General features: G+C 72.7%; 50 protein-coding genes and 1 tRNA gene (2 of these 51 only partly in view). 25 read left to right on the top strand and 26 right to left on the bottom strand.

The features are described from left to right. Positions 1-1457, bottom strand: the 5' portion of a protein-coding gene (locus Pen02_RS01490; RefSeq protein WP_203864040.1) for a PqqD family peptide modification chaperone. The gene continues 202 nt to the left of window position 1, outside the view; the window shows 1457 of its 1659 coding nt (coding positions 1-1457); it begins with the start codon at positions 1455-1457; the stop codon falls past the left edge of the window. Between the two features lie 253 nt (positions 1458-1710). Here Pen02_RS01490 and Pen02_RS01485 point away from each other — a divergent pair, with 253 nt between their 5' ends. Continuing rightward, a complete protein-coding gene (locus Pen02_RS01485) occupies positions 1711-2397 on the top strand; it encodes a response regulator (RefSeq protein ID WP_239139871.1) in 687 nt (228 codons plus the stop codon). Here the strand turns inward: Pen02_RS01485 and Pen02_RS01480 are convergent. From Pen02_RS01480 to Pen02_RS01470, 3 genes are all read right to left on the bottom strand, one after another. After that, complete coding sequence (locus Pen02_RS01480) at positions 2340-3611, bottom strand: sensor histidine kinase (RefSeq protein ID WP_203864039.1); 1272 nt, start codon at positions 3609-3611, stop codon at positions 2340-2342. The genes Pen02_RS01485 and Pen02_RS01480 overlap by 58 nt on opposite strands. Before the next feature lie 133 nt (positions 3612-3744). After that, positions 3745-4629 (bottom strand): DUF2705 family protein, encoded by an 885-nt coding sequence (locus Pen02_RS01475; RefSeq protein WP_203864038.1) that lies wholly within the window; start codon positions 4627-4629, stop codon positions 3745-3747. Continuing rightward, entirely contained in the window at positions 4629-7574 is a 2946-nt protein-coding gene (locus Pen02_RS01470; protein ID WP_203864037.1) for an alpha/beta fold hydrolase, read from the bottom strand. Before Pen02_RS01470 ends, Pen02_RS01475 begins: the two co-directional genes overlap by 1 nt. A 375-nt stretch (positions 7575-7949) precedes the next feature. On the opposite strand from Pen02_RS01470, the gene Pen02_RS01465 reads away from it, so the two are divergent. From Pen02_RS01465 to Pen02_RS01430, 8 genes are all read left to right on the top strand, one after another. After that, positions 7950-9242, top strand: a complete 1293-nt coding sequence (locus Pen02_RS01465; RefSeq protein WP_203864036.1) for a hypothetical protein — start codon at positions 7950-7952, stop codon at positions 9240-9242. Further along, entirely contained in the window at positions 9232-12318 is a 3087-nt protein-coding gene (locus tag Pen02_RS01460) for a sensor histidine kinase (protein ID WP_203864035.1), read from the top strand. Before Pen02_RS01465 ends, Pen02_RS01460 begins: the two co-directional genes overlap by 11 nt. Beyond that, on the top strand, positions 12315-12785 hold the full coding sequence (locus Pen02_RS01455; RefSeq protein WP_203864034.1) for a roadblock/LC7 domain-containing protein: 471 nt from the start codon (positions 12315-12317) through the stop codon (positions 12783-12785). Before Pen02_RS01460 ends, Pen02_RS01455 begins: the two co-directional genes overlap by 4 nt. A gap of 73 nt (positions 12786-12858) precedes the next feature. Next, positions 12859-13410, top strand: coding sequence for a DUF742 domain-containing protein (locus tag Pen02_RS01450; protein WP_203864033.1), 552 nt, complete (start codon positions 12859-12861; stop codon positions 13408-13410). Further along, the gene (locus Pen02_RS01445; RefSeq protein ID WP_203864032.1) at positions 13388-14173 is read left to right on the top strand and encodes a GTP-binding protein; all 786 of its coding nucleotides are present in this window, start codon (positions 13388-13390) and stop codon (positions 14171-14173) included. Before Pen02_RS01450 ends, Pen02_RS01445 begins: the two co-directional genes overlap by 23 nt. Positions 14174-14225: 52 nt before the next feature. Beyond that, on the top strand, positions 14226-14639 hold the full coding sequence (locus tag Pen02_RS01440; protein WP_203864031.1) for a hypothetical protein: 414 nt from the start codon (positions 14226-14228) through the stop codon (positions 14637-14639). Between the two features lie 200 nt (positions 14640-14839). Then, positions 14840-17134 (top strand): AAA family ATPase, encoded by a 2295-nt coding sequence (locus tag Pen02_RS01435; RefSeq protein ID WP_203864030.1) that lies wholly within the window; start codon positions 14840-14842, stop codon positions 17132-17134. 112 nt (positions 17135-17246) lie between these two features. Beyond that, positions 17247-17831 (top strand): TetR/AcrR family transcriptional regulator, encoded by a 585-nt coding sequence (locus Pen02_RS01430; protein ID WP_203864029.1) that lies wholly within the window; start codon positions 17247-17249, stop codon positions 17829-17831. 20 nt (positions 17832-17851) lie between these two features. On the opposite strand, the gene Pen02_RS01425 is transcribed toward Pen02_RS01430, so the two are convergent. From Pen02_RS01425 to Pen02_RS01415, 3 genes are all read right to left on the bottom strand, one after another. Next, complete coding sequence (locus Pen02_RS01425) at positions 17852-18394, bottom strand: GNAT family N-acetyltransferase (RefSeq protein WP_203864028.1); 543 nt, start codon at positions 18392-18394, stop codon at positions 17852-17854. Between the two features lie 212 nt (positions 18395-18606). After that, a complete protein-coding gene (locus Pen02_RS01420; protein WP_203864027.1) occupies positions 18607-19203 on the bottom strand; it encodes a DUF4291 domain-containing protein in 597 nt (198 codons plus the stop codon). Between the two features lie 83 nt (positions 19204-19286). After that, complete coding sequence (locus Pen02_RS01415) at positions 19287-20123, bottom strand: hypothetical protein (RefSeq protein WP_239139869.1); 837 nt, start codon at positions 20121-20123, stop codon at positions 19287-19289. Positions 20124-20577: 454 nt separating this feature from the next. Between Pen02_RS01415 and Pen02_RS01410 the strand changes: the two genes are divergently transcribed. Continuing rightward, entirely contained in the window at positions 20578-20790 is a 213-nt protein-coding gene (locus Pen02_RS01410) for a hypothetical protein (protein ID WP_107257510.1), read from the top strand. 69 nt (positions 20791-20859) lie between these two features. Here the strand turns inward: Pen02_RS01410 and Pen02_RS01405 are convergent, their stop codons facing one another. From Pen02_RS01405 to Pen02_RS01390, 4 genes are all read right to left on the bottom strand, one after another. Then, complete coding sequence (locus tag Pen02_RS01405; RefSeq protein ID WP_203864026.1) at positions 20860-21321, bottom strand: DUF3263 domain-containing protein; 462 nt, start codon at positions 21319-21321, stop codon at positions 20860-20862. Between the two features lie 149 nt (positions 21322-21470). Further along, positions 21471-22487 carry an ABC transporter permease subunit gene (locus Pen02_RS01400; RefSeq protein WP_203864025.1) on the bottom strand — a complete coding sequence of 339 codons (1017 nt, stop codon included), beginning with the start codon at positions 22485-22487 and terminating at the stop codon, positions 21471-21473. Next, positions 22484-23497: an ATP-binding cassette domain-containing protein gene (locus Pen02_RS01395; RefSeq protein ID WP_203864311.1), complete on the bottom strand. Its 1014-nt coding sequence runs from the start codon at positions 23495-23497 to the stop codon at positions 22484-22486. Before Pen02_RS01395 ends, Pen02_RS01400 begins: the two co-directional genes overlap by 4 nt. A gap of 194 nt (positions 23498-23691) precedes the next feature. Then, entirely contained in the window at positions 23692-24585 is an 894-nt protein-coding gene (locus Pen02_RS01390; RefSeq protein WP_203864024.1) for a hypothetical protein, read from the bottom strand. A 153-nt stretch (positions 24586-24738) separates the two neighbouring features. Between Pen02_RS01390 and Pen02_RS01385 the strand changes: the two genes are divergently transcribed. Together Pen02_RS01385 and Pen02_RS01380 are read left to right on the top strand one after the other, a co-directional pair. Then, a complete protein-coding gene (locus Pen02_RS01385; RefSeq protein WP_203864023.1) occupies positions 24739-25875 on the top strand; it encodes a sensor histidine kinase in 1137 nt (378 codons plus the stop codon). Then, positions 25872-26522, top strand: coding sequence for a response regulator (locus tag Pen02_RS01380; RefSeq protein ID WP_203864022.1), 651 nt, complete (start codon positions 25872-25874; stop codon positions 26520-26522). The genes Pen02_RS01385 and Pen02_RS01380 overlap by 4 nt, the downstream gene beginning before the upstream one ends. Before the next feature lie 99 nt (positions 26523-26621). Here Pen02_RS01380 and Pen02_RS01375 read toward each other — a convergent pair whose 3' ends face one another. The 3 genes from Pen02_RS01375 to Pen02_RS01365 all read right to left on the bottom strand — a co-directional run bounded on the left by Pen02_RS01375 (position 26622) and on the right by Pen02_RS01365 (position 28885). After that, complete coding sequence (locus Pen02_RS01375) at positions 26622-27140, bottom strand: hypothetical protein (protein WP_203864021.1); 519 nt, start codon at positions 27138-27140, stop codon at positions 26622-26624. 167 nt (positions 27141-27307) lie between these two features. After that, complete coding sequence (locus tag Pen02_RS01370; protein WP_203864020.1) at positions 27308-27985, bottom strand: hypothetical protein; 678 nt, start codon at positions 27983-27985, stop codon at positions 27308-27310. A gap of 114 nt (positions 27986-28099) precedes the next feature. Further along, positions 28100-28885, bottom strand: a complete 786-nt coding sequence (locus Pen02_RS01365; RefSeq protein WP_203864019.1) for a DeoR/GlpR family DNA-binding transcription regulator — start codon at positions 28883-28885, stop codon at positions 28100-28102. Positions 28886-29109: 224 nt separating this feature from the next. Between Pen02_RS01365 and Pen02_RS01360 the strand changes: the two genes are divergently transcribed. From Pen02_RS01360 to nagA, 3 genes are all read left to right on the top strand, one after another. Then, on the top strand, positions 29110-30039 hold the full coding sequence (locus tag Pen02_RS01360) for an SIS domain-containing protein (protein WP_203864018.1): 930 nt from the start codon (positions 29110-29112) through the stop codon (positions 30037-30039). Continuing rightward, positions 30036-31001, top strand: coding sequence for an ROK family protein (locus Pen02_RS01355; RefSeq protein WP_275413542.1), 966 nt, complete (start codon positions 30036-30038; stop codon positions 30999-31001). Before Pen02_RS01360 ends, Pen02_RS01355 begins: the two co-directional genes overlap by 4 nt. Before the next feature lie 165 nt (positions 31002-31166). Then, positions 31167-32285 carry an N-acetylglucosamine-6-phosphate deacetylase gene (nagA, locus tag Pen02_RS01350; protein WP_203864017.1) on the top strand — a complete coding sequence of 373 codons (1119 nt, stop codon included), beginning with the start codon at positions 31167-31169 and terminating at the stop codon, positions 32283-32285. A gap of 48 nt (positions 32286-32333) precedes the next feature. Here the strand turns inward: nagA and Pen02_RS01345 are convergent, their stop codons facing one another. The 3 genes from Pen02_RS01345 to Pen02_RS01335 form a co-directional block, all read right to left on the bottom strand. Next, on the bottom strand, positions 32334-33653 hold the full coding sequence (locus Pen02_RS01345) for an EI24 domain-containing protein (RefSeq protein WP_203864016.1): 1320 nt from the start codon (positions 33651-33653) through the stop codon (positions 32334-32336). A gap of 222 nt (positions 33654-33875) precedes the next feature. Further along, on the bottom strand, positions 33876-35297 hold the full coding sequence (locus Pen02_RS01340; protein WP_203864015.1) for a WGR domain-containing protein: 1422 nt from the start codon (positions 35295-35297) through the stop codon (positions 33876-33878). A gap of 238 nt (positions 35298-35535) precedes the next feature. Beyond that, positions 35536-37125, bottom strand: a complete 1590-nt coding sequence (locus Pen02_RS01335) for a COG1361 family protein (protein ID WP_203864014.1) — start codon at positions 37123-37125, stop codon at positions 35536-35538. 770 nt (positions 37126-37895) lie between these two features. Between Pen02_RS01335 and Pen02_RS41480 the strand changes: the two genes are divergently transcribed. Beyond that, the gene (locus tag Pen02_RS41480) at positions 37896-38486 is read left to right on the top strand and encodes a thioredoxin-like domain-containing protein (RefSeq protein WP_239139867.1); all 591 of its coding nucleotides are present in this window, start codon (positions 37896-37898) and stop codon (positions 38484-38486) included. 7 nt (positions 38487-38493) lie between these two features. On the opposite strand, the gene Pen02_RS01325 is transcribed toward Pen02_RS41480, so the two are convergent. Further along, the gene (locus Pen02_RS01325) at positions 38494-39768 is read right to left on the bottom strand and encodes an APC family permease (RefSeq protein WP_203864013.1); all 1275 of its coding nucleotides are present in this window, start codon (positions 39766-39768) and stop codon (positions 38494-38496) included. A 10-nt stretch (positions 39769-39778) separates the two neighbouring features. Beyond that, on the bottom strand, positions 39779-40531 hold the full coding sequence (locus Pen02_RS01320; RefSeq protein WP_203864012.1) for a phosphatase PAP2 family protein: 753 nt from the start codon (positions 40529-40531) through the stop codon (positions 39779-39781). Between the two features lie 148 nt (positions 40532-40679). Here Pen02_RS01320 and Pen02_RS01315 point away from each other — a divergent pair, with 148 nt between their 5' ends. Continuing rightward, positions 40680-41936 carry a DUF4032 domain-containing protein gene (locus Pen02_RS01315; protein ID WP_372445539.1) on the top strand — a complete coding sequence of 419 codons (1257 nt, stop codon included), beginning with the start codon at positions 40680-40682 and terminating at the stop codon, positions 41934-41936. A 27-nt stretch (positions 41937-41963) separates the two neighbouring features. Here Pen02_RS01315 and Pen02_RS01310 read toward each other — a convergent pair whose 3' ends face one another. Further along, positions 41964-44000 carry an NAD-binding protein gene (locus tag Pen02_RS01310; RefSeq protein WP_203864011.1) on the bottom strand — a complete coding sequence of 679 codons (2037 nt, stop codon included), beginning with the start codon at positions 43998-44000 and terminating at the stop codon, positions 41964-41966. A gap of 116 nt (positions 44001-44116) precedes the next feature. Between Pen02_RS01310 and Pen02_RS01305 the strand changes: the two genes are divergently transcribed. Together Pen02_RS01305 and Pen02_RS01300 are read left to right on the top strand one after the other, a co-directional pair. Next, positions 44117-44617 carry an MSMEG_6728 family protein gene (locus tag Pen02_RS01305; RefSeq protein WP_203864010.1) on the top strand — a complete coding sequence of 167 codons (501 nt, stop codon included), beginning with the start codon at positions 44117-44119 and terminating at the stop codon, positions 44615-44617. After that, positions 44617-46098: a hydroxysqualene dehydroxylase gene (locus Pen02_RS01300; protein ID WP_203864009.1), complete on the top strand. Its 1482-nt coding sequence runs from the start codon at positions 44617-44619 to the stop codon at positions 46096-46098. Before Pen02_RS01305 ends, Pen02_RS01300 begins: the two co-directional genes overlap by 1 nt. A 149-nt stretch (positions 46099-46247) precedes the next feature. Here the strand turns inward: Pen02_RS01300 and Pen02_RS01295 are convergent, their stop codons facing one another. Continuing rightward, positions 46248-46484 (bottom strand): hypothetical protein, encoded by a 237-nt coding sequence (locus Pen02_RS01295; RefSeq protein WP_203864008.1) that lies wholly within the window; start codon positions 46482-46484, stop codon positions 46248-46250. A 76-nt stretch (positions 46485-46560) separates the two neighbouring features. Then, positions 46561-47751 (bottom strand): L-2-hydroxyglutarate dehydrogenase, encoded by a 1191-nt coding sequence (lhgD, locus tag Pen02_RS01290; protein WP_203864007.1) that lies wholly within the window; start codon positions 47749-47751, stop codon positions 46561-46563. A gap of 211 nt (positions 47752-47962) precedes the next feature. Between lhgD and Pen02_RS01285 the strand changes: the two genes are divergently transcribed. From Pen02_RS01285 to Pen02_RS42425, 3 genes are all read left to right on the top strand, one after another. Beyond that, positions 47963-48787: a hypothetical protein gene (locus Pen02_RS01285; protein ID WP_203864006.1), complete on the top strand. Its 825-nt coding sequence runs from the start codon at positions 47963-47965 to the stop codon at positions 48785-48787. A 3-nt stretch (positions 48788-48790) separates the two neighbouring features. Continuing rightward, positions 48791-49099, top strand: a complete 309-nt coding sequence (locus Pen02_RS01280; RefSeq protein WP_203864005.1) for a hypothetical protein — start codon at positions 48791-48793, stop codon at positions 49097-49099. Positions 49100-49259: 160 nt separating this feature from the next. Continuing rightward, positions 49260-49889: a hypothetical protein gene (locus tag Pen02_RS42425; RefSeq protein ID WP_275413541.1), complete on the top strand. Its 630-nt coding sequence runs from the start codon at positions 49260-49262 to the stop codon at positions 49887-49889. A 21-nt stretch (positions 49890-49910) separates the two neighbouring features. Here the strand turns inward: Pen02_RS42425 and Pen02_RS01270 are convergent, their stop codons facing one another. Further along, positions 49911-50876 carry an oxidoreductase gene (locus tag Pen02_RS01270; protein WP_203864004.1) on the bottom strand — a complete coding sequence of 322 codons (966 nt, stop codon included), beginning with the start codon at positions 50874-50876 and terminating at the stop codon, positions 49911-49913. A 117-nt stretch (positions 50877-50993) separates the two neighbouring features. On the opposite strand from Pen02_RS01270, the gene Pen02_RS01265 reads away from it, so the two are divergent. After that, positions 50994-51554, top strand: coding sequence for a TetR/AcrR family transcriptional regulator (locus Pen02_RS01265; RefSeq protein ID WP_203864003.1), 561 nt, complete (start codon positions 50994-50996; stop codon positions 51552-51554). Between the two features lie 157 nt (positions 51555-51711). Further along, entirely contained in the window at positions 51712-52047 is a 336-nt protein-coding gene (locus tag Pen02_RS01260; RefSeq protein WP_203864002.1) for a hypothetical protein, read from the top strand. 209 nt (positions 52048-52256) lie between these two features. On the opposite strand, the gene Pen02_RS01255 is transcribed toward Pen02_RS01260, so the two are convergent. Beyond that, positions 52257-52333, bottom strand: a tRNA-Thr gene (locus Pen02_RS01255). A gap of 318 nt (positions 52334-52651) precedes the next feature. Here Pen02_RS01255 and Pen02_RS01250 point away from each other — a divergent pair. Continuing rightward, on the top strand, positions 52652-53743 hold the full coding sequence (locus tag Pen02_RS01250) for an ABC transporter ATP-binding protein (protein ID WP_203864001.1): 1092 nt from the start codon (positions 52652-52654) through the stop codon (positions 53741-53743). A gap of 137 nt (positions 53744-53880) precedes the next feature. Here Pen02_RS01250 and Pen02_RS41470 read toward each other — a convergent pair whose 3' ends face one another. Together Pen02_RS41470 and Pen02_RS01235 are read right to left on the bottom strand one after the other, a co-directional pair. Further along, positions 53881-55464, bottom strand: coding sequence for a pectate lyase family protein (locus Pen02_RS41470; protein WP_239139865.1), 1584 nt, complete (start codon positions 55462-55464; stop codon positions 53881-53883). Positions 55465-55685: 221 nt separating this feature from the next. Further along, positions 55686-56868, bottom strand: partial view of a pectate lyase family protein gene (locus Pen02_RS01235; protein ID WP_203864000.1) — the end only. It continues 1424 nt past the right edge of the window; 1183 of the gene's 2607 nt are visible here — the last part of the coding sequence; its start codon lies off the right edge, out of view; it ends in the stop codon at positions 55686-55688.

Below are 56868 nucleotides of genomic sequence, written 5' to 3'. Positions count from 1 at the left end.
GCGTTGAGCGTCTGGAACCTGCCGTCGTCCGGGTGGTAGATCCGCACCTCGTCGCTGTCGTCGACCCAGACGATCTCGGGGTTGATTCCGACCGTCACGCGGCACCTCCCGGTCCGGTGGTCAGCAGGGTCCGCGACCGGCGTACTCCGGACGGAGGCCGGCTGCGCCAGTCGTCGTCCGGGTACGCCGAGCCGGCCCGGACCGGCCGGAACCCGGTCGTCCCGGATTCCCGTTCCCGCAGGCCCGCGCCGCCGGAGCCGGTGCACGTAGCAGTGCCGGCAGTCGGCCGCGCCTGCGCCCTCGACTCCGCCCTCGAAGACCTCGTCCGGCTCCGGGCCGGCGTCGGCGGAAGCGGCGAACATCTGCCGCAACGGCTGTTCCCGCAGGTTGCCGACCCGCTGCGGTGCGCCGGTGACCGACTCGCGGGCATGGACGTCGCCGCGCGGGTCGACGTAGATCTCGATGCCGCCGAGCCCGCAGTCGGCCCGGACCCCGCACGGCCGGACCGCCTTCGGCGCCTGGCCGAGGACCGTCCGGGCCACCGGACCCGTCCAGGCGGACCGCCGTACCGCCGGATGGGGCTCCCAGCCGAGTGGGACGCCGTCCCAGCCGCCCCGGCCGGTGGCGCTGTGCCCGACGGCGGTATGGCTCATCATCCGGACCCGGCTGAACTCGATGCCGTCCAGGAACGCCATCAGGTTGTCCAGCGCGGCGATGTTCTCCGGCGACACCACGTGGTCGATCGCCGGCTTGACACCGGCCGCGTTCAGCAGGGCCAGCCCGCGTACGGTCTGCGCCACGGTGTCCTCGCCCGGGTCGGCCCCGGGCACCTGCTGGGCACCGCCGTCCAGGCTGACGGTGACGGCGGCGAAGGTGTCGGCGACCCGCCGGGCGGTCTCCGCGTCGCGGATCCGGCTGCCGGTGGTGACCAGGTTGACCCGCAGGCCCCGGGCACGCGCGCGGTCGGCCACGTCGAACAGGTCGGGTCGCAGCATCGGCTCGGCGCCGGTCAGCACCAGCAGTTCCGCACCCAGCCCGGCGATCTGGTCCACCAGGTCGAGCGACTCCGCCGGCTCCAGCTCGCCGGGCAGGCTGCGGGCGCAGGAGCCGAGGCAGTACGGGCAGCGCGGGTGGCAGCCGTCGGCGACCGCGTAGTGGACCGTTCCCAGCGCCGGTTCGGCCGGCCCGACCCCGGGCGCCTGGTCGGGCAGGTAGACCAGCCAGTTCAGCACCAGGGTGGCGAGTACGCGTTCGAGCGGGTCCCGGCCGTCCGGACCGGCGTACCCGGCCGGCGGGTCGGCGCCGTCGGCGAGCGCCCGCAGCAGCCCGAACTCGTCCTCGGTGAGCACCGTCCAGGCGCCCAGGCCCGGATTCTCCACGAGATACCGGTCCCGGCACCGGAAGTAGCCGAGGTCGTCCGGGACGACCAGGGAACTCCACATCGTCGACAGCCGCACGCACCACTCCCCCGTCCGGCGGCGAGGAACCGCCGTCGGACGGTTCCCGCACTGCCCTGAGGTCCCTCCGGCGGGTCTCGCCGACGGGACTCGAACCCAGCAGAAGAATCACCCACCGTCATCACGTGGTGCCAGAAAGCAAAAGTGTCGTCTTGACAACCGATCGGCAGGGATCTAATGTCCGGTTCCCTGCCACCCCACCGGCCCGGGTCCAGGAAACGCCTCACCGGCGGAAGGCGAGGTGCCGTCTCTCGTGTCCGCGATCTCGGTCTCCGTGGTCGACGACGACCGGATGCTGCTGGACGGCATGGCCGCCTGGCTCGGCTCCATTCCCGACCTCCGGCTGCTCTGCACCGCCGCCACCGTCGACCAGCTCCTCGACACCGAACCGGGCCGGGCCGACGTGGTCGTACTCGACCTGCTGCTGGCGGACGGGTCCGCGCCGGTGGACAACGTCCGCCGACTCGTCGAGACCGGCCGGCCGGTGCTGGTGGTCAGCGTGGTGCCGCACGTGGTGCACGGCGTGGACGTGATCCGGGCCGGCGCGTCCGGCTATCTGACCAAGGACCACGACCTGCCGAGCCTCGCCGACGCGATCCGTACCGTCGCCCGGGGCGAACTGGCGCACTCCCCCGAGCTGGCCTTCGCCTGGTCCTGCGACGACCGGCCGGACCGGCCCAAACTGGCACCCCGGGAACGCGCGGTGCTGGTCGCGTACGCCTCCGGCATGACGTTGACGGCGGTGGCCCGCAAGGTCGGCATCCAGCCGACGACGGCGCGACAGTACCTGGACCGGGTCAAGGCGAAGTACTGCGACGCGGGCCGGCCGACGTACACGAAACTCGACCTCGCCGACCGGGTACGCGAGGACGGCCTGCACCGCTACCCGTCCGCCTCCGGCGACGACGCCGGCCAGAGCAGCTCGACACTGGTGCCGTGACCGGGCTCGGAGAAGAGTTGCAGCTCGCCGCCGACCTCGGTCATCCGCTCCTCGATCGACCGACGTAACCCGAAACCTCCACTGACACCGTCGGCGTCGAACCCCTTCCCCCGGTCGACGATCCGCACCCCGAGCACGTCGTCGTACCAGTCGACGGTCACCCACGCCTCGCCGGTACCGGCGTGCCGGGCCACGTTGTTCAGCGCCTCCCGCGCGGCGTCGCAGACCGCCCGTACGACGTGCCGGGGCAACTGGACCGGCACGTTGCCGGAGCGCAGGTGCACCCGCAGGCCCAGCCCGGTCGCATCGGCCACCACCTCGGCCAGGCTGGTGGCGAGCGTGGTGTCCGCCTCGGCCCGGTCCTCGGTGACCAGACTCCGGATGTAGTCGGCCTCCCGGCCGCAGCGGCGCCGGACGTCCTCACCGCGATGGTCCAGCCCGCCCCGGGCGATCGCGGTCAGCGTGGCCAGCGCGGTGTCGTGCAGCCGCCGGTAGTGGTGCAGCCGTTCGGCGTACCGGGCGGCTCCGGCGGCCGTCGCCGTCTCGGCGGCGAGCCGGCGCTGGGTCGCCTCGTCGACCGCGCTGGCCTGGGCACAGAGGAACCGGCGGATGAAGTACAGCACCAGCGCGAACCACAGGCTGGAGTTGACGTGGTTGACGAAACCCGACTCCCAGGGCGGCAGCCCGCCGATCTGCACCGAGGCGGCGGCCACCGCGGTCAGTACCAGCAGTCCGAGCCCGACCAGCAGCCCCCGCAGGCTCAACACCGCGCCGACCAGCGCCGCCGAGCCGAGGGCGAACTTGCCGGCCCAGTTCGCCGCCGACAACTCGAAGCCGGACCGGATGTTCATGTTGACCACGACCAGCAGCCCGCAGGTGATCGCCACGTCGACCACCACGTTGCCGTAGCTGAACCAGCCGCGCCGCCACACCAGCGCACCGAGTACGACGTTCCAGCCGACCGCGCCGACCAGCAGCGCGACGTTCAGCGCGGGACTGTGGTAGCGGTCGGCGCTGCTGGTCATCCCGAGCAGCGCCGGCACGATGTAGCTCGCCCGCTGGCAGAAGAGCACCACCGCGACGAGCCGCAGCGCCCGTTCCCGGCCGGGCATCGCGACCATCAGCCGGGCGTCCACCCAGCCCAGTCGCGCCTCGGCGAGGAACCGGTTGATCCGCCGGGGCGGTCGCCCGACCCGGGTGGCAAGGTCCAACACCGGCCCACCCCTGTCGCAGAGTCACCGGGCCGCCACCCGCGACCCCGACCCGCCGCCGACTATATGGCACAAGTGCCCCGCCCGGACTACCCCTGGTGTCCAGGTCGATGCCGGGCCGGCGCGGGTGGCGGGGCTACGACACCACGTCCTTGCGGGTGAAGCGCCAGAAGGCGAGCGACCAGAAGACGGTGGCGTAGCAGATCGCCGAGATGGCGCCCTTGACGATGTCGTCGGTCTGCACCGGAGTGGAGAGCAGGCCGAGCCAGGCGCTGCTGTAGTGGGTCGGCAGGAAGTCCCGGAGCACGCCGAGCGCGGTGATCTGGTCGAGGATGCTGGAGAGGATCCAGAGCAGCACCGCGCCGCCGACCGCGCCCAGCGCCGCGTCCGTGGTCACCGACAGCAGGAACGCCAGACCGGCCACGACCAGGAGTACGACCGCCAGGTAGCCGAGGATGCCGAGCAACCGGAGCAGTCCCTCGCCGGCCGGGATCTGCGCGGCGACGGTGCTGGACAGCGGCGACCAGCCGTACCGCAGGGTGCCGGCGAGCAGGGCGGTGCCGGCGAGCAGCAGCAGGGCGAGCAGCGAGTACCCGAGCGCGACCACCAGCTTGACCGCGAGCAGCCTCGCCCGGGGCACCGGTACGGCCAGCAGGTAGCGCAGGCTGCCCCAGCTCGCCTCGCTGGCCACCGTGTCGCCGCAGAAGAGTGCCACCACCACGACCAGCAGGAACGATGACGAGACCAGCAGCGCGAAGAGCGCGAAGTTGAGCCCGCCGGTGGTGGCCAGCTCGATCAGGCTGCCGAACTCGCCCCCGCCGTTGTCGTCGTCGCCGGAGCCCTCGAACTCAAACGCGACCAGGATGATCAGCGGCAGCAGCACCATGAAGCCGAGCGCGAACTGGGTACGTCGGCGGGACGCCTGCCGGCGCCACTCGGCGGCGAGCGCGAGCGTGGCCCGGGGCCGGTACCCGGCGGCGCCGCCGGCCGCGTCCGGTGCCCTGGTCTCCGTGGCGGTCATCAGCGGTCCCCGCTTCCCCGAGAGTTCTCGCCGACCAGGGCGAGGAAGGCGTCCTCCAGGCGGCGGCGCGGCATGACCCGGTCCACTCCGACGCCGGCCCGGACCAGTTCGGCGACCACCTCGCTCCGGGCGGTGCCGTTGGTGTCGACCACCAGCGCGCCGTTGGTCTCCGGCAGCACCCGTACCCCGGCCAGCCGGTCCAGTACGGCACGGGCGGCGTCGACGTCGGAGACGTCGAACTGGGTACTCGGCGACTCGCCGACGATCTCCTCCACCCTGCCGGCCGCCACGATCTGCCCCTTGTGTACGACGACAGCGTGCGTACAGGTCTGTTCCACCTCGGCGAGCAGGTGGCTGGAGACCAGCACCGCCCGGCCGTCGGTGGCATACCGGCGCAGCACCCGGCGCATCTCGGCGATCTGCGGCGGATCGAGCCCGTCCGTCGGCTCGTCCAGCACCAGCAACTCCGGCAGCCCCAACATCGCCTGGGCGATGGCCAGCCGCTGCCGCATGCCGTGGCTGTACTTCTTGGTCTTCCGGTGGATGGAGTCACCGAGGCCGGCGATCTCCAGCGCCTCCTCGAAGTGCGCGTCCGCCCACGGCCGCCCGGTCGCCCGCCAGTACGCCCGCAGGTTCTCCAGGCCGCTCAGGTGCGGCAGGAAGCCGGGCCCCTCCACCAGGGCACCGATCCGGGACAGCACCGGTGAGCCGGGGACCAGCCGGTGGCCGAAGACGTGGATCTCGCCGGTGGTCGGCTGGGTCAGCCCCATCAGTACCCGTAGCGTGGTGGTCTTGCCGGCGCCGTTCGGCCCGAGCAGTCCGACCACCTGTCCCCGGTGCACCTCGAAGTCGATCCGGGAGACGGCGACGAAGCCGTCGGCGTACTCCTTGCGCAGGTCGCGGACGACGAGCGGGGTGTCGGCGTACTCGGGATGCACCGACGTGTCGTGCCGGCGGTGCCGGCGGCGGAGCACGGCCACCACCACGACGAGTCCGAGCACGATCGCCGCGACCAGCCCGACCAGCGCCCACCGCCAGGCCACCGCCGGGGTGGCGATCGGCTCGCCGACCACTGTCGGCAGCGACACCTCGGCGCCGGTCAGCGCGGCGCCGGCCGGCATTCCGGGTACGGCTTCGGTGGCCGGCCCGGCCAGTGCGACGGTGTAGGTGGCCGGCTCGACCGGGGTGGCGTACCCCTGGTCGGAGGTGGCGACGACGATCCGCAGCCGGTGTCCGGCCTCGATCCGGCGCACGATCGCCGGCAGGGTGACCCTGACCGGCGTCGCGGTGGCGACGTCGGCGGGCAGCCCGGTCAGCCGGATCGGCGCGACCAGGCCGTTGGAGAGCGCGGCCGGGCCGTTCGGGTCGACGTCGTAGAGCTTGACGAAGAGCACCGCCTCGCCGGTCGGCGACGCGGCCCGGAGGGTGACCGTCGGCGAGCCGACCACGTCGACGGCCCGGTCCAGCGGGGCCGACTCGAACCGGGCGTGCTGGCCTGGCAGGTCCCCGGCGACGCCGTCGAGCAGGGACGAGAAGCCGCCGCCGAACGGCAGCGCGGAGATCGCCGCCGGATTGCCGGCCGGTGGGTTCGCGATCCGCTGCGCCGGGCCGGCGACCGGGATCGACTCGGCGGCCGTGCCACCGACGCCCGGGTAGTCGGTGACGGAGAAGCCGGTGGCGACCAGACCCCGGTCCAGCGCGTCGAAGCCGGCAATCCGCGACCAGGTGAAACTGCCCGACGGCGTCTCGCCGGAGCCCTTGACGTAGTGCTCCAGCCACTGTGCCATCAGGAAGCGCAGCCGGTCCTGGTCGGTCTGCGGGCCCTCGCCGCCGTCGTGTCCGCCGGTGAACCAGGCGACCCGGACGGGGGTGCCGCCGGCCGCGATGCCCCGGGCGTTGGCGTCCGCCTCGGCGAGCGGGAAGAGGGTGTCGGCGGCGCCCTGGATCAGCAGGGTGGGCGCCTTGATCCGGTCGAGGACACCGGCCGGGCTGGACCGGCGGAGCAGTTCGACCGCCGCCGGGTCGCCCCGGCCGGTGGTGGCGATCCGCAGGTACGCCGCGCAGACGTCGGCGGCGAACCGCCCGCAGGCGGGATCGGCCGGGGTACCGCCCGGAGCGGCGCCCGGCACCGCGCCGAGCACCGGGTCCTGGCCGGCGCCCGGCCCGCCGTCGCCACCGGAGTCCTCGTTCCCGTCGTTGCCGGAGTCGCCGCCCGGGGCGGCGCCGGGTGCGCCGAGCCCGCCCAGTCCGCCGAGGCCGCCGGTGCCGCTACCGCTGCCGAAGAAGATTCCGGCCCAGCCCTTCTTGAACACGCCGTCGGCCGGCTCCCGGCCGGTGGACTCCGGCAGGAAGGAGCGGGCCAGGTCGTTCCAGGTGATCATCGGCACGATGGCGTCCACCCGCTGGTCCTGGGCGGCGAGCAGCAGCGCCAAGCCGCCGCCGTACGAGCCGCCGACGACTCCGACCCGGGGGTCGCCGGCCGCGTCCTTGCGGATGTCGGGCCGCTCGGCGAGCCAGTCGAGCAGTCGGGCGGCGTCCCGTACCTCGTAGTCGGGGTGGTCCAGGTGGATCTCCCCGCCGCTGCGCCCGAACCCCCGCGCGGTGTACGTCAGCACCGCGTAGCCCAGCCCGGCCAGGTCCTCGGCGTCGTCCTCGACCGACCGCTTCGTGCCGCCGAAGCCGTGTGCCAGCAGCACCGCCGGAACCGGGCGGGTCGCGCTCGCCCCGTCCGGCAGGTAGAACCGGGTGTCCAACTCGACCGGCTGGGCGCCGTCCGGTCCGGACCGGACGGTGATCATCGAGTCCGTTGTGGAGTAGGGCGGGCTCTCCGGCCACACGGCCCAGCCGACCAGAGCGGCCAGCAACACCACCACGGTGGATCCGGCGACCACGCGGCGCCGGGTCGGCCGGGCACGGCGCAGCCGCGCCAGCAGTCGGGAAGGCATGGACCACACCGTACGGCGCGGGACCTGAGCATTGGCTGAGATCCGCCGTACGTCCGTCCGGGTGGCCCGTTCGGTGCCTGGGAATCGTCGTCCGAGTAGGCCGACCCGGTATCCGGCGCGGCAACTTCGGATCCTGTGAATTCCGATATTTTGGGACACCAGGCTTCTAATCGATACATGCGCCTTGGCAACTATGTACAAGGAGTCACTTTTTTGCTCACCCGGTGTTACCTGTACCCAAGTGACGCATAACTGACTGCTCGGCCCGGATCGTACGGGTCTGACGTCTACTAGTTTTCCGGTCCGGTGGACGGGACCGGCGGCCTCCCCACGCCCGCCACGCTGATCGACCCCCCGTGCCGATGGAGATGGACGATGACACTTCCCGCGCAACGGTCCCGGCGCGCGCCGAACCGGAACGGCACCGCGCTGCGAGTGCTGCTCGCGGTCGCCCTGCTGGTCCCGGCCGGCGTGCTGTTCAGCTCGACCTGGCGGAGCAACGACGACCAGTTGGCGGTCGCCGAGCGCGAACGGCACGGGGTCGAGTACCTGCGCTCGCTCGGACAGCTCACGCTGGCCCTGGTGGACGCGCAGTCCGGTGCCGTGGCCGGTCGGTCGGCAGCCGCCGCCGCACTGCGTACCGCGGTCGAGCAGACCAGCGCGATCGACGTCCGGTACGGCGCCGAACTGCGTACCAGCGAACGCTGGGCGGGGCTGCACGCCAAGATCGAGGCGCTGCCCGACCGCCCGCCGGCCAACCGCCAGGAGTCCTGGTCCACCTACACCGAGACCACCGACCTGCTGCTGGCGCTGTACGCCAAGGTGCGGGAGACGTCCGGACTGATCCGCGACCCGGAGTCGGACTCGTTCCACCTCCAGGACGCGGTGGCCGAGGAGCTGCCGGAGGCGCTGGTCGCGGCCGGCCGCCTCGCCGACCGTACGGTGCTGGCGAGCGCCCGCTCGGCCGACCGGCTGCGTACCGCCGCCGACCTGGCGCTGGCTCGGGCCGCCGTGCTCGAGCCGGCGGACGACCTGGTCGACAACCTGCGTGCGGCGGTGGAGAACACCAGCAGCCGAAGCCTCGGCGGCAACCTGCTCAGCCGGCTCGACGGCTACCAGCGCGCGGTCGAGGATCTGGCCCGGCTCACCCGGGACCCGGCGGCGGCGGACCCGATCCAGGTGGGTGCCGCCCGGTCCGCCGCGCAACTCGCCGGCTCCGGCCTTGGCACGATCATCCTGGCCGAACTCGACATGCTGCTCCGGGACCGGGCCGACGGGCTGACCGGCGACCGGCGGATCGCCGTCGGCGCGCTGGCGCTGACCGTACTGCTGGTCCTCGCCGTCGCCGCGTTGCCGCTGCTGGCCGCCCGGACCGCCGCACGTGGTGCCGCCGCGCGGGCCGAGGCCGACGACGCGGCCGACGCCGGACTCCGCCCCGCCGCCGGCACCGAGCCCGGGTCACCGCCGACCGGGCCGCCGCCGCTGGCCGAGTCGCCGCTGCCGGCCGGCGGCCTGGGGCCGCTGCCCGAGCGCCGGCCGCTCCGTCCGGACCAGGGCGGCGACCCGGGCCGGCGGTCCCCGCTGGCGGACTGGCAGGACCCGGTACCGGCCGGCCAGTCGACAGGCCCGGACAGCCAGGCGCCGTGGGGACGTCCCGATGCTCGATAGGCTCCGGATCCGTGGCCGGCTGGCCCTGCTCGTCATCCTTCCGCTGCTCAGCACCATCGGCCTCGCCGTGCCGGTGCTGGTGGACCGGATCGGGTCGGCCCGGAAGGCGGCCGACACCGCCGAGACGGTACGCCGGGCCGGTCGGGTCGGCACCCTCGTGCAGGATCTCCAGCGGGAACGGCTGCTCTCCATCGGCTACCTGCTGAACCTGGTCGAGCGCACCGAGTTGGTGCAGCAGACCGCGCAGGTCGGTGACCGGATCGCCGACCTGCGTACCGAGCACGATGTCGAGCTGACCACGCGGATCGAGGACGCCGTCGACGGCGTACGGCGGCTCGCCGAGGTGCGGGCCGGCGTACTGGCCCGACGGGCCAACCCCGACCAGGTGCTGGCCGCCTACGGACAGGTGCACGCCGCACTGATCGACTCGCTCCGGCTGGGCTGGGGCGCGGACGCGACCAGGCCCGAGGGGCGCCAGATGATCGCCCTGGACGCGGTGCTCCGCACCGACGAGGGGATCAGCACGGCGGCCACCCTGATCGTGCTGCTCGCCGGCACCCGGAGCACCGCCGTCGGCACCGCGTACGTCAGCGTGATGTCCCGGCTGGACGCACACCTGGAGCGGTTCCGCAGCTTCGCCACCCCGGCCCAGAACGACCTGTACAACCTGATCGAGCGGGCCACGGCGGCCCGGACCAGCCCGGAGTTCTCGGCCGGCGGCGTCGTCGACCCGGCCGAGGCGATCGCCGCGCTGGGCCTGGAGGGGACCTTCCCGGCCGCCTCCTCGCTGATCACGCTCGGCCAGTTCATCGAGAAGAAGATCGTCACCGACGTGGTCGCCGAGGTAACCGACCAGCGGCAGCGGGCCATCGTCGAGGCGTACGTCGTCGGGCTGCTGGTGCTGCTGATCATCGCGCTGATGATGCTGCTCAGCCTGGCCGTGGCGCGTACGGTCGCCCGGCCGCTGACCCGGCTGACCGTCTCCGCCGACCGGATGGCCCGGGCCGCCGAGGAGGAACTGACCCGGATCGTCGACGACGAGTCGGAGTCGTACCACCCGATCCGGCTCGACCCGGTCGACGTGGACGGCCGCGACGAGATCGGCGACCTGGCCCGGGCCTTCGAACGGGTGCAGGGCACCGCCGCCCGGCTGGTGGAGCGGCAGTCCGCCAGCCGGCGCAACGTGGCGCAGATGTTCGGGCACGTCGGCCGGCGTACCCAGAACCTGGTCGGCCGGCAGATCGCCCTGATCGACCGGCTGGAGCACCGGGAGACCGACCCGGGCCGGCTCCAACACCTGTACCGGCTCGACCACGTCTCCAGCCGACTGCGCCGCAACGCCAGCAGCCTGGTGGTGCTCTCCGGCGGTGCCGGCGGCGACGGGCACGTCGCACCGCTGCCGCTCGGTGACGTGGTCCGGCTGGCGCTCGGCGAGATCGAGGACTTCACCCGGGTCGACGTGCAGGTCCGGCTCGACGTCGGGGTGGCGCCGGGGGTCATCGGCGACCTGGTGCTGACCCTCGCCGAGCTGATGGAGAACGCCACCGCCTTCTCCCCGCCGCACACCCGGGTCAGCGTGCTCGCCGAGGTGATCCCCGGTGGGGTACGCCTCAACCTGGTCGACCACGGCATCGGGATGACTCCGGAGCGGCTGGCCGAGGAGAACGCCCGGCTGACCCGGCGCGAGCGGCTCGACCTCGTCCCGACCGAGGTGCTCGGGCTCTTCGTGGTGGGCCGGCTGGCCCGCCGGCACGGCTGGCGGGTCACCCTCTCGGCGACCACGCCCGGCGGCGGGGTCACCGTCGGGGTGGAGATCGACGACCGCTTGCTGGTCACCCGGCGTCCGGAACCCGAGGTGCCGACACCCCGGGCAGCCGCCTCGGCACCGCTGCCGGTCCGCCCGATCACCGTCCCGACGGCGGGCCCACCGCCCGCCCGGCCGGTACCCGCGACCGTCGCACCGGCACCGGCGTTTCCGCCGGCAGTCGCCCCGGCGGTCGGGACGGCACCCGCCGTCGCGCCGGCACCGGTGCCCACGACCCCGGAACCGACGCCGGTACCCGTGCCCCCGGTACCCGCGACTCCGGCGCCGGCCCCCGCCACCGCCACCGCCACGCCGGCACCGACGTTCGGGCTGCCCGAACTGATGCCGGTGGCGGTACCGGCCGGACCGGTCTTCGACGAGGAACTGATCCGCCGGGCCACCCGGTCGCTCACCGACGGCCAGCCCTGGAACGCCTTCCTGGCCCGCCCGGCCGCCAGCGCCGACCCAGGTACCGGCGGCACCGGTGCGCAGCCGGTCGCCCAGCCGGCCGGCCCTGGTCCGCTGGGCGACCGGCCCGGCGTCCCGGCGACGGCGGCCGGCCCGGCGACCTCCGGCGGGTCGGTCATGCCGCCCCCCGCCGACAGCAGCCCGGGACCCGCACCGTCCGGCCCCGGCACCGGGCTGCGCCAGCGGGTCCCGGGCGCCCAACTTCCGAACACCCCCGCCCCGACCCGACCCGAGCCGACCCCGGCCGACCCGTCGGTCGTCCGGGCCCTGATCGAGGAGTTCGAGGCCGGGGTACGCCGGGCGCAGCGCGAGCAGCAGCCCCGGCCGGACGGCCCGGAGCCCCGACCGGAGCCGACCGGCACCGCACCCGGTCATCCACACCAGGCAGCGCCCCGACCGGTGCACCCCGGTCCGGCGCAGTCCGACCCGCGCCCGCCGGCAGCAGTCACCCCGCCCGCAGTCAGCTCACCGGCAGCCACCCCGCCGGAGCGGACCGGCCCGCGTGCCGAAGCCGGCAACCTCGGGCCGGCAGGATCGGCGACCCGGCCCAACGGCGCCGGGCCGGCAGCGGGTACGCCCACCGCCTCGGCGGGCGCTCCGCCTCGACTCAACCGGCGGGTCCCCGGGGCCAACCTCAGCGTCCCGCTGCCGACCACCCCGCTCGGCCAGGCGCCGTCCGTCTCCGCCCCACCGGACGACCCCGACAAGGTCCGCGAGCTGATGATGCAGTTCGAGTCCGGCGTCGCCCGCGCGCTGAGCGAAGTCCGCACCGATCATCGCCACGAAGAGGGAACCCCACGATGAGCACTCCCTTCATCCGTACCGAGCAGGACCAGCAGGCAGCGAGCACCGGCGAGTTGAGCCAGGAGGCGCGCACCTTCAACTGGCTGCTGGACTCGTTCACGTCCGGCACGGCCGGCGTAAAGGAGGCGATCGCGGTCTCCTCCGACGGGCTGCTGATGGCCATGTCGTCGATCAAGGACCGGTCCAACGCGGAGCGACTCGCCGCGGTGGTCTCCGGGATGACGAGCCTGGCCAGCGGAGCCGCCAACTGGTACACGCTGGGCGCGCTCAACCGGGTGGTGGTGGACATGACCGACGGCTACCTGCTGGTCAGCGCGATCAGCAGCGGTTCGGTCCTCGGGGTGGTCGCCGACCGGTCGGCCAACCTCGGCACCGTCGCCTACGAGATGACCCTGTTCGCCGGTCGGGCCGGAGGCGCGCTCACCCCTCGGCTGATCGTCGAACTGAAGAACTCCGTCCAGTCGTGACCACGGGTGCTGCGGTGGACGGCCAGCCACGCCGTACGCCGCGCGACGACCCGGGGCGGGGTGAGGGGCCGGCATGACCGAGCGGAGCGAGGGCATCGGCGAGCCCGGCCGTCGGCCTGCCGGCGGGGAACGGAGCGAGTCGCCGGAACCGGAGCCGGAGACCGCGCCGGAGATACTGTCGACGGTCCGGATCCGCCCCTACCTCCAGGCCGCGCTGGCGGAGGAGGAGGCCGAGCCGGAGGCCGACACCGGGGAGCTGCCGACGGTGGCGCCGGTGCCGACCGGGCTGCGCCCGTTCGTGCTGACCTCCGGACGGGTCGCCGGGGCCGATCCGGCGATCGGGTTGGAGACCCAGGTGACGGCCAGGATCGACGGCATGTCCTGGACCAGCCCGCCGGTCGACCGGCTCTCCTCGGAACTCCAGGAAATCGTCGCGCTGTGCGTCGAGCCGATGTCCGTGGCGGAGATCTCCGCGCGGCTGCGGATGCATCTCGGCGTCACCAAGATCCTGGTCGGTGACCTGCGGGCCGCCGGCCACCTCGACGTACACGTCTGTGCCGTCGAGGATGCCCACGACCCCGACCTCATTATGCGAGTGATCGATGGACTTCGTGCGATCTCCTGACTGGCCCGCCTCGCCGCCGGCCGGCCCACTGGCGAACAGCGCACCCGGCCGGTACGGCAGCCCGGCGGGACACGGCCTCGCGGCCGGGCGTGCGCTGCCGGCCGGGTACGCCCCGCCCGCCCGCCATGTCCCGCCCCGGCACGCCCGGGACGCCGGAGGCGACCCGGCCGGGGCGAGCCGGCCCGAGCAGCGGCGGGGCACCGCGCCGCCGATCCCGGTGAAGATCCTCATCGCCGGGGGCTTCGGGGTCGGCAAGACCACCACGGTCGGCGCCATCTCGGAGATCGCGCCGCTGACCACCGAGGCGGAGATGACCACCGCCGGAATCGGCGTCGACGACCCGGGAATCCGGTCCGAGAAGACCACCACCACGGTGGCGATGGACTTCGGGTGCGTGACCATCGACCGCAGCCTGAAGCTGTACCTCTTCGGCACGCCGGGACAGTCCCGGTTCGGGTTCATGTGGGACGACCTGGCCCGGGGCGCGCTCGGGGCGCTGGTGGTGGTGGACTCGTCCCGGCTCGACGACTGCTATCCCGCCATCGACTACTTCGAACGGGCCCGGCTACCCTTCGTCGTCGCGGTCAACGCGTTCGACGGCCAGATCGCGCACGACCTGACGGCGATCCGCTGGGCACTGGCGATCGGGGAACACGTCCCGTTGGTCCAGTTCGACGCCCGAGATCGACTTTCGGTACGCGACGCCCTACTGATCGTGCTGGATCGGGCCCTGGATCGAGCGATCCGGGAGCGGGACACTTAGCCCGCGACGGTCCGCCGCCACGGGTCGGTGGCGGGCCGGGGAAGGTGACACGATGAGGGGCGAACTGGACGACGCACTGGCACGGATGGAGCGCCGGGAGGCGCTGCAACGGCGGCGGGCCCAGGAGGCGGCGGCCCGGGCCGGATCACCGGTCGACGAGGTGACCGAGGCGGTACTACGAGTCGTCGCGCAGCATCCGAACGTGGCGGTCACGATGTGGGTCGCCGACGGGCCGAAGATCTCGGCGATGCACGTGGCCTGGACGGACGGCGAGGTGACCGTACGACCGGCGGCCGAGCCGGCGCTGCCGAGCGCCGGGCAGCCGCCGCACTCCTGGCCGATGTCGGTCCGGACGGTGCCGAGCTGGGCGGCTCCGGAGGACCCACCGGCACCGGACGCCGCCGCCCGGCTCGCCGACCTGATCCGGCGGGACCCGTCCCTGCTCGGCCCCGACGACCATCCCTGACCCAGCGCGGTGGTGGCGTCCGCCTCCGCTGTCGGCCCCGACGGGCGCGGCTGAGCCGGCGTGTTGACGCTGTTTCGGCGGCGGTGACCGGTCGACCGACGCCGTCGACGGGCGACGGAGGTCCGTGACCGGAACCGGACTGCCGGTCACGGGGCGTCGTCGTGTCCCGGCGGCTGGCTCCCGGTCGGTACTCTCGGCCGGTGACGGGTCGGGATCTCACGCTCACCGCCAGCCTGCGGCCGGCCGCGCTGGACGCCCGCCGGGGCATCGTCCGGCTGCATCCGGAGGTGCTCACCGCGCTGGGCCTGCACCCCGGCGCCCCGGTACGCCTCACCGGGCGCCGGAGCACCGCCGGGATCGTGGCCCGGGCGGAGCCGTCCGCCAGCCGCGCCCTGCTCTACGCCGACGACCTGGTCCTCGGCAACCTCGGCGTACGGGACGGCAGTCAGGTCACCGTCGCGCCGACCCCGGTGGTGGCCGCCCGTCGGGTGGTGTTGACCGGGCCGCCGGAGATCGTCGCCGTCGTCTCGCCGGAGATGCTCCGCCTCGCACTGCTGGGCAAGATGGTGACCGCCGGTGACGACGTCTCCCTGCTGCCCCAGGACGTACTCCCCGACGCGGCGGTGCGGACCCTGGTGGAGGCGGCCCGGCGCAGTCTGGCGAACACCGTCGGCTACGCCTGGACCAGCACCCTGCTGACGGTCACCTCGGCGGAGTCCGCGACCGGACCGACCGGTCCGGGTGGGCTGACCGGATCGACCGGTCCGACCGGGCTGGCCGACACGGACGGCGGGACCGGTTCGGTGCTGGTCACCATGGACAGCGTGGTCGGCTGGCAGGACGGCCACGCCACGCACGGCACCACGGCGGCCGAGGTGCGGGCGGTGACCGCCGGCCCGTCCCCGGGGGCGGCGACCGGGCCGGTGCCGGATCCGGCGCCCGGCCTGGACGAGCTGCCCGGACTGCGGGCCCAGGCCGAGGAGCTGACCGAACTGCTGGACCTCGGCTTCCACCACCGCGAGGTGCTGGGCCGGCTGGGCACCACGGTCTCGCTCGGCGTACTGCTGACCGGTCCCGCAGGCTCGGGCAAGTCGGCGCTGGTCCGGGCGGTGGCCGGCGCGGTGGGTGCCCGGTTCGCCGCGATCTGGGCGCCCGAGGTCGCCGCGCTTACCAACGACGCCGCCGCCCGCCGGCTGCGCGAGGCCGCCGCCTCGGTCCGGGAGACACCGCCCGCAGTGCTGCTGGTCTCCGACGTCGAGGCGCTGGCCCCGCGCGACACACCCAACCCGGTGGGTACGGTCTTCCGCCAACTGCTCGCCGAGACGGTACGTGCCGGAGCGGCCGTGGTCTGCACGACCAGCCGCCCCGAGTCGGTGGACCCGGCACTGCGCGCCCCCGACCTGCTCTCGCTGGAGATCGCGATCCCGTTGCCGGACGCCGCGCTGCGGCGGGAGCAGTTGACGGTGCTGACCCGGGGGATGCCGCTGGCCGAGGACGTCCGGCTGGACGAGGTGGCCGCCCGTACCCCCGGATTCGTCGCCGCTGACCTGGCCGCGCTGGCCCGGGAGGCCGGGGTACGCGCCGCGCTGCGGCAGAAGGAGGCGACCGCCCCGACGGTGGCGATGGCGGACTTCTCGGCGGCGCTGGAGGTGGTCCGGCCGACGTCGATGGCCGAGTCCTCGATGCTGGAGCTGGCCGACGTGACCCTGGACGACGTCGGGGACATGGCCGAGGTCAAGGAGGTGTTGACCGAGTCGGTGCTGTGGCCGCTGAACTATCCGGACACCTTCGCCCGGCTCGGCGTGCAGCCACCGCGCGGCGTACTGCTCTACGGGCCGCCGGGCTGTGGCAAGACGTTCCTGGTCAGCGCGCTGGCCGGTACCGGTCGGGCGAACGTGCTGTCGGTGAAGGGCGCGGAACTGCTCTCGAAGTGGGTGGGCGAGAGCGAGCGGGCGGTCCGGGAGCTGTTCCGCCGGGCCCGGGAGGCTGCCCCGACCCTGGTCTTCCTGGACGAGGTCGACGCGCTCGCCCCGGTACGCGGCCAGGCCACCGACGGCGGCACCACCGACCGGGTGGTCGCGGCGCTGCTCACCGAACTGGACGGGGTGGAGCCGCTGCGCAACGTGGTGGTGATCGGCGCGACGAACCGGCCGGACCTGGTGGACCCGGCGCTGCTCCGGCCGGGCCGGCTGGAACGGCTGGTCTACGTACCGCCGCCGGACGCCGCCGCCCGGGCCGAGATCCTGAAGGCGGCGGCCCGGTCGGTGCCGCTGGCCGAGGAGGTGGAGTTGGCGTCCCTGGCCGAGGAGCTGGACGGCTTCTCCGCAGCCGACTGTGCGGCGCTGGTCCGGGAGGCGGCGCTGGCGGCGATGCGGGAGTCGCTGGAGGCCAGTACGGTGCACGCCGGACATGTGGCCAGCGCCCGGGACCGGGTCCGGCCGTCCCTGGACCCGACCCAGGTCGCCTGGCTGGCCGCCTACGCCGCACAGCGGTGACACCAATGCCGTCAGTTCGGCCCCGATCCCGTGCGGCAGGCTCGGGCCGGTCCCGCACGGCAGGGTCGGGCCGCTCGGGCCGGTACTCGTTCTCGGAGGAGGGTGACCTCGGATGACGTCCCGGTCCGCCGACGCCGGCCGGCCGCTGCGCGCCGACGCGCAGCGCAACCGGGCCCGGATCCTGGCCGCCGCCGAAGAGGTGTTCGCCGAGTACGGGGCGGCGGCGTCGACGGAGGAGGTGGCGGCCCGGGCCGGGGTCGCCATCGGTACGGTCTTCCGACACTTTTCCACCAAGGACGACCTGCTCGCCGCGATCATGAAGAACCTGCTCGCCCAACTGGTCGAGGAGGCGGCGATCCTGTCCCGCGACAACCCGACCGGCACCGGGCTGGGTACGTTCTTCGGCCGGACCGTCGAGCAGGCCGCGACGAAGAAGCCGGTCGCCGACCTGCTGGCCCGGACCGGTGTCGAGATCCAGCTCCCGGCGGTACTGGACGTCCTCGGAGAGGCGGTACACGGGCTGCTGCGTCAGGCACAGGACGCCGGCCTCGTTGACCGGCGGGTACGCCTGCCGGAGGTGATGGCGCTGCTCGCCGGCCTGTGCCAGGGTGCCCTGCACGGCAACTGGGACGCCGGGCTGCGGGAGCGCACCCTGGAGATCGTCTTCGCCGGCCTGCGCCCGGGCGCGGTCGACTGATCCGCGTCGCCGTGCCGGCCTCACCAGGCGCCGGCCACGTCCTCGCTGACCCCGAGCCGGATCTCGGCCCGGATCGCCGTACCGTCGCCGTGGCCGTCGCCGGTGTCGTCGCCGAGCACCGCGCCGCAGCGGCGCAGCAGGTTCAGCGCGGGCAGGTTGTCCGCCCGGGTCTCGGCCACCACCCGCCGGGCGCCGGCCTGGACCGCCTCGGCGAGCAGCAGCCGCAGCGCGATCAGTCCGATGCCCTGGCCCCGGGTGGACTTGCCGAGCCACATCCCGGTCTCCAGGGTGCCCGGCTCGGCACGCCGCCGGCCCAGCCGGACCATGCCGACCACGTCGCCGTCCTGGACGATCGCGTACATCAGGTTGCCGGTCGGCCCGTCCAGGCCGCCGAAGTTCGCCCGGTGGAACTCCCGGAAGGCGTCGCGGCGGGCCTGTGACCAGCCGGCCGGCGCCTCGACCGGGGGCATCACCTCGTCCGGCTCCGCCTCGGCGACCGCCACCGACAGCAGCGGTTCGAGATTCTGCTCGTCTACCGGCGTCAGCCGTACCTCACGAGTCACGGCTCCGATGCTTCTCGCCGGGGCGCCGCCGCGTCCACCGGTTTGTCAGGTCCGCGCCGTTCGGGCCACCCCGACCCGACCGGTGACCCCCTCACCGACTGGCTGGTCGTGCCGGCTCCGGCACCGGCCGGCGGACCCGGAACGCACCCCGGACGGGCAGGGTAGGCGCCGCGCCGAACCGCAGCAGGCTGGCGATCACCGACACCGCCGGCTCAGGACGCCCTGATGGCCACCGCCACCTGCTCCGGGAGCGGGTACGGCCGCTCGGCGGGGAGCAGCGCACTCGCCGCGTCCCGCTCCCCGGCCCGCAGGTGTGTCCGGATCGCCTGCGCGACCGCCGTGACGTCACGAATCTCGACGGTCCACTCGTCGACGTACCGCTCGACGGCCGGGCCGCTCAGCCCGACCTGGAGGGACCGGTACGGCAGCGGCGCCAGCTCAAGCGAGCGCTCCGGATCCCACTGCACGCGTACCGGGCTGGTCTTCAGCCGCGCTGCCCAGTCCGACCGGCTCGGATAGCGGTCCCGGTCGTAGTGGCTCAGGCAGGCCCGGCCGAGCGCCCACTCGAAGCCGTCCCGAGTGATCTCGACCGCGAGTACCCGCTCCTGACCGGGCTTCCCCGCCCAGCCGCAGCGGTACATCATCCACCGGAAGGACGGCTTGATCCAGGTCATCCGCTCCCGCTTGAACGGGGCGACGAATCGGCCGGCAGCCAACGCGGGCTCGGCGATCACCGGCGAGTACGCCTGGTAGACCGTGATCGTCTCGTCGGTGAAGCCGGCCCGGACCTGCCGCTGCGGGATCGTCACGACGCCGATCGTCGCCGTACCCGACGACCACCGCCACCCGTTTCCCACCCGGCCCCCGCGCCCCCACCCGGGCCGACCGGTGCTCAGTCGTCGAACTCGCAGAGCACGGCGGTCGCGTCGTCGTACCGTTTGAAGCCGCCGCGCTGATGGCCGTCGCCGGCCTCCACCAGCCGTACCCGGCGGATCAGCTCGCCCGGCCCGGCCTCGGTGAGCAGGTCGAGCAGGCCCCGCCAGTCGAAGAGGCCGAACTGTTCGACCGCGACCGAGGCGCCGTCGGTCAGCAGCGCGGCCCGGCGTACCCGGTCCGGCCCGCGCAGCGGCAGGGTGCCGGCGACCGCGTGGTACGCCGCGTCGGGATTGGCGGCGGCGACCCAGTACCCGTGGGTCTGGTTCATCTGCTCCCGCTGCAACGACACCGACCGGCGGAACCGGGTTGCCGGGTCCGCCTCGCCACCGATCCGGGCCACGGTGTGCGCCTTCTGCCGCAGGTCGGCCATTGCCGTGCCGAGCCGCTCGTCGGAGATCACCTGGATCCGCTCGCCGAGGTCGAGTACCAGTGGGCTGTCGCAGAGCACCAGGTAGTCGACGGAGTCCCCGCCGTGCCGGAGCAGGCAGACGGTGGCCGACGGGGTGCCGGGATGATCCAGGTCGCAGGCACCGTCGTGGTCGGCACGTACCGCGAGGATGGCGGCGGCGAGGTTGCCGGTCAGCGCGGCGGCGGGCCGGTCGGCGGCGGCCAGGCCGAGCCGTGCCGCGAGCCGCCGGACGTACCAGGCCGGTCCGTGTACGCAGCCGGTGTCGAAACCCTCCGGCACCGTCGCCCCGTCGAGTACGCCGACCAGTTCCCCGTACCGGAAGACGTGGTCCTCGTTCTCCAGCCGCCCCGGCGCCGGCACCGAGGCCGAGCGCACCCGCATCATCGGCGGAATCCCGGCTGGTCCCGGCCTGGCGGTGTCATCGGCGGCTCCCGGCGCTGCGACGGATGGATCTGCGTCCTGTCCGCGGGGTGGGTCTGCGTCCTGTCCACGGGATGGACCTGCGTCCTGTCTACCGCGAATCGCCACCCGGCCCGGCAGGAATCGACGGGTCACCGATATCCGATCGCTCGCTCGGCGGCCGGTCGGGCGGGGCGGCCCGAACGCCTCCGCCACCGGTCGCGCCGGAGCGGTCATGGCGGCAACGGTACCGACGGGCCCGGACCCGACGGCGATCCCCGCCGGCACAGGGCGGGGCGGGACCGCAGCATGGTCCGGCGAGCGATCCGGTCGAACCGGAACCCGGGCGCTCGACACACATCCGGGTAACCCGCCGACCAGCGGGGATTACGCACGGTAGCGTCATCCGCAGGGGCCTGACCGCGAGGGGGGATCGCAGATGTTGGAGCACCTGCACCGGATGGGCCTGCGGGCCGAGCACATGTACATGGCGGGCGCGGCCAGTATCGGGCTGTCGTTCCTGAGCTGGTGCCTGTCGAAGCAGATGGAGTCCGCCGGTATCGACCGGGCCGACCGCTGGGGGATCTTCATCGGCGAGTGGGCGCCGACCTTCATCGCACTCGGCAACGGGCTGCGCACCTACGAGAAGTAGCCGACGCCGGAGCGGACGGTAGCCGGTCGCCGGTGGCCCGAGTGGCGCCGCGTCGGCGACCCGGACGGGTCAGCGGCGGCGGTTGCGACTGCGGGCGGCACGCAGCCGGCGGAGCCGGGCGACCAGTACCGGCTCGGCCTCGATCGCGGCCGGATTGTCGAGCAGCCCGTTGAGGAGCTGGTAATAGCGGGTCGCGGAGAGGTCGAACGCGTCCCGGATCGCCTGCTCCTTGGCGCCGGCATGTTTCCACCAGCGCCGTTCGAAGGCCAGGATCTCCCGCTCCCGTTCGGAGAGCGCCGGGTCGGCCGGTCGCGCCGGGGCGGGGATATCCGGTACGTCGTCGATCTCGGGTACGTCGTCCGACTCCGCTCCGGGGGCGGAACGCGGCTGCGGAACGTGTGCCGCCCCGGCCCGTCCGGCGGGACCGCCCACCTCGTCGCCGGCAGCCGGAATGGCTCTTCCGTCGGCCGGGACGGACCTCCCGCCGGCCGGGATGGATTCGTCGTCGGCCGGAGCAGAGGGGTTCCTCATCGGCGCTCCTCCGGGGGTCAGACACGGCACGACCTGCGAACAGTTCACCAGCCTACCGACGCCCGGCCAAGACCGCACCGACCGCCGGGGGCGGCGCCCCCCGGCCGCCGCCCCCGACCCCCGTCAGCCCGACGGGGCGACCGGGACCGTCAGGTGATGTCCCGCCGCCGCATCGACCAGATCGCCCCGCCGAGCACCACCACCAACGAGACGGCGAACAGGACCGACGAACTCTGCCAGGTGATGTCCCTGGTCAGCGGCTCGCACTCCCCGGTGTACGACGCCTGGCAGGCGGCCCAGTCCTGCAACGTCACCTTCTTGTTCATCCAGGCCAGCAGGTACGTCGGCAGCAGCCAGCTCTCGATGAACCTGACCTGCGCCATCGCGAGTACGACGCCCAGACCGAACTGTCCGACCACCATCACCCCGAGCACCCCGCCCAGCGCCAGTGCGGTGTGCCGGCCGAGCGAGGCCAGGCCGAAGCCGAGCGCACCGGCCAGCAGTACCAGGGCGAGCCCGCGCAGTCCGGTCAGCCCGAACGACTGCCAGGCCCCGGCGGTCATCCCCGCGGTGCTGCCCCGGAGGCTGCCGGTCGCCCAGAACGCCGCCGTCCAGAGCACGCCGGCCAGCACCGTCACGCCGAACAGCGCGGAGAGCAGCGCGCCCAGCTTGGTGAGCAGTACCCGGATCCGCTGCGGTCGCCAGAGCAGCAGGTTCATCATGCCGCCGGTACTCCACTCGGCACCGACGAACGACGCACCGCCGACGAACGCGACGAGCGCGAGTACGGCGGTCACGGTGATCAGCGTTTCGGCGAACTCCTCACGGAACTCGAAGGTGGCCGGCAGGTGCCATTCGGCCTGGAACGCGTCCCGGGGCGGCGGCGTGATGCTCGAACAGTCCTCGGGGAAGCGGTCCCGTGGGGCGTCGCCGGCCACCTTCGCCCGCTCGCACTCCGCCCGGAACTGCTGCGTCATCGCGACGTTCTGCTGGTAGTCCCGCTCCGCGACGCGTTCCGCCTCGGCGACCTGGGCCGGCCCGATCTTCTGGTTGGTGAGGAACATGCCGACCGCGACGGCGACCAGCACGAGCAGCCCGGCCAGGGTCAGGTAGCGGACGAACCGCCGCTTGCCGAGCCGGCGCAGTTCAGTGGTGTAGAGGTTCACACCCCCCACCCCCCGTTCGACGTCGTCGGGTCGCCGGAGGAGCCGTCGACCACCACGGACTGGTCCACCTGGCGGTGCTGACCGGGTACCGGGGCGGTGGCGGTCAGTTCGAGGAAGACGCTCTCCAGGTCGACGGTGAGAGTGGCCAGTTCGCTGACGTAGAGGTTGGCGGCGGCCAGGGTACGGGTGACGGTGGCCGGCTTGTCCACGTCGTACACCAGCAGGTGGTCGTCGTGCGGGGTGACCCGCGCGCCGGCCCGGGTGAGCAGGTCGGCGGCGTGCGGCAGGTCGGTGACCGCCTCCAGGCGTACCCGCAGCCCGTTGCCGGAGTGCTCGGCCAGTACCTCGGCGACCGGCCCGGCGGCGACCCGGCGGCCCAGCGAGATGATGGTGACCGAGTCGCAGATGAGCTGCACCTCGCCGAGGATGTGGCTGGAGACCACCACCGTCATGCCGGAGGCGGCGAGGTCGCGCATCAGGCTGCGCATCTCCCGGATGCCGCCCGGGTCGAGACCGTTGGCCGGCTCGTCCAGGATCAGCAGCTTCGGGTTCTTCAGCAGGGCGGAGGCGACGGCGAGCCGCTGCTTCATGCCCAGCGAGTAGGTCTTGACCCGGTCCTTGGCGCGCTCCCGCAGCCCGACCAGCTCCAAGACCTCCATCACCCGGGTCTGCGGCACACCACCGGCGCCGGCCAGCAGCGAGAGGGTGTCCCGGGCGGAGAAGTGCGGGAAGAACTGCGGGGACTCCACGATCGCGCCGACCTGGCCGGCGACCGAGGGCAGCGCCGCCGGCACCTCCTGGCCGAGGATCGCCATCCGGCCGCCGTTCGGCCGGATCAGCCCGAGCAGCGTACGCAGCGTGGTCGTCTTGCCCGAGCCGTTGGGTCCGAGGAACCCGTGCACCTGTCCGGCCTCGACCCGCATGTCGAACCCGTCCAACGCCTGTCTGGTCCCCCGGCGTCTACTCCGGTAGGTCTTGCGCAGACCCTCGATCTCCAGTACGGCAGCCATCTCGGCCTCTCTGGTCACGTCCGGCATCGCTTACGTCCGGTAACGACCGACACCGTACCATCGCTTTGCACGCTACCACGCTATACACGCTACTTCGGTTGCGAAGCCCTCTGCCCAACACAGCGCGAAGCCCTCTGCGTTGGGCAGGGGGCTTCGCTGTGGTGCTGGTCGTCGCTGGTTCGTCGGTAGCCTCGTCAGCCGCGCCGGAGCGACCGAGGGCCGGCGGGCCGCCCGCTCCCGGGCGTCGGCCGAGCGCCCCATCGGGTACGCGGCCACGGCTTCGCCACGGACAGGATGGTGGCGCCCCAGAGCGCGACGGTGAACCCGGCCAGGCATGCCGTCAGGGCGATGCCGGTGGCACCCGGCTCGGCGGTCGGATCGACCGTACGCAGCGCCAACTCGTCGGCGAGCGCACTCTCCACGGTCCCGGCGAGCAGCGGGATGCTCACCGAGATGGCGAACTTGACCAGCACCCACCAGTGCCGGACCAGTCCCCACTTCGTACCGAGCGAGAGCACCAGGCCGGTGATGATGGCGAGGAACATCGACGGGATCGCCGCCGCCAGGTCGACGACGTGCAACACCTCGTACGCGCCGCGCCGGAGCGCGTGCGACTCGGCGGCGCTGCCGACAATCGCCAGTACGGTCATGGTGAGCGCCACCCCGAGCCAGCCGACGCTGAAGCCGACGTGCAGGATCAGCCAGATCTTCCGGATCCGGGGCGACATTCGGGGAAACCTCGGCCGACTCAGCGCCAGGATGGTCAGCGACAGCGGGATACCGAGCAGCGCGACCGTGGCCGGGATGCTGAAGACGAACTGCGCCAGCGCCATGACCAGGTGCAGCACGATGCTGATCCGGCGACCGCGCTCCGGCCCGCGCAGCGCGGCGACCACCGACAGCAGCACCGCCACCGGGTAGCCGACCAGTGCCGCTGTGCGGAGTACGGCGGCGTCGGAGCCATCGAGCAGCATCCCGACGGCCAGCGCGGCGAAACCGACGAAGACCCAGTGCAGTGCCGTGACGAGGGCGGGCCGGGACCGACGGGGGGCCGGCCCGGCGAGTTCGGGTCGGAGATCGATAGACATGCCCCGACGCTAGGTTCGGCCGATCCGGGCGCCATCGGCCGAGCTGACTCGACCCGCCGCCCGATGGTCGCCCGGTGTCGGCGCCCGGCACTACTTTCGGATGAGTCCAACGGCCGAGGCGACACGTCGCCGACCTGCATAGACTTCTCCGGCATGGGTCCCCGCCAGCGCCTCGCCGTGGACCTGCCGCTCGTCGCGGTCTGCGTGCTGGCCGGCGTGTGGGACGGGTTCCAGTCCGGACTGTTCGAGGGCTCCCCGCTCGTCGGTCGTCGCGCCCCGCTGGCCGTCAACGCCGTCCTCGGGGTGCTCACCGGGCTCGCCGTACTGGTCCGGCGCGATCGGCCACTGCTGCTGTACGGCTCCGCGCTGCTCTGCTGGGCCGTCGTCGGGGCGTACCCCGGGACGATCCTGGCGCAGTACGCCGTCGGCGCCCATCTGCGCTCGGCCCGGCTGCGGATCGCGCTCACCGCCGTCATGGTGACCGCGGTGGCCTGGCCGATCTGGCGGTCCAACGGCGGCGACGCGGGCGCACCGCTCAGCATCGCGCTCTGCATCCTGCCGGTACTGGTCGGGCTCTATCTGTCGTCCCGCCGGGAGGTGCTGGCGAACCTGGAGGAGCGCGCCCGGCGTAACGAGCGCGAGGAGCGGCTCCGGATCGACCAGGCCCGGGCCGAGGAGCGGGCGCAGATCGCCCGGGACATGCACGACGTGGTCACGCACCGGGTCGCGCTGATGGTGCTGCACGCCACCGCGCTGGAGTCGACGCGGGGGCGGGACGCGGTGGCCATCGCCGGCCGGATCCAGGGCATCGGCCGGGAGGCGCTGGCCGAGCTGCGTACCCTGGTCGGCGTGCTACGGGACGGTGCCGACGCGCCGCTTCGGCCACAGCCCGGCCTCGACGACCTGGCCGAGCTGGTGGCCGCGTCCCGGGCGCTCGGGCACACCGTCGAACTCTCCGTGCAGGCCGGACTCTCCGCCCCGGCCCTGGTGCAACACGCGGTCTACCGGGTGGTGCAAGAGACGCTGACCAACGTGCACAAGCACGCTTATGACGCCCGTACCACCGTGGCGGTCGGCTCGGACGGCGACGGACTCTGGTTGGTGGTCCGGGACGACGGCGGCACCAGCGCACCGGCCGTGGCGCCGGGCGGCGGGCACGGGCTGCTCGGCATCGCCGAGCGCGTCCGGCTGGTCGGTGGCACCCTGGGCACCCGTCGACTGGCCGACGGCGGGTTCGAGGTCTCGGCCCGGCTCCCGCTGGCGGACCCGGACCTGGAGGCTCGGTCATGATCCGGCTGCTGGTCGTGGACGACGAGTGGATGGTCCGGGCGATGCTCCGGACCATCATGGACCCTTACCACGACATCGAGGTGGTCGGCGAGGCCGGCGACGGGGACGAGGCGGTGCGCCAGGCGCGCGACCTGCGCCCCGACGTGGTGCTGATGGACATCCGGATGCCCCGTGCCGACGGGCTCGACGCGACCGCCGCGCTGGCCAGGTTCGTGGTGCCGCCGAAGGTGGTCGTGCTGACCACCTTCGACCTCGACGAGTACGTGGCGACGGCGCTCCGGCACGGCGCGGTCGGCTTCCTGCTCAAGGACGCCACCGCCGACCAGATGGCTGCGGCGGTACGCAGCGCCGCCGCCGGTGATGCCATGCTGTCGCCGCAGGTCACCCGCAGGCTGTTGCACCGGTTCGCCGAGCCGGCCGACCCGCACCGGCACGATGCCCTCCGCCGGCTCGACGTGCTGACCGACAAGGAGCGGGAGGTGCTGGTCGCGCTCGGCGAGGGACTGACCAACAGTGACATCGGCCGGCGACTCTATCTCAGCGAGGCCACCGTGAAGAGCCATGTCAGCCGGCTGCTCGCCAAGCTCCAGCTCAGCAACCGGGTGCAGGCGGCGATCCTGGCGCACCGCGCCGGTCTGGTCCGCTGAGCCGGGTCGGCCGGTTCGGTCCGTCGGATGCTCAGAAGGTGCTGATGCTCAGAAGGGGCTGATGCTCAGAAGGTGCTGATGCTCAGAAGGGGCTGATGCTCAGAAGGTGCTGATGTCGAACCGGGTGGCCCGGGCGCTCACCGGCCCCCGGCCGGTCTCGTTGCCGTCGATGTCGAGCCCCCGGTAGGTGCCCTGGCTGGTCAGCGTGTCGCCGCGTACCTCGGCGTGGTGCAGGGCCCGGACCTCGCCGTTGTAGCGCAGCGGCATCCCCTTCAGGTCCTCCGGCAGCACCTGCCAGAGGGTGAACGTGGCGGTACGCCGCCCGGTCGGCTCCCAGCGCCCGGTGGCGATGTGCATCCCCTGGGCGAAGGAGAGGAAGAAGCCGTCCGGCAGGAAGGTGAAGAGTGCCACCTCCTCCTCGTGCGGCAACGTGACGACACCACGCCAGGTACCCACGACCGGGCTGTCCGGCCTCCGGCGGTCCGGTGGGGACGCCTGGGCAGCCCCGCCCGGACCCACCGCCACCCCGCTCGCGGTCACCGCCGCACCGATCGCCACCGCGCCGGCACCGGCGGCCCGCCGCAGGAACCGCCTCCGCTCGTCGTCGTGTCCGGTCATCGGAAACACCTCGCCATCACTGATTCGGACTGGACGGAGACGACCGTACGGCGATGCCCGGTTCGTCCACATCGCCCGTTGGTGGCCCGAGACGCCGCTCCGCCCCGCCCTTCGAACGAATCGTTCGGCTGAATCGTTCTGCCGAGTCGTCGGCCGAGTCGCTCGGGCTAGCGGGTTTCCGCTCTCCAGAGTTCCCAGGCCAGCCAGGCCGAGCCGATCCCGACGAGCACGCCGTGCGTGATCCGCACCGCTGCGGGCGTGAAGAACTGCGGCAGGAACAGGGCGAACCCGAGTGCGAACGGGATCCCGCTGTAGCGGGCCAGCGTCCCCGACCGCCAGACCGCCAGCGCGGCCAGAATCGCGCCGACGCCCAGCGCCAGCAGTCCGATCCCGAAGGTGCTGACCGCGGCCGGACCGAAGCGTACGGCCTCGACGACGGCGAGCAGGTCGAACGGCTGGCCCTCGGCGGCCTCGCGGGCGAGGGCGTTCAGGCCGAAGTCTTCGGCGCCGTAGTACGGCAGGACCAGCCCGGCGCCGATCCACCCGGTCAGCAGCGCGGCGACCGCCGGCCGTTGCCCCGGGGTGCCGTCGACCGCTCGACGCAGCGCGAGAAGCCCGAGAGGAAGCAGGACGAAGCCGATCATGGCGAACAGGTGCGAGGTCACCCACGCGGTGGAACCCATCGCCGCGACCGCTCCGGCCGGGGTGGACTCGTCGCCCCAGGGCCGGACGGCCGGATAGAGGACGAACAGGGCACCGACGGCGGCGAGCAGGACAGCACCGGGTCGGGTCCGGGTGACGGCGGACGGCGGGGGCGGAATGACCTGCGGATGCTTCATAGCCATATAGCTAATGTGATTAGCTTTAGCCTGTCAAGCGGCCCGCAAGATTGACTACGGAGCGACGTCGGGCAGGTGGAGCGTCGGACGGCCGCGAGCGGTCCCGCCGTCGGTGGAGGATCAGGCGGTGACGACGTTGACGCCGGCGTCCCGGAACGCCTGCACCGTCGCCGGGTCGGCGCCGGAGTCGGTGACCAGCGTCTCGACGCGTTCGATCGGGCAGATCCGGGCGAAGGCGTGCCCGCCCAGTTTGGACGAGTCGGCAATGATCACGACTCGCTTGGCCCGCGCCACCATCAGGTTGTTCATCGACGCCTCGCCCTCGTGGTGCGCCGCCGCACCGAGCTGTACGTCGATGGCGTCCACCCCGAGCAGCGCCACGTCCAGGGTGACCTCGCGGAGCAGCGCGCCGCCGAGCGGGCCGACCAGTTCGAACGACTGCGGCCGGACCACCCCGCCGGCCACCACGATCTTCATCCGGGACCGGACCAGCAGCTCGTTGGCGATGTTCAGCGCGTTGGTCACCACTGTCAACTGGGCGCCGTCGGCACTGCTGTTCAGGTCGGGCCGGACGGCCAGCCCTCGGGCGACCTCGGTGGTCGTGGTACCGCCGTTGAGCCCGACCACCATCCCCGGGGCGACCAGGGCCGCGGCGGCGGCACCGATCCGCTGCTTCTCGGCCGAGTGCTTGGCCGTCTTGTAACGCAGCGGCAGGTCGTACGAGACGCCGTTGGCGACCGCCCCACCCCGGGTACGCGTGATCATCTGTTGTTGGGCGAGCTGGTCGAAGTCACGCCGGATGGTCGCCTGCGACACGTCCAGCCGGTCGGCCGCGTCCTCGACACTGACCCGACCGGTGTCGGTCAGCAGTTCGAGTAGCGCGTTCCATCTCGCGTAGCGATCCACCCCGGGCCTCCAGCTTCGTTGCGGAGATTCCGTGCACAATAGTGCGCGAAACGCGCAGCCGCAAAACTCTGTTCTGCGCAAAGCTGCGCGCGGTTGCCAGGGCGGCGGTCTTTCGCGCAGAATGACGCGCGAAAGACCGTTAAACCGAGCCGTATTGCGCAGGCCGGTCCGCCGTCACATGGCGCCGCCTGCCGGTGCGGATTTCTCGCCCGCGAGGAGCTGCGATGGGCCACGTCGACGCGGAGATCAGCAGTCAACCCGAGTGCTGGCGACAGGCCGCCGCACTCGCCGCCGACTCCACCGGCGCACTGCCCCGGCCGGGCGAACGGGTCGCGGTCGTCGGCTGCGGCACCTCCTGGTTCATGGCCATGGCGTACGCCGGGCTGCGCGAGCGCGCCGGGCACGGCGAGACCGACGCCTTCCAGGCCTCCGAGTTCCCGCTCGACCGCCGCTACGACCGGGTGGTGGCGATCACCCGCTCCGGCACCACCACGGAGGTGCTGGACGTACTCGCCGCGCTGCGCGGGCGCCGGCCGAGCACCGTGATCGTCGGCGACGCCGGTTCACCGGCCGTGGACCTCGCCGAGAAGTCCGTCGCGCTGCCGTTCGCCGACGAGCGGTCGGTGGTGCAGACCCGGTTCGCCACCAGCACCCTGGCCCTGCTCCGCGCCCACCTCGGCACCGAGATCTCCGCACTGGCCGCCGACGCCGAGGTGGCGGTACGCGCCCCGCTGCCGTTCGACCCCGCCCGGGTCGAGCAGATCACCTTCCTCGGCAAGGGCTGGACGGTCGGCATCGCCCACGAGGCGGCGCTCAAGTGCCGCGAGGCGGCCACCGCCTGGGCCGAGGCGTACCCGGCGATGGACTACCGGCACGGACCGATCTCGATCGCCGCGCCCGGCCGGGTGGTCTGGGCGTTCGGCGACATCCCGGACGGGCTGGCCGAGGACATCGCGGCGACCGGGGCGGCGTTCGTACACAGCCGGACCAACGGCGTACACGCGGTGATCGGCGGTTGGGCCGCCGGCCGGCCGCCGCTGGACCCGATGGCCGACCTGATCCTGGCGCAGCGCTTCGCGGTCGCCCTGGCCAAGGGGCGCGGGCTCGACCCGGACGCGCCCCGGCACCTGACCCGGTCCGTGGTGCTGGCGTGACCGACAGCGCCACGCCGGGCGCGGGCACCGCCAACGGTGACCGGACCGGCGACGTGGTGATCGCGCTCGACGTCGGTGGTACCGGAATGAAGTGCGCGCTGGTCAGGCCGGACGGCCGCACTCTGCACACCGAACGGCACCACACCCGGGCCGAACGGGGGCCGGAGGCCGTGGCGGCGAGCATCCTGGACGTCGCCGAAGGGCTCGCCGGCAAGGCCCGGGCCAACGGGCTGATTCCGGTCGCCGTCGGGCTGGCGGTGCCGGGCGTGGTGGACGAGACCACCGGCCGGGCGGTCTGGTCGGCCAACCTGGGCTTCCGGGACGTACCCCTGCGGGAGATGGTCGGCACGCGGCTCGGACTGCCGGCGGCGCTCGGCCACGACGTGCGGGTCGGCGGCATCGCCGAAGCCCGGCTCGGCGCCGGACAGGGCACCCGGCACGTGCTCTTCCTCGCCATCGGCACCGGAATCGCCGCCGCGCACGTGGTCGACGGGTCGGCCTTCGCGGGCGCGCACGGCGCCGCCGGCGAGCTGGGCCACGTCGTCGTACGCCCCGACGGACCGCCCTGCGGCTGCGGCCGGCTCGGCTGCCTGGAGGCGGTCGCCTCCGCCGCCTCCGTCGGCCGGCGCTACACCGCGCTGACCGGCATCCCGGCGACCGCCGCCGAGGTGGTCGCCCGGGCGGTGGGCGGCGAGCAGAACGCGACCCAGGTGTGGCGGGAGACGATCGACGCCCTGGCCGACGGCCTGACCATCGCCCAGGCGCTCTACGACACCGAGGTCGTCGTGCTCGGCGGTGGCCTGGCCGAGGCCGGCGCCGACCTGCTCGACCCGCTCGGCACCGCACTCCGGCAGCGTCTGACCTTCCAGACCGAGCCCCGGCTGCTGCGCGCGGCCCTCGGCGACGAGGCCGGCTGCCTCGGCGCCGCCCTGCTCGCCCTCGACGCCCTGAACACGACGTGACCGGGCACGGCGGAGCCCCCGGCCGGCACGGTCCGGGGTCTGATGGCGGTAACGAGCGCGGCGATGGCGAATGCGGCGGGGGAACGACCTTCCCGGGCCTGCCGAGGTGATCGGCCGGCCCGGTGCGACACGTCACGGCGACGACGAACGCGGCGAGGAGACGAGATGACCGTCCGGGTCAGTGGCAAGGTGGTGACCCCGACCGGAGTGATCCGGCAGGGGTGCGTGGAACTGGACGGCGAGCGGATATCGGCGGTCGCCGAGTATCCGTCGATCCGGGACGGGCACTGGATCGTCCCCGGCTACGTGGACATACACACCCACGGCGGCGGCGGGCACACCTTCACCACCGGTGACGCCGACTCCGCCCGGGCCGCCGCCGCCTTCCACCTCACGCACGGCACCACCAGCCTGCTGGCCAGCCTGGTCAGCTCGCCGTACGAGCTAATGCGAGAGGCCACCGAGGCGTACGCGCCGCTGGTCAAGGAGGGCGTGCTGGCCGGCGTGCACTACGAGGGGCCGTACCTCTCGGCGGTGCGGTGCGGTGCACAGAACCCGAAGTTCCTCCGCGCCCCGTCGCTGGACGAACTGACCGAACTACTCGCCGTCGGCGACGGTGCGGTCCGGATGGTCACCCTCGCCCCCGAGCTGCCCGGCGCGCTGGCCGCGATCGAGTTGCTGGTCTCCCGACGGGTCGTCGCGGCGATCGGGCACACCGACGCCAGCTACGAGCAGACCGGTGCCGGGGTGATCGCCGGCGCGACCGTGGCCACCCACCTGTTCAACGGCATGCCCAGCCCGCACCACCGGGAGCCGGGACCGGTGTTCGCCCTGCTCGGCTCGCCGAACGTGGTCTGCGAACTGGTCGCCGACGGCGTACACCTGCACCAGGGCACCCTGGCGTTCGCCGCCGGGGTGGCCGGACCGGACCGGGCCGCGCTGATCACCGACGCGATGGCCGCCGCCGGGATGCCGGACGGCGAGTACGAGTTGGGCGGCCAGCCGGTGGTGGTGGCCGACGGCACCGTACGGCTCGCCACCTCGGACTCCTCGCCGGGGGCGATCGCCGGCAGCGTGCTGACCATGGACGCGGCGCTGCGCGCGGCGGTGGCCGCCGGGGTACCGATCGTGGACGCCTGCCGGATGGCCGCCACCACTCCGGCCCGGGCGATCGGGCTCGGCCAGGTCGGCGCCCTGCTGCCCGGCTGGCGGGCCGACCTGCTGGTACTCGACGACGACCTGAACGTCGTCCGGGTGATGCGCGCCGGGGAGTGGATCGAGTAGTAGCGCGGACCCGAGAATCAACTCCTCGCCGAACGCGCCCGAACGCGCCTAGCCGCCGGTCCAGTGGTCCGCCGATCCAGCCGGCGGCAGCGCGGCCGGTGGCGCCGGAGTGGGTGGCAGCGCGGCCGTCGGTGGCGGGGCGGGTGCCAGCGCGGCCAGCGATGCCGGGGCGGGTGGCGCCGCCGGCATCACGGCGGGCGTGGGCGTACCGAGCATCGACGCGTCGGCGCGGCGCATCCGGCGGTGCAGCAGTACCGCGCCGGTGAAGACCATCGGCGCGACGGCCGCCCGCAACGGGATGGACGGTACGCCCAGCAACAGCCCGCTGGTGGCGCCGAAGCCGATCGCGCTGGCCCGGTGCCGCCAGACCGCCCGGAACTGCCCCCGGAACGTCGACGTGCCGTGATGGTGCAGCGGGATCGCCAGCATCAGCAGCCCGACGAGGAAGCCGTTGAAGACGGCCACCGTACCGATCGCCACGAACACGTTGAGTCCGGGAACCAGCAGCAGCGGCACGAGCAGCAGCCAGCCGAGGTGGACCGCCAGGGTGATCAGGACCGCCTGCCGGACGGCGACGCCGGACGCCCGCCACAACGAGGGTGTCGGGGTGGGACCGGCCGTTGGATCGACCGGACCGAGCCGGCGTTCCAGTCGCCGGGCGAGCATGACGTAGCACGGTGCGCCGAGCACGATGCTCAGCGGCAGTACGAGATAGCCGAGGGCGAAGTGCACGGCTATCCGTACGCCCCAGTGCAGGATCTCGCCCAGGGTGCTGTGGATCCACTGTGGCCAGCTCTCGGCGAAGGACGTGAGCCAGCCGATCACGACGGCGGCACCGGCCTCGACGGTGTGCGCGAGCCCGAGCAGCACCAACGCCAGCAGCACGAGCGGGGCCAGGGCGTAGAACCAGAGCACCGGACTGCGGAGGAACCGCCCAACGCCCCGGAAGAAGTAGCCGATCCCGGCGAAGAGGTTGACGATCGGCCGGCTCCCCCGGGTGGCGGCCGTACGGGCCGTCTGCGCCGCGCCAGCGGCCACCGCACCAGCAGTCTGCGCGGCACCGGCGGCAACAGTCCCGGCCGTCTGCGCCGCGCCGGCAGCCACCGCCCCGGCGGTCTGCGCCGCACCGGCGGCGACGGCGGCGGCGGTCTGGGCCGCACCGCCGGCCATCGCCCGGCCGGCCTGGCGAATCGCCTCGACGTTCGGGACCTGCCGTGGAATCCACTGCCCGCGCGGAGCGGGCGGGATCGGGTCCACCGGCGCCAGCGCCGCCGCCTCGGGCGGGACGACCGGGAACGGGTCGAGGCCCGGGGCGGCGGCCTCGGCAGGTCGGGTCGGGACAGGTGGTTCCGGCTCAGGCGTACGCATCAGCCTCGACGACCTTCCGTCTCTCGAAGAAGCCGTAGCGGTCGGGGCGAGCGCGGACGATGGCGGCAGTTGCCGGACTTCCGGACCCCGGCCATCGAGCAGTGTAGTTCCCGATCCGGCTGATCGACGTCCCGTTCCGGAGATACGGAAATGCCGGCAGAAGAAAACCGTGCCATGGGGCGGGAGTACGGCGATCGGTGGTGGTGCGCGGCGGGCAGCGGCTCAGACGAGCCGGCGGATGTCGCCGTACGCCCGGTAGAAGCCGCCCCGCCCCGACTCGCGTACCTCGCTGACCAGGTAGCGGGCCCGGGGCTCGCGGATGCCCTTGGGGAACTGCACCAGCCAGTCCCGCCGGTATCCGTCGGAGAGCACGTGGATCCGCAGCCGACCGCCCTCCTCGACGCACTCCACCAGCACGCCGTCGCCGGCCACGTGGGTGATCTCGACCGTGGTGGACGGCAGCACCGCCGGCATCCGGGGTGGCGCCTTCACGTCCACCACCTCCGGCACACTGCCCTGCTGTGCCGCGTGGATCGCCGGCTCGCTGGCGTCGATGCAGGCCAGTGCGCCGGTGGTGGTGACGATGTAGAGCCGCTGCTCGTGGTACTGCATCGAGTAGGCCGAACCGCACCCGGTGCCGAGCTTCCACAGCCGGTTGCCGGCCGCGTCGAAGCAGTAGACCGAGGAGGAACTGTCCCCGGCGAAGACGTACTCGCCGCCCGGGGCGGTGGCACAGGAGTAGATCGGGGCGTCGCACTGGTAGATCCGCTCCGACTGCCCCTGCTTGCTGAGCCGGGCCACCTGGCTCGCCGACGTACCGGCGTAGACCGCGCCCGGCTCCTGCCAGCCGAACAGCACCGGACTGGTCCGCTGGTGCCAACGCTGCTGCCCGGTACGCCAGTCGTAGCTGGTCACACCCTTCGAGGCGCCGTGGTAGATGGCGTCGACGTCGCACCGCACCATCCAGCCGGACGAGCCGTGGCCCTGCCGTCGCCAGATGAACTCGTCCTCGTGGTCGATCGCGGCGATCCCGCCGCCGGAGTCGGAGACGCCGAGCACGCCGTCGTAGATGTCGAGCCAGTAGATGTCGATGTCCGGCGCGATCCGGTAGGCCAGCCGGGGCACCTTGCCGGAGATGTCGTAGACGTTGCCGTCGTCGCAGCCGGCGTAGCGCCAGTCGTCGTCCGCGACGATGCACTTGACCCCGTCGGGCAGCCGGTACTGCTGGACCACCTCGGCGTCGTGGTTGAGCGTGGTGATCACGCCGTGCTCGTTGCCGACCATGCAGCCCTGCCGGTCGACGAAGATGCCGAACGCCGGGGCGCCCGAGTCGTAGCGCCAGAGCACCGGTGCCCGGCGGGCGGTGGAGCGGGTGCTGACGATCTGCCGACGCGAGACCGACCGCTTCTGTCGCTGCCCGGGTACGGCCGGGGCGTAGCCCTTGCGCACCTTCTCCCCGACCTTCTTGGCCGCCTCCTTCCGAGCCCGGTCGGGATTGGCGAAGCTGGTCCGCTTGACCTGTCCCTGGTCACCGATCCGGCCGTAGCGGACGGTCAGCTCCGAGCCGTCGACGGTCACCTCGTAGAACTTGTGCGAGCCACCGTCTGCTTCGGACAGTTCGAGGTAGGTCGTCTCCTGCGACATAACGGTCTACGCCTCCGGGGGTGAGGGTGACAGCCACCGGCAGAACACCAGCGGCGGCGACGAAGCAGACGGTAACCAACGGGACCGACAGAATCTGGTCGTCGCGCGAATGTCCCCTTCGGAGCGTGGTCGCCCCCACGCGGCGATGACCCGCCGTGGCTTCGGCGCCGCCGCAGAAGAGCCGGCGCGGCCCGGTGGGAGGGTCGGGCGACCCGCACCCTCCCACCGGGACGGAGCGCTAGTTCTTCGGTACCACCGTGACGATCCGGCGGCGCCGGGTGAACACGTAGAGCAGGACGCCGAGGGCGATCGCCGCGACCCCTACCCCACCGGCGATGCCGGCCTTCACACCGGTGACCGGCAGACCGCCGCCACCGCCGCCGCCACCGCTCGTGTCGATGGAGAGCGGCACCACGTCGTTACCCGGCACGTTGTCCTTCGACGGGCCGAAGCTGGTGACCTTGATCGTGCCGTTGTCGCCCGGCTCGGAGATGATCCGTACCTTGATCGCACCCTGCACCGTGCCCTGGCCGGACGCCTTCGACGGCCACTCGCTCTCGATGCCGCAGCCCACCTCGGGCAACTCGTCGGTCCGGTGGCCGTTCTCGTCGAGGAAGTAGCACCACTCGTCGCCGCCGCGCACCAGCACCGTGCCGGTCGGCGCGACGATGCGCCAACCGGCCGCACCGTCCGACGGACCGTTGTTGACCAGGGTGTACGGCACCGTCACGGTGTCGCCGACCGCGCCGCTGACCGGCTCGGCGGTCACCGCGAAGTCGTTGGTGTTCGCCTTGGTCCAAATCTTGTAGAAGACGGCGTTGTCGTTGGTGTCGACCTCCCGGGCGACGCCCTTCGCGCCCTTCTTGGCGCTGCCCAGGCTCTTCACCGCGTCGGCGAACGACTTGCCCGTCCCCTTGCGCGTGGCGACCCGCGCCGCGTTCTCGCCCAGGTCGTCGAGCAGCCCGACCTCGAAGAAGCCGTCGGTCTCGGTCGGACCCGCGAGGTTCTTACCGAAGTACGCGTTGAAGATCGACTCGCCGCTCTCCGGGTCGAAGAGCAGGAAACCCTCGTCGGGCGCGAGCGTCAGCGGAGCCGTGCACACCACCTCGGACGGCCCGTACGCGTAGCCGTCCGGGTGTTCCCCCGGCCAGTAGTCGATGTACGTGCAGTCCTCGTACTGGTCGATCCAGCGGCCACCGGTCGGGAGCTGGATGCGCACGAAGAAGCCCTCGGCGGGGGTGTCACCGTCGTTGTAGAGGGCACCCCGGAACCCGACCTCGTCCCCAGGACCGACGCGGCTGTCCGCGGTGTTGAGGTTCTCCGCCTGGGCGACCAGGTCGGGGCCGGTCGGCACGATCGTGACGTCGAGGTCGCCGCCACCGCTGTGCGTGCTGCCGTCCGGTGCCACGCCCCGGATCGTCGCCTTCACGGTGCCCGCCGGACCCGGCTCCGACCGTGGCTTGCTGGCCAGCGTGAACGGGTAGACCATCTCGGTCTGCCCAGGCGCGAGGTCGGGGTACTCACACGTCACCACCGCACCCGCGAGCTTGCACTCCTCGGCGTACTCCCACGCCTTGATGGTGACGTCGCGCAACCCGCTGGCGTCGAAGGCCACGGTCACGTCGGTCGCCGGAGCGTCGCCGTAGTTGTACAGGTAGGTGGGAACTGTGGTCTCGGTGTTGTCGATCCGCGCCTCGATGGCGTACGAGACGGAGAGGGCGGGGCTTGCCTCAGCAGCCGCCGCCGGGGGTGTGACGGCGTTGACCGACAAACCGGCGAGCAGGGCGGCAGCCGCAGCGGGAGCCCATCGGGTTCGGGTTCGGGACATGAGGCGGGAAGCTACCCGACCAGGTGCCCGGCGCGTCGCCCCAATTTCGCCCGGAACGGTCGACAACCACCGTCTGCTGCCCGATCGGTCGGCGAACGTCGGCCGAGGGTGCCGGGTAGACCCGTCCGGAAGGCCGACCGATGTGCGGGAATCAGCACCCGTTCGATCGCCACACATCAGGGTCCGTCGTGGACGTCTCGGCGGCACTCCGGCGCGCGCTCCGGACTGGCGGCCGGCGCTCCTCGCCCGACGGCAGGCGGCCCAGGCGCGGACGTCGGGCACGGACGGCGGCGGATCCGCCTCGGCGACGCGCCGGTTACGTCCTCGATAGGATCGTGGCCCGCGTACCCGGTCGGAGGCGAATCACGATGAGCAACCCTGAACCGCCGGCCGGGCAGCCGCCGGCCTCCCCGCCGGGCCCACTGCCGCCGGGATACGCTCCGCCGTCCGGTCCACCTGCCGGTCCGCCACCTGCGTCCGGGGCACCTGTCGGGCCGCCACCGGTGCCGGGACAGTTCCCGGCGCCACCCGGCTACCCACCGGCTCCGCCGGTTCCGCCGCAGCCCGGCCCCGGCGCCGGACCGTACCCGCCGCAACCCGGGTACCCGGCCGCCGAGCCGCAACCGGGCTACGGCACCCCGCCGGTACCACCACAGGGATACGGACAGCCAGCGCAGGGGTACGGACAGCCACAGCCCGGCTACACCCAGCCGCCCGGCCCGGCACCCGGTTACGGCCAGCCGGGATATCCGTACCAGGGTGGGCAGCCGGTGCCGCCGCCGAAGTCGGGCTCGAAGACCGGGTTGGTCATCGGGATCGTGGCCGGTGGCGTCGCGCTGCTCCTGCTGCTGGTCTGCGGGGTCGGCGGTTACCTCTGGTACCGGCAGAGCAACGACGACGGCGGCGACCTCTCCGGGGTGGTCAACTATCGGCAAACCAACCCGGGCGCCCTGGCCACCACCCACGTCGACGCCCCGGTCAGCTACCCGATGACCCCGCCGGCCGGCGGCCCGCACTTCCAGCGCTGGCAGAACTGCAACGGCGACGTCTACACCGCGCCGATCGAGGACGGCAACGCCGTGCACAGTCTGGAGCACGGCGCCGTGTGGATCACCCACCGACCGGGTCTGCCGGCGTCCGAGATGGGCAAGCTCATCACCCGGGTACGCGGGCTGTCGCACATGATGCTGAGCCCGTACCCGGGGCAGTCGGCGCCGATCTCGCTCCAGGCGTGGGGCTACCAGCTCACCGTGGACGACGCTGACGACGAGGCGATCGGCGCCTTCATCGAGGCGTACCGGGTGCGGGCGGCGATCGAGCCGGGCGCACCCTGCGGCGGCGGGATCACCACGACGAGGTAGCGGCGGGTCAGCGGCGCCGGACGGCGTAGCCGAGCGCGCCGACGGCGAGTACGGCGACGCCGGCCAGCACGCTGGCCAGCGGCAGGGTGACCGCGAGCAGCAGGCAGCCGGCCAACCCGAGCCCGGCCAGGGCCCGGACCGGCAGCCGGCGGTCCGGGTCGGGCCCGAGGGTCAGCGCGGCGGCGTTGGTGATCGCGTAGTAGACCAGCACGGTGCAACTGGAGAAGCCGATCGCCGTTCGGATGTCGCCGGCCAGCACCACCAGGATCACCACCCCGGCGACGGCAAGCTCGGCCCGGTGCGGCACCCGGTACGTCGGATGCACGGCGGCCAGCCCACCGGGCAGGTCCCGGCGGCGGGCCATCGCCAGGGTGGTCCGGCCGACCCCGGCGACCAGCGCCAGCAGCACCCCGAGCACCGCCACGGTCGCACCGGCCCGGACCAGCCAGGTCAGCCCGGTCAGCCCGGTGGCGTCCACCACCTCGGCGAGCGGCGCGGCCGAGCCCGCCAGCCGGGCCGGCCCGAGCACCGCGAGCGTGACCACGGCCAGCCCCAGGTAGATCACCAGGACCAGCCCGAGTGCGGCCGGTACCGCCCGGGGGATCGTGCGGTCGGGCTCGCGTACCTCCTCGCCGAGCGTGGCGATCCGGGCATATCCTGCGAACGCGAAGAAGAGCAGCCCGGCGGCGGTGAGTAAGCCGACACCCTGCGCACCACCGAGCCCACCGAAGACATCGCCGCCCGGTTCACCGACGGTGTCGCCGAGCCGGGCCGGTCGGAACTCGCCGCCGAGCAGCCCGACCAGCGCCACCAGGAGCAGCACGCCGAGGGTCACCGCCACCAGCCACCGGGTCACCCGGGCGGTCTTGTGCACACCGCGCAGGTTCACCCCGGTCACGGCCACGACGGCGGCCACCGCGACCGGCCGGGGATACCCGGGCCACAGGTACGCCCCGATGGTCAGCGCCATCGCCGCGCAGCTCGCGGTCTTGCCGACCACGAAGCCCCAGCCGGCGAGGAAGCCGGCGAACGGACCGAGCCGTTCCCGGCCGTAGACGTAGGTGCCGCCGGACTCCGGATAACGGGCGGCGAGCCGGGCCGAACTGGTGGCGTTGCAGAAGGCGACCAGGCCGGCCAGGGCCAGCGCGCCGAGCAGGGCCGGTCCGCTGCCGGCGGCGGCCGTCGCCGGGGCGAAGACCACGAACACCCCGGCGCCGAGCATCGACCCGAGGCCGATCACCACCGCATCGGGTACGCCCAGTCGTCGTTCCAGCCGCTCCACGCCGTCGAACCTAGAGGTCGTCGGTGAACACTCCGCGTCGGTGCACCCCGCCGGGCAGGGCCGGCAGCGGTACGTCGTCCCACGGCACCCGGCTGAGCAACCGGCCCAGCACCAGCCCGATCAGCAGCCCGGCGATCGAGTCGGTGATCCAGTGCCAGCCCAGGTAGGTGGTGGTGCAGAAGACGATCGCCGGTGGCGCGACCCGGATCACGAGGTACAGGCCGGGTGGGGCGTCCAGCCGGTTGAGCGTACGCAGCAGCGCGGCGAGCAGGATCGCGATGGCCGCGTACCAGACGATGGCGTTCGCCACGTGCCCGGACGGGTACGCCGTGCCGCCCTCGGGGTCGCTGAACAGCCGCTCCGGATGCGCCAGCTCGAAGTTGTGCGGATAGCCCCGGTCCAGCCACAGCTTCAGCGGGCCGACGGTGAACGAGGTGAGTACGAACGCGCCGATCGGCACCAGCAGCGGCCGGACCGACCTGGTGCGCCAGCCGACCAGCACGGCCAGCCCGAACGCGATGGGCATCAGGAACCAGCCGCCCTGGCCCAGCGAGTTGAACACCCGGGCCACCCAGTACGCCGGTCCCGGCCGGTGCGCGTCGACCCAGTCCCGGACCGCCAGGTCCAGCCCGAGCAACTGGCCGGCGGCGAGCGCGGCGGTCAACGCCACCACCGCCGCGACGAGTACCCCGTCGAGCCACCAGCCGGCCGGACGGACGGGGCGCAGTCGCAGCGGTCGGCGTACCGTCGTGGTTTCCCGCATTCCGACCACGCTACCGGGCGGGGCGCACCGAGCCCGCGCAGCACGGCGGACGGCCGGTTCCCGGCGCGCGGCGGTCCCGGCGCGACGGGCAGCGCTGGCCGCCGACGAGACGACGGTCGGCGTCCAGCGGCGCGACGGGCGGCGATGTGTGCCCGCACACGTGATGCGGCGCCGGGCGGCCCGGACCGGCATGCTTGTTGCCGTGCGGATCACCTCGGCCCTCGTCGACCCGGCGCTGCTCGACCTTCCCTGGTCGACCCCGCTGGAGGAGTGGCCCGCCGACCAGCTCGTGGCACTGCCGCAGGGAATCTCCCGGCATATCGTGCGATTCGTCCGCCTCGCCGGCACCGTGTACGCGGTCAAGGAGACCGGTGAACGGGTGGCCGAGCGGGAGTACGACCTGCTCCGGTCGCTGGAGCGGATCGACTTCCCGTCCGTGCAGGCGGTCGCGATCGTCGCCGACCGGCAGGACGACCGGGGCGAGCCGCTCGACCCGGTGCTGATCACCCGGCACCTCCAGTTCTCCCTCCCCTACCGGGCGCTCTTCTCGCACACGCTGCGCCCGGAGACGCTGAACCGGCTGCTCGACGCGCTCGCCGCACTGATCGTCCGGATGCACCTCACCGGCTTCTTCTGGGGCGACTGCTCGCTGTCCAACACGCTGTTCCGGCGGGACGCGGGCGCCTTCGCCGCCTACCTGGTCGACGCCGAGACCGGCGCGCTGCGTTCGCAGCTCTCCAACGGGCAGCGGGACGAGGACCTGGAGATCGCCCGGGTCAACATCTTCGGCGAGGCGCTGGACCTGGAGGCCGCCGGGCTGCTGCACCCCTCGATCGACCCGGAGGTGGTCTGCGAGGAGGTGGTACTGCGCTACCAGCGGCTGTGGCACGAGATCACCTACGAGCAGCAGATCGAGCGGGAGGCCCGGCACGACATCGAGGGCCGGATCCGCCGGCTCAACGAACTCGGCTTCGACGTCGCCGAGGTGGCGATGTCGGTGGTGGACAACGGGCGCTACCTGGTCCGGCCCAAGGTGGTCGACGCCGGCTACCACACCCGACGGCTGCTCCGGCTGACCGGGCTGGACGCCGAGGAGAACCAGGCCCGCCGGCTGCTCAACGACCTCGACACGTACCGGGCGGAGAGCGACCTCACCGACGAACAGCAGGCCGCGCACCGCTGGCTGACCGAGGTCTTCGAGCCGGTCGTCCGGGCGGTACCGGCACACCTGCGCGGGAAACTCGAACCGGCCGAACTGTTCGTGCAGGTCATCGAGCACCGTTGGCGGCTGTCAGAGCGGGCCGGCCGGGACGTCGGGCTGGCCCCGGCCGTGCAGTCGTTCCTGGCCGACGAGCTGGTGCACCGCCCGGACGAGCAGGCCGTACTCGGCGTCGAGGTCGGCTGACCCGTTACCCCGTCACGGGGGGCGGGCTCACTGTGGGGGCTCGGGGCGCCGGATCGGTGGTGGATTCGGCTGGCTCCGCCGGGGCGTACGGGTCGGCTGGCTCCGGGTACCGGCCGCCCGGCCCGGCTGGCCGGACTGCTCACCGCTGCGGGTCGCCGACCGGCCGGACTGCCGGGGCACGGTACGCCGGCTGGGCCGGCTCGGGTCCGAGGACCGCCCCGCCGGATCACCCGGTCGTCCCGCCGGATCAGCCGGACGACCAGCCGACCCGGCCGAGGACTCCGGCGGCGGCGGTGGCTGCGGCGTACTCGCCTCCCGGAGCAGCCGGTTCAGCCCGGCCCGCCGGACCACCACGGTCAACACGTCGCCGGGCCGGAGCCGGTGCCCCGCCGGTGGCGCCCACTCGGAGCGCCGCTGGCCGGCCCCGGTCAGCGCGAGCACCCGGACCCACTCGGCCTGACCGACCACCCCGAGTTCCCGACCGGCCAGTGCCGAGCCGGCGGCGATCGGCACCTCGGCGACCAGCAGCGCGTGCCGGGCGACCGGGATCGTGGCGATCACCGCCCGGTTCAGCAGTGCCGCCGAGAAGGACGGCGCGGCCAGGTACGAGACGCTGCGGGAGAGGCCGATCCGGAAGGTCCGCTGGATCCGTTGCGCGAAGTCGCCGTCGAAGAGCCGCAGCACCACCCGCAGGTCGCTGCGGAGCGCCCTGCCGTTCAGCGCCGCCTGGAGGTTGGTCACGTCGTCGGTGGAGACCACCACCAGGGCCTGGCTGGTGCCGACCGAGGCGGCGTCCAGGGTCTCCTCGCGGGCGGCGTCGCCGATGATCAGCGGAATGTTCAGTCGGCGGGCCACCGCAGCGCCCCGGGCCTCCGGGTCCTTGTCGATGGCGACCACCTCGATGCCGAGGTCGTTGAGCTGCCACATCACCCGGGTACCGACGTTGCCCAGCCCGACCACCACGACGTGCCCGCTGCGCTCGCTGGGCAGCAGGCCGGCGTCCAGCGCCAGTCGGGCCTTGACGATGCCGTCCACCACGGCGGCGGTGATCAGCGGGATCAGCGCCAGCCCGGCCAGGTTCAGCACCACCTGGAGAACCTGGGCCGGCGCTTCCTTGGTGATGTCCGGATCGGCCCCGACGATCGTGGTCACCATGGTCAGGTAGATCGCGTCGCCGATGCCGGTGTGCTCGGCCTGCGAGAGCAGGAAACCGAGCACCACCACCACGACCAGCACCGCGATGGTGGCCATCCCGATCTTGCGGGTGGCGAACGACCGTACCGCCCGGAGCAGGGCCGAGGTCCGGCGGCGCCGCCAGCGCTGCCGGCGCAGCAGTCGACGCCGGGTGGCCTGCTCCGGACCGACCTGCCCGACCTGGCCGTCCGCCTCGGCGAGTACCAGGTCGGCGGTGGTCGGGTCGGCGGGCAGCACCACCGGGTGGTGCGGGTCCCGGGTGTCGGCCAGGCCGCAGACCACCTGCTCCGGCCGGACCTCCGCCCGGGGCGCGACGAAGAGGGTACGACCGCCGTGCCGGAAGTACGACGGTGCGACCTCGCCGAGCGCCGCCGCCACGAACGCGGGCGCCGCCATCGAGGCGTCGGAGAGTACGGCGCTGTTCGGGAAGAGTTGGCGGATCCCCTGGCCGAGGCTCATGTTGAACATCCGCAGCACCACCCGGAGGTCCGGCTCGACCTCCTGGGCGCAGAGCGCGGCGTGGATGTTGCCGACGTCGTCCTGGTGCAGCAGGGCCAGCCCGGTCGCCCCGGCCAGCCCCGCCGTGCGGAACGTCTCCTCGTCCAGCCGGTCCGACCGGATCACCCGGACACCGCGGATGGTCCGGATGTCCGGCCCGTCCGGCCGGCGCCGGTGCGGCACCACCACCGTGACCCGTACCGCGCCGCCGCCCTGCGGATCGTTGCCCAGCAGCTCCTCGACCAGGTGGACGGCGAGCGCGTCCTGGCCGCACACCACGTAGTGCGGGCGCTGGTCGCCGTTGGTCCGCAGGCCGTCGCGCAACCGGGTCTCGAACGCGCGCCGGGCTCGCGTCCGCCAGAGATCCGCCATGCCCGGATGGTAGTCACTGTGATCAGTACGCGTTGGCCGCCCGGAAACGGGCCGGGACAGTACAATCACGCAGCGTGTCGACGCATGCAAACCCTGGTCACGGGTAGTGCACCCGGATGCAGACGTTCCTGCCCTATCCGGACTTCGGGGAGACCGCCCGGAGCCTGGATCCGCTGCGCCTGGGCAAGCAGCGGGTCGAGGCGATCCAGGTGCTGCGCGGGCTGGTCCGCCCCGGGTACGGCTGGCGGCACCATCCGGCGGTGAAGATGTGGGCCGGCTACGAGGAGGCGCTGGTCCGGTACGGGCTGGACATCTGCGCCGAGTGGGTCTCCACCGGCCGGGCCGACACCTGTGCCGCGACCCTGGTCACCGATCTCGGCACCGGCTGCGGCCTGACCGAGGTACGCCGACAGCCCGAACTCGCCGCCGCCGGTGACCTGCCACCGTGGATCGGCCGGGAGGACCTGCACCTGAGCCACCGCTCCTCGCTGCTCCGCAAGGACCCCGTCCACTATCGACCGATCTTCGGCGACCTGCCCGAGGTGCCGTACGTCTGGCCCGCCTCCGACCGTCCCCCGGGCTGCCGCCCGCCGGTCCCGCCGTCCGGCCAGCCCTGATGCGCCGGCCGCCGGAGCGGGTACGCCGCGACACCAGCGCACTGGTGGTCGGCGGTGGCGTCGCCGGCATCTCGGCAGCGGTCGTCCTCGCCGAACGCGGCGTACGGGTCACCGTGCTGGAGGGCCGGTCCCGGCTCGGCGGCCGGCTCGACACCCGCGCCGAAACGCTGGCCGACGGCACCGCCCAGCCGGTCGACCACGGCTTCCACGCCTTCTTCCGGCAGTACCACAATCTCCGGGCGATCCTGCGCCGGATCGACCCGGCGCTCGACCTGCTCCGGCCGGTACCCGGTTATCCGGTGTTGCACGCCGACTGGCCGGCCGAGGACTTCGGCAGGCTGCCGGCGAGACCGCCGTGGAACCTGCTCGCCCTGCTGGCCCGCAGCCCCAGCCTGCGGCTACGGGATCTGCGCCGGATGGACGGGCGGGCGGCGCTGCCGCTGCTCGCCTACCACCCGCGACGCACGTACGCCGACCTCGACCACACCACCGCCGAGGAGCTGCTGGACGCGCTGCGGCTGCCGGACCGGGCCCGGGCGATGCTCTTCGAGGTCTTCTCGCACTCGTTCTTCAACCACGAGGCCGAACTCTCCGCCGCCGAACTGGTCGCCAACTTCCACTTCTACTTCCTCGGCAATCCGGAGGGGCTCGCCTTCGACGCGCCGGACCGGGACTACGAGTCGGCGATCTGGCAACCGCTCGCCGAGTACCTGCGCCGGCACGGAGCCCGGATCCAGCTCGACGAGCCGGTGACCTCGGTGGTGCCCGACGACGGCGGCGGCTGGCGGCTGGAGACCGGCAGTGGGGCGCGGTACCGGGCCCGGGACGTCGTACTGGCCGTGGATCCGCCGGCCCTGGTCGCACTGCTGGCCGGCTCGCCGGAGTTGACCGCCCGGGCACCCGTACTCGCCGGGCAGGTGGCCCGGCTCGGCACCGGCCCGCCGTACGCGGTGGCCCGGTACTGGCTGGCCGGGGACGTGGCGACGGACCGGGCGGTGTTCAGCGGAGTGTCCCGGCAACCCACCCTGGACTCGGTGACCCTCTACCACCGGTTGGAGTCGGAGGCACGACAGTGGGCCGCCCGGACCGGCGGATCGGTGCTGGAGTTGCACGCGTACGCCTGCCCTGACGGCGTACCCGCCGCAGAGCTGGCCCGGCGGATGCTGGCCGAACTTGCCGGGCTCTGGCCGGAGGTGGCCGACCTGCCGGTACGCGACCTGCGCTGCCGGGTCGAGCGGCAGGCCCCGGCGTTCCGACCCGGCGACTCCGCCGACCGTCCCGGGGTACGCACCGACGCGGACCGGCTCTACCTGGCCGGCGACGGAATCCGGACCGAGCTGCCCAGCGCGTTGCTGGAGCGGGCCGCGTTGACCGGGATGCTGGCCGCGAACCACATCCTGCGCCGGGCCGGCGCCGCCACCACACCGATCCGGACCATCCCCCACCACGGCCTGCTGGCCCGCCGGCACCGCCGATCCTGACACCCGCCGCCGTCCCCCGCCCGGCTGTGACCCCGGACCGATCGGCACCCCGGCCCGTCCAACTGGTCGCTCCGCGCCCAACTCGTCACGGATCAGGGCTGCCAGCGGCCTCGCCGTGCGTGCTGCTGCCGGGGCGGGGTGGGCTGCGGTCAGCGTTGTCCGCCGACGGCCGCCCAGCCGACGGCGGCCAGGCAGATCAGCAACACGATGCCACCACGGCTGGTAGCGATCCGGGTCACCGTCCAGGCGGTCTTCCGGAGCCCCGGCAGGGTGGCCCTGGTCTTCCGGTAGTCCACCCAGGCCCGCCGCGCCACCGCGTACGCGGTGCCCGCGAACAGGCCGAACGCCACTCCGACGAGCAGGATGGCGACACCGGGGCGGTCCATCCGCCCACTGTCACCGGCACAGGTCCACGATCGCCATCACCCGATACGGTGACTGACCGTAATGGCGGCCTGCCCGTCACCGGTCGGCGGGCAGCCGGTCGACGATGTGCCGGGCGATCTCGAACGAGCTGGTCGCGGCCGGCGACGGCGCGTTGAGTACGTGCACCTGCCGGTCCGCCTCGACGATCAGGAAGTCGTCCACCAGTGCGCCGTCCGGGCGTACGGCCTGGGCGCGTACGCCGGTACCGGCCGGGACGATGTCGGCCTCGGTCACCTCCGGCACCAGCCGGGCGAGGCTGGCCGCGAACCGTTTCCGGGACAGCGACCGGAGCACCTCGGTCAGCCCGTACCGGTGGTGCCGGCGGGCCAGCGCCCACAGTCCGGAGTAGCCGACCTGCTCCCACACGTCGCGCGGGTCGAACCGGCGCCACGAGTACCCCTCGCGGGCGGTGGCGAGCACGGCGTTCGGTCCGGCGTGCACGGTGCCGTCGATCATCCGGGTCAGGTGCACGCCGAGGAACGGGAACTGCGGGTCGGGTACCGGGTAGATCAGTCCACGCACCAGCTTGCGCCGCTCCGGGACCAGCTCGTGGTACTCGCCCCGGAACGGCACGATCCGGGCCGGCGGGTCGATGCCGGCCAGCCGGGCGATCCGGTCGGCGTGCAACCCGGCGCAGTTGACCAGTACGTCCCCGGTCAGCTCACCCGCGCTGGTGCTGACGGTCACGCCGCCGGGCCGGCCGTGGATTCCGGTGACCATCGTGTCGAGGCGCAGTTCGGCACCGTTCTCGGCGAGGAGCTCGGCAAGTCGTCGGCAGACCGCGCCGAAGTCGACGATGCCGGTCGAGGCGACCCGCAGCGCGGCGACGGCGGCGACGTGCGGCTCGTACTCGGCCGCCTCGACCGGGTCGACCAGGGTGACCGGCAGCCCGTTGGCGACGGCCCGCTCGTGCAGCGCGTGCAGCCGGGGCAGTTCGGCGGCCTCGGCCGCGACGATCAGCTTGCCGCAGATCTCGTACGGCAACTCCTGCTCGGCGCAGAACCGCACCATCGACTCGCTGCCGGCCCGACACAGGGTCGCCTTGAGGCTGCCGGGCTTGTAGTAGACCCCGGCGTGGATCACCCCGGAGTTGTGCCCGGTCTGGTGGGCGGCCCAGCCGGACTCCTTCTCCAGCACGGTCACCGTGTCCCGGGGACGCTCGGTACGCAGCCGGTGCGCCACGGCGAGCCCGAGGATTCCGCCGCCCACGATCACGTACCTGGTCATCCGCGCTCCCCGGCCGCTGGCATCGGAGCCCGATCGTATGTGCCGACCCGCCCGGCGGGGCGCCTGGACATGTGCCGCGACCAGCGCGTGTCCCGGTACGACACTGTCGGGTTGGCGACTGTTTCCTCCTCAACCCGGCAAGTCACGACAAATATCAATACTGGTCTGGATCGCCCCAATTCTAGATAACTATTCACAATAGGCAGGTCCGATGCCGACCTATGCGCAATTACAGACTGAATCGTGGTGGGCACGGGAACTCGTCACGCCGGAACTGGACTGGCTCGGCGACGAACTGTGCCGGCGTACCAGGCGCCCTCGGGGGGCGTTCGGCAACAAGGGTGACAACAACCATCTGCGGGGAGCCCACCGGTCCCAGGAGTGGATTCTGAAGTCCAGGTACTGCACCTCCCGGACGTACACGGTGCAGGCCGGGCTGACCGCCGTGCAGCAGCGGCACGTCGCCGGGGTCGACTTCACCCCGGGCTCGGCCGCCGAGATGGTCGCGCAGTGCAAACGGATCTACACCGCCGTACGCACCGGCACGCTCGAAGAGGTACGCGAGTTCTACGGCAACGTCGACGGCGACAAGGTCGTCGACGGCTGGGACAACGTACGCAACCGGGCCGCCAGCAGCGATTCCAGCCATCTGTGGCACTGGCACCTGACCCTCGACCGGCGCTGCTGCGCCGACAGACGTGTGATGGAGCGGATCCTGGCGATCGCGCTCGGCGACCCGACGGAGGAAGACGTGGACGACGCGACGATCGACAAGATCGCCACCCGTACCAAGACGAAGGTGATGGCGGACAACGGCATCCAGCAGTTGCTGGCCCGGGTGCAGCAGTTGACCGTCGACCAGGCCACCCTGCTCGACGCCGTCGGTCGGGACACCACCGACGAGAAGGCCATCGTCGACGGCGTACTCGCCGGGCTGGGCCAGCGCGACATCGACGACGTCGCGGCGGCCCTGAAGCACGCGTTCGGCGAACGGGCGGCGGAACTGGCGGCGAAACTGGGCACCCCGGCGAGCTGACGTGTGGGCGAACTGGCGAATTTTCTCCCGGCCGGCGGCTTCGGTGCCGTCGGTGTCGGGGGCCTGCTCGTCACGATCGTGGCGTACCTGCTCAACGCCAACCGGGCCGACCGCAAGGAGTACCAGGAGGCGATCGACCGTGCCGAGAAGCGCGCGGACGAGGCCGCACGCCGTACCGATGCGGCCGAGCAGCGGGCCGAGGGGTTGCAGCAGGCCGTCGACGAGGCCCGGCGGGCACGGCGGGCCGCCGAGGACGCCCTCGCCCTCGTCGAACGAGAACTGCACCGCTACCGCCCGGACGCTCCGTCCTGACTGCCGGGGCCGACCACGTTCCGACGGGACCGCCAAAGCTGACGACATTTCGGTGCGACCGGCGAGGTCAGCCACGTTCCGGTGTGACCGCCGAGGTTGACGCCGTTTCGGTCTGACCGCACGGCGGGTGGCCGGAGCGGGAGCGCAGCGAGGAGACGCCATGACCGAGGAGACGGAGACCTTCCGCCGCCGGATGGACCGACGCATCCGGCGCCGGCTCGTCATCGTGGTGGTGGCGACCGCGCTGGTCGCGGCGGCCGGCGGCTGGGCCTGGGCTCGGCTCGGCCGGCAGGCCGCCGTGGAGCAGCGCCGCGCGGCGACCGCCGTCTCCGGCGCCGAGCAGCTCTGCCAGCAGGTACGCCAACTCGGCGGCGAATGCGTCGTCGATCCCGCCGACCTGCGGGGTGCGCAGGGCCCGGCCGGTCCGGAGGGGCCACCGGGGCCGCCGGGTCTGCCCGGCCGGGACGGCCGACCCGGTGATCCCGGTCCGCCCGGTGGACCCGGGGCGCAGGGCGAGCCGGGGCCGGCCGGCGAGCCGGGACCGCCCGGGGTGAACGGCGATCCGGGCGTCGCCGGCCCCGACGGCGCGACCGGTCCGGAGGGCCCGTCCGGGCCGGAGGGACCCGCCGGTCCGAGCGGTGACCCGGGTCCGTCCGGCGAGCCGGGGCCGCCGGGCCCGACCTGTCCCGCCGGTACGACCCTGCTGACCCTCGCCGTCGTCACTCCCGAGGGGCCACGGCAGATCGCCGCCTGCGTGGTCGACCCAACACCGCAGACCCCCACCCCGTGACGGCCGACCACCGCGGCCCGGTCAGGCCGGTCGCGCGACCGGCTCCCCGATCGGGTACGCGACGCCGGTCAGCCGCTCCGACTCGCTCCACAGTCGACGTTGCTGCTCGACGTCGTGGGAGAGCGGACTGGAGTCGACCCGTTCGGGGTGGCCGGTGAACTGGGCCCGGCCGGGTGGGCCGTAGTACTCGCCGCCGCGTACCCCCGGATCCGTCGCGGCCCGCAGTGACGCCAGGGCGCCCCGGTGCGGGTCCTGCATCAGCCACCAGGTGACCGCCCGGAGCTGCGGCAACATGGCGATCCGGACGAGCGGGTGCATGTCGCGACCGAACTCGGTACGCGCGTTGCCCGGGTGGGCGGCGACCGAGACGGTCTCGGCCCCGGCCGCGTCGAGCCGGCGGTGCAGTTCGTAGCCGAACATCAGGTTGGCCAGCTTCGACTGGAAGTAGGCGTGCTGGAAGCGGTAGCCACGGGTGGCGTGCAGGTCGTCGAAGTTCATCCGGCCCCGCCGGTGCCCGATGCTGCTCACCGTCACGATCCGCGAGCCTGGCACCCCGAGCATCCGGTCGAGCAACAGCCCGGTCAGCGCGTACGGGCCGAGGTGGTTGGTGGCGAGGGTGGCCTCGAAGCCGTCCTCGGTGACCTCGTAGCGGGGTCGGATGCCGCCGGCGTTGTTGACCAGCAGGTCGATCCGGGCGAAGTCGCTTCGGAGCTGTTCGGCGGCCCGCCGCACCGAGTCGAGCGAGGCCAGGTCGAGGTGCTGGCTGTGCAGTTCCGCGTCCGGTACGGCGGCGCGGATCCGGGCCACCGCGCCGGCCAGCCGGTCCGGGCTGCGGCCGGCCAGCACGACGGTGGCGCCCCGCTGGGCGAGCACCAGCGCGGTCTCGAAGCCGATTCCGGTGTTGGCGCCGGTGACCAGCGCCGTCCGCCCGTACTGGGCGGGCACGTCCGCAGCGGTCCACCGCCGCCGCCGTAGGGTTTCTGCCATGGTCCTACCCCGTTTCGTAGGTGGTGGGACGGCTAGAATCGGGACGACCGTCCCGGTTAACTCGACGATACGGGATGCCCATCCCGGTTGTCCATCCGTGTGGAGGTCCCGCCCCCGATGGCGCACACAGAGGACGGTCGGCCGCTGCGCGCCGACGCCCGACGCAACCGGGACCGGGTGCTCCGGGTGGCGGCGGAGGTCTTCGCCAGCGAGGGGCTGGCCGTGCCGGTGCAGGAGATCGCCCGGCGGGCCGGCGTCGGCACCGGTACCGTGAGCCGGCACTTCCCGACCAAGGAGTCGCTGTTCGCGGCGATCCTGCTGGACCGGGTGGCGGCACTGTGGCGCCGCGCCGACGAACTGACCGAGGCACACGAGCCCGGTACGGCGTTCTTCGCCCTCTTCGGCGCCCTGATCGAGGAGGGCGCCAACCATCGCGGGCTCGCCGAGGCGCTGGCCGGCGCCGGGTACGACCTCGACCGGGTCGCCGCCGAGGCCGGGTACGACGTCGCCGGCCGGCTGCGCGACCTGCTCGACCAGGCCCAGCGCGCCGGCGCCGTCCGCGCCGACATCGGGTACGCCGACGTGAAAGCCCTGCTGACCGGCTGCCTCTCTCGGGACGGCGACGCCGAATCCCTGCGCCCGCTCATCGCCGTGATCACCCAGGGCCTACGCCCCTGAACCGCCACCCGATCGTGACGGAGTACGGGGGCATTGATCACAATCAGGTAGTGGAGCGGTTACCCGACCGGTGTACCGTCCGGCGTGGGTGGGTGCTGAAGTAGCGGCCGACACCCCGCCACCCAGACCGCTTGACTGGAAACCTCACCATCCAGTCATGACGGCCGACTCCTGGCAGCGGAAAGCTCAGGCCATCGTCGCCAATCGGGCCTACTGGGTCGCGATCTGGCTCTTCCGGGTGGCGAACCTTGTCGGCGTTCCAACCGTCCTCTGGTTCTTCGGATTCGAGATCGGATTCCTGCCCGCAGCGCCCGTCTGGGCAAACGTGATCCTCTTCGGCGTCGCAGCGCTTGCGTTACTCGCCGGCTGGGGCCTGCTGCTCCGCGCCGGTCTACTCCGCCCGATGTTCATCGATCACGACCCGAGAATCTCCGGCATGGTCGCCGCGAAGGTGCGGAGAGACATCATCCCGCACCGCCGTACCCGGTCGTGACAGTGGAGCCGGCCGAGGATCGGACGTACGCACCGGCGACGCTGGACCCTGCGGCCACTCGTCGCCGCCATCGGCCAGGCCCACGCCTCAGCGCCTGTGGACCCAGCGACGACGGCCGGGCCCGCCCCAGCGGTAAGCGAGTGGTCTTCGGGATCAATCGATCAGGCTCTTGGACCCACTCACCGACGTCTGCGCTGGCGGGCTGGTGCTGGAGCCCCCGGTCGGACTCGAACCGACGACCACTCGCTTACAAGGCGAGTGCTCTGGCCAACTGAGCTACAGGGGCGCAATGTTCGTGGTCAGCATAGCGACAGATGCCCTCCTACCATGGGCGGCACCGATTCCGATACCCGACACCGGACGGCAGCGCCGACGGATGGTGGCGGACCGTGCCCAGATGCCCGAAATGTTCGTCGGATACGTCCCAGGAACCCCGCCCCACCTTGGCATGTGAGAAAAACCCGTTTACCGTGGCGTGACGCGGATGACACCGGCTGCCCACGGCTGCCCCGGCGCCCTCCACGGACCGGCACGGCAACGCGCCGGTCGCACTTTCACTCGGATCGTCCGGCACGTTCCTGCCGGTGAAAGGAAGCGCTGCACCATGGCTACGGTTACCTACTCGAAGGCCACCCGGATCTACCCGGGTACGGAGCGCCCAGCGGTCGACCACCTCGACCTGGAGATCGGCGACGGCGAGTTCCTCGTCCTGGTCGGCCCCTCCGGCTGCGGCAAGTCCACCAGCCTGCGGATGCTCGCCGGGCTGGAAGACGTCGACGACGGCTCGATCCACATCGACACCCGGGACGTCACCCACCTGCCGCCGAAGGCCCGCGACATCGCGATGGTCTTCCAGAACTACGCGCTCTACCCGCACATGACGGTCTACGAGAACATGGCGTTCGCGCTCAAGCTCCGCAAGACCTCGAAGTCGGAGATCGACCGGCGGGTCAAGGAGGCAGCCGCGCTGCTCCAGCTCGAGGACTACCTCAGCCGCAAGCCCAAGGCCCTCTCCGGCGGTCAGCGCCAGCGGGTCGCGATGGGCCGGGCGATCGTCCGCGAGCCCCAGGTCTTCCTGATGGACGAGCCGCTGTCCAACCTCGACGCCAAGCTCCGGGTGCAGACGCGTACCCAGATCGCGACGCTCCAGGCCAAGCTCGGCGTCACCACCGTCTACGTCACCCACGACCAGGTCGAGGCGATGACCATGGGCCACCGGGTGGCGGTCATGCTGGACGGCGTACTCCAGCAGGTCGACACCCCGCGTGAGCTGTACGACACCCCGGCGAACGTCTTCGTCGCCGGCTTCATGGGCTCCCCTGCGATGAACATCAAGACCGTTCCGCTGACCGACAACGGCGCCATGTTCGCCGACCTGGCCATCCCGCTGACCCGGGAGCAGGTCGCGGCGGCCAAGGCCGAGGGCGGCACCGGCAAGGTGACGGTCGGCTTCCGTCCCGAGGACTGCGACCTGGTCTCGGAGAGCGAGGGCGGTCTCGCCGTCGTCGTCGAGCTGGTCGAGGACCTGGGCTCGGACGCGAACGTCTACGGCCACGCCGCGATCGACGGCAGCTCGGAGCGGTTCGTGGTGCGTACCGACCGTCGGCACATGCCGAACATGGGCGACACCGTCTACGTGAAGCCGCGTACCGGTCGGAACCACGCCTTCCACGCCGTCACCGGCAACCGGATCTGATCCGGCAGCGTCAACCGCGTCGGGGCGGTCACCTCCTTCCGGAGGTGACCGCCCCGATCGCTTTCCACCGGACCTCCCGCCAGCGTCGCGGTGCCGGGCGACGCTGGCGGGCGTCGGTCAGGGCAGCAGTCTGCCCGTCACAGGCCGATCCGGCCGGTACCGGCGCCGCTGGTCACGATCGACTTCACGCTGCTGGCACTGTCGAGCTGGTACGAGTACGGAATCCCGGCGACACTTCCGCCGCCGCTCTGCGGTGAGCCGGAGCCGACGAAGTAGTTGTTGCGCTGCACGACCGCTCCGGGGTCGGAGTCGGCGTACCCGACCAGGGTCGGCTCGTCGACGTTCTCGAAGTAGTTCCCCTCGACCAACACCCCGGCGTTCATCGTGGAGGCGACGCCGTACTCGTTGTTGTAGTAGTAGTTGTTGTAGACGTGCACCGGGTTGCCGAACCGTACCCGGGGGTGCCGGGTTCCGGAGCCGTCGAACCAGTTGTGGTGGTAGCTGACCCGCAGGTGCCCGACGTCCTGGCTGGCGTTGTCGTCGCTGTGGCCGAGCAGCATCGACTTGTCGTGCCCGTAGACCCGGTTCCAGGAGATCGTCACGAAGTCGGAGCCGCGCTTCACGTCGACGGCACCGTCGTACCCGTCGGTGAAGCTGTTGTGGTCCACCCAGATGTTGGTGGCCCCGGTCTCGACGTTGATCGCGTCGTCGTCCCAGCCCCGGAAGTTCAGGTTGCGGATGATGACGTTGCGGTCGCCGTTGATCGTGAAGCCGCAGCCGGAGATGGTGGCGTTCGCGCCGACGCCGAGGATGGTCTTGTTGGACCGGACCCGCAGCATGCCGGAGCAGGAGATGGTGCCGGAGACCCGGATCACCGCCGCGCTGCTGGAGCCGACCGCGCTGGTCAGCGCCGAGGCGCTGGTCACCGTCGTGGCGCCGGCGTTGCCGCCGCCGGAGGTACCGCCGTTCTGGGTGGCCCAGCCGACCAGCCCGGTCTGCGGCGGCACCGGCGGCCCGGTCGTCGACGGCGGGGTCGTCGGCTGGCCGGTCGGCGGCCGGGTGGTGGCGGTCGGCGGGTTGGTCGGCGGCTGCGAGCCGACCGTGTCGACGCTGACGTCGTCGTAGATCGCGCTGGCGAAGACGGTGACCAGGGCGATCCGGCCGGCGGTCTGCGCCGAGCTGCTGCCCGAGCCGACCTGGGTACCGTTGACGAAGCCCTGGATCGTGCTGCCGTTGACCACCAGCCGCAGGGTGTACCAGCTACCGGTGGCGACGGAGACCGACGCCGAGCCGAGCACCGTGATGGCGCTGCCGTTGACCGCCTGCAACTCGGCCCGGTTCGCGTTCAGCAGCGCCAGCCGGTACATCCGGGTGGCGCTGTTCGCCCGGGCGGCGATCGCGACGACCCGGTTCGCGCCGTTGAACGACAGCGGCTTGACCCGGGCCTGGACCTGGTAGTTCGTCCAGCCGTTGTCCCCGGCGAAGCCCCGGGCCAGTTCGCTGCCCGAGTTGGCCTGCCGGTACGCGGGCGACCCGTCGGTGGCGACCGCCCAGTCACCGCCCGACTTCGACCACCCGTCGGCGTTGCCGTCGTCGAAGTTGTCCGAGTACAGCGTGGCCGCCTGGGCCGGGTTGGTGATGATTCCGACGGTGAGCGCGACGGCGAGTACGCCCGCGCCGGCCGCGGCCAGCAGGCCGCGACGAGTTCTTCCGTTCCGCACCTCTTCCTCCATTGGGCTTTGCGCGCAGCGTTGCGCGACGGGGTGGTGGTGGAGCCACGGCCACCGCGGTGCACGGTGTGCCGAGCTGGTTGTGCAGGGGGCCGGCGACCGACCGGAGCCGATCGCCGGCCACCACCTGCACCTGTTGAGCCGCTACCTGCACCTGTTGAGCCGCTACCCGAACCTGTTGAGCCGCTGTCCGAACCGTGTTCGGAGCGCGGTCAGATCCGGCCCGCGCCGGCACCCGCCGTGACGGATGCCTTGACGTTGCCGACGTTCTCGGCCGTGTAGCTGTACGGAATCGCGGCCACGGTGCCGTTGACCTCGCAGGGGCCGGAGTTGGTGAGCGAGTTGTTCCGGGCCACCAGCCGGCCGGGGTCGGAGTCCGCGTACCCGCTCGCCGACCAGCACGCCTGCAGCACGTTCTCGAAGACGTTGGCCTCGACGAGTACGCCCGCGTTCATGGTGGAGGCGATGGCGTACGACGCGGTGTTGTTGTTGACGTTCAGGTAGTAGTTGTTGTAGACGTGCACCGTCTCGCCGAACCGCACCCGGGGACTGCGCTCGAAGGTGCGGTCGAACCAGTTGTGGTGGTACGTGATCCGCAGGTGCCCGACGTCCTCGCTGGAGTTGCCGTCGGAGTGGCCGACCAGTGAGGTCTTCCAGTGGTTGCGGACGATGTTCCAGGACACCGTGATGTAGTCGGCGGCATGGGTCAGGTCGATCATGCCGTCGTAGTAGTCGGGGTCGCTCTCGATGGTGCTGGAGAGCGTGTTGTGGTCGATCCAGATGTGGCTGGCGTTCTCGACCTGGATCGCGTCGGTCCCGGGGTTACCACGGATGTTCAGGTTCTGGATGATCACGTTGGCCGGTTCCATGTCCTCGATGTTGAGGGTGGTACCGGATATGCCGGAGTTGGCGCCGACGCCCCGGATCGTCTTGTTGGCCGTCACCTCGATGGTTCCCGAGCCGCTGAGCATGCCGTTGACCAGGATGGTCCGGGCACCGCTGGCCTGCGCCTGGGTCCGCAGGTCGGCCCAGCTCGACACGGTGACGGTGGAACCGCCCGCACCGCCGGTCGTACCACCGGCCTGGGCCGCCCAGCCGACCAGACCGGTCTGCGGCGGCGGGCCGGTGGTGGGCGGCGGGGTCGTCGCGGGCGGGGTGGTGGTGGGCGGCGGCGTGGTGGTCGGCGGCGGGTTGGTCGGCCCGCCGGGCAGCCCGACCCGACCGACCCCGGCCTGCGCGGACACCACGGCCTTCATGTCGCAGGCGGTCTGGATGGTGTACGCGTACGGCGGGTTGCTGACGCTGCCGCCGGTCTGGCCGGCCCCGGAGTTGACCAGGCAGTTGTTCCGGGCGACCAGCCGGCCGTCCCCGGAGGACGCCTCGCCGAGGTGGTAC

Source organism: Plantactinospora endophytica (assembly GCF_016862915.1).
In the GTDB taxonomy this organism is placed as follows: domain Bacteria; phylum Actinomycetota; class Actinomycetes; order Mycobacteriales; family Micromonosporaceae; genus Plantactinospora; species Plantactinospora endophytica.
Note: the sequence above shows the minus strand (reverse complement) of the source record. Positions and strands in the feature narration are given on the sequence as shown.

What these genes read in the sequence shown, in the direction of transcription:
- Pen02_RS01475 (WP_203864038.1), bottom strand. Translation starts at nt 4,629, where the DNA reads ATGACCGCCACGGAGACCAGGGCACCGGACGCGGCCGGCGGCGCCGCC.
- Pen02_RS01250 (WP_203864001.1), top strand. Translation starts at nt 52,652, where the DNA reads ATGGCTACGGTTACCTACTCGAAGGCCACCCGGATCTACCCGGGTACG.
- lhgD (WP_203864007.1), bottom strand. Translation starts at nt 47,751, where the DNA reads ATGACCAGGTACGTGATCGTGGGCGGCGGAATCCTCGGGCTCGCCGTG.
- Pen02_RS01390 (WP_203864024.1), bottom strand. Translation starts at nt 24,585, where the DNA reads ATGTCTATCGATCTCCGACCCGAACTCGCCGGGCCGGCCCCCCGTCGG.
- Pen02_RS42425 (WP_275413541.1), top strand. Translation starts at nt 49,260, where the DNA reads ATGACCGAGGAGACGGAGACCTTCCGCCGCCGGATGGACCGACGCATC.
- Pen02_RS01360 (WP_203864018.1), top strand. Translation starts at nt 29,110, where the DNA reads ATGGGCCACGTCGACGCGGAGATCAGCAGTCAACCCGAGTGCTGGCGA.
- Pen02_RS01295 (WP_203864008.1), bottom strand. Translation starts at nt 46,484, where the DNA reads ATGGACCGCCCCGGTGTCGCCATCCTGCTCGTCGGAGTGGCGTTCGGC.
- nagA (WP_203864017.1), top strand. Translation starts at nt 31,167, where the DNA reads ATGACCGTCCGGGTCAGTGGCAAGGTGGTGACCCCGACCGGAGTGATC.
- Pen02_RS01310 (WP_203864011.1), bottom strand. Translation starts at nt 44,000, where the DNA reads ATGGCGGATCTCTGGCGGACGCGAGCCCGGCGCGCGTTCGAGACCCGG.
- Pen02_RS01340 (WP_203864015.1), bottom strand. Translation starts at nt 35,297, where the DNA reads ATGTCGCAGGAGACGACCTACCTCGAACTGTCCGAAGCAGACGGTGGC.
- Pen02_RS01270 (WP_203864004.1), bottom strand. Translation starts at nt 50,876, where the DNA reads ATGGCAGAAACCCTACGGCGGCGGCGGTGGACCGCTGCGGACGTGCCC.
- Pen02_RS01450 (WP_203864033.1), top strand. Translation starts at nt 12,859, where the DNA reads ATGACCGAGCGGAGCGAGGGCATCGGCGAGCCCGGCCGTCGGCCTGCC.
- Pen02_RS01410 (WP_107257510.1), top strand. Translation starts at nt 20,578, where the DNA reads ATGTTGGAGCACCTGCACCGGATGGGCCTGCGGGCCGAGCACATGTAC.
- Pen02_RS01335 (WP_203864014.1), bottom strand. Translation starts at nt 37,125, where the DNA reads ATGTCCCGAACCCGAACCCGATGGGCTCCCGCTGCGGCTGCCGCCCTG.
- Pen02_RS01455 (WP_203864034.1), top strand. Translation starts at nt 12,315, where the DNA reads ATGAGCACTCCCTTCATCCGTACCGAGCAGGACCAGCAGGCAGCGAGC.
- Pen02_RS01260 (WP_203864002.1), top strand. Translation starts at nt 51,712, where the DNA reads ATGACGGCCGACTCCTGGCAGCGGAAAGCTCAGGCCATCGTCGCCAAT.
- Pen02_RS01380 (WP_203864022.1), top strand. Translation starts at nt 25,872, where the DNA reads ATGATCCGGCTGCTGGTCGTGGACGACGAGTGGATGGTCCGGGCGATG.
- Pen02_RS01370 (WP_203864020.1), bottom strand. Translation starts at nt 27,985, where the DNA reads ATGGCTATGAAGCATCCGCAGGTCATTCCGCCCCCGCCGTCCGCCGTC.
- Pen02_RS01460 (WP_203864035.1), top strand. Translation starts at nt 9,232, where the DNA reads ATGCTCGATAGGCTCCGGATCCGTGGCCGGCTGGCCCTGCTCGTCATC.
- Pen02_RS01445 (WP_203864032.1), top strand. Translation starts at nt 13,388, where the DNA reads ATGGACTTCGTGCGATCTCCTGACTGGCCCGCCTCGCCGCCGGCCGGC.
- Pen02_RS01300 (WP_203864009.1), top strand. Translation starts at nt 44,617, where the DNA reads ATGCGCCGGCCGCCGGAGCGGGTACGCCGCGACACCAGCGCACTGGTG.
- Pen02_RS01430 (WP_203864029.1), top strand. Translation starts at nt 17,247, where the DNA reads ATGACGTCCCGGTCCGCCGACGCCGGCCGGCCGCTGCGCGCCGACGCG.
- Pen02_RS01395 (WP_203864311.1), bottom strand. Translation starts at nt 23,497, where the DNA reads ATGGCTGCCGTACTGGAGATCGAGGGTCTGCGCAAGACCTACCGGAGT.
- Pen02_RS01405 (WP_203864026.1), bottom strand. Translation starts at nt 21,321, where the DNA reads ATGAGGAACCCCTCTGCTCCGGCCGACGACGAATCCATCCCGGCCGGC.
- Pen02_RS01345 (WP_203864016.1), bottom strand. Translation starts at nt 33,653, where the DNA reads ATGCGTACGCCTGAGCCGGAACCACCTGTCCCGACCCGACCTGCCGAG.
- Pen02_RS01320 (WP_203864012.1), bottom strand. Translation starts at nt 40,531, where the DNA reads ATGCGGGAAACCACGACGGTACGCCGACCGCTGCGACTGCGCCCCGTC.
- Pen02_RS01465 (WP_203864036.1), top strand. Translation starts at nt 7,950, where the DNA reads ATGACACTTCCCGCGCAACGGTCCCGGCGCGCGCCGAACCGGAACGGC.
- Pen02_RS01440 (WP_203864031.1), top strand. Translation starts at nt 14,226, where the DNA reads ATGAGGGGCGAACTGGACGACGCACTGGCACGGATGGAGCGCCGGGAG.
- Pen02_RS01385 (WP_203864023.1), top strand. Translation starts at nt 24,739, where the DNA reads ATGGGTCCCCGCCAGCGCCTCGCCGTGGACCTGCCGCTCGTCGCGGTC.
- Pen02_RS01470 (WP_203864037.1), bottom strand. Translation starts at nt 7,574, where the DNA reads ATGCCTTCCCGACTGCTGGCGCGGCTGCGCCGTGCCCGGCCGACCCGG.
- Pen02_RS01415 (WP_239139869.1), bottom strand. Translation starts at nt 20,123, where the DNA reads ATGATGCGGGTGCGCTCGGCCTCGGTGCCGGCGCCGGGGCGGCTGGAG.
- Pen02_RS01265 (WP_203864003.1), top strand. Translation starts at nt 50,994, where the DNA reads ATGGCGCACACAGAGGACGGTCGGCCGCTGCGCGCCGACGCCCGACGC.
- Pen02_RS01375 (WP_203864021.1), bottom strand. Translation starts at nt 27,140, where the DNA reads ATGACCGGACACGACGACGAGCGGAGGCGGTTCCTGCGGCGGGCCGCC.
- Pen02_RS01305 (WP_203864010.1), top strand. Translation starts at nt 44,117, where the DNA reads ATGCAGACGTTCCTGCCCTATCCGGACTTCGGGGAGACCGCCCGGAGC.
- Pen02_RS01285 (WP_203864006.1), top strand. Translation starts at nt 47,963, where the DNA reads ATGCCGACCTATGCGCAATTACAGACTGAATCGTGGTGGGCACGGGAA.